Here is a 56,122-nt window from a genome sequence, read left to right on the forward strand (position 1 = left end):
GTCAGGCTCTTAATACCCTAAACCCCAGTATCCCAGATACTGGGGTTTTTTATTGGGGCCGCGGAAAACCTTGGCCGGTGGTATACTTTTGCAGATAATGAGCCAAATATCTCTTAGGGAGTAATCCGATGCCTGTAACCGATCATCTGGTCATTTTTGACACCACGCTCAGGGACGGAGAACAGAGTCCGGGCGCGACCATGACCAAGGCGGAAAAGCTTCGGATTGCCAAGGCACTGGAGAAGCTCCGTGTGGATGTTATTGAGGCTGGGTTCGCCGTTGCCAGCCAGGGTGATTTCGAGGCCGTTAAATCGATCGCCGAACACATCAAGGACTCCACGGTTTGCAGCCTGGCACGTGCACTGGATGGCGATATTGATCGGGCAGCCGAAGCCATCCGACCGGCCCAAAGCGGTCGCATTCATACGTTTATCGCGACTTCACCTATTCACATGAAGCACAAGCTTCAGATGCAGCCAGACGACGTGGTTGATCAAGCGGTGCGCGCAGTGAAACGGGCGCGGAGTCATACGGATGACGTGGAATTTTCCTGTGAAGATGCTGGCCGGTCGGAGCTGGACTTCCTCTGTCGCATTATTGAAGCGGCCATCGCTGCCGGTGCGCGAACAATCAATATTCCCGATACCGTTGGTTATGCCATCCCGGAACAGTTCGGCGAGACGATCCGACAGCTATTGAACCGCATCCCTAACGCGGACAAGGCGATTTTTTCTGTCCACTGCCATAACGACCTGGGGCTTGCAGTTGCCAACTCGCTGGCTGCTGTGAGTCAAGGGGCTCGGCAGGTAGAGTGCACCATTAACGGCCTTGGAGAACGGGCCGGCAATGCGTCACTGGAAGAAATTGTCATGGCGGTTCGTACTCGACAGGATCTGTTCTCTCTGGACACGCGCATTGATACCCGCCACATTGTGCCGTCATCCCGCCTGGTGTCGACCATTACCGGTTTTCCGGTACAGCCCAACAAGGCCATCGTAGGCGCAAACGCATTTGCCCATGAATCTGGTATCCACCAGGATGGTGTGCTCAAGCATCGCGAAACCTATGAGATCATGCGGGCAGAAGACGTAGGCTGGCACACCAACAGCCTGGTACTGGGAAAGCATTCCGGCCGCAACGCATTCCGTACCCGGTTGCTCGAGTTGGGTATTCAGTTTGAAACGGAAACAGAGCTGAACGAAGCCTTTACCCGTTTCAAGGCCCTGGCCGATCTCAAACATGAGATTTTCGATGAGGACCTGCAGGCGATCGCCAGTGACACGCGTCAGAAGGAAGAAGAAGGTCGGTTTGGCTTGGTGTGCATGCAGGTTTGCTCGGAAACCGGCGTGGTGCCCAAGGCCAGCCTTACTCTGCTGATGGATGGCAAGGAGCACCAGGTGGAAGCAGAAGGAAGTGGCCCCGTGGACGCTGCGTTCAAGGCCATTGAGTCCCTGGTGGACTCCGGGTGCAACCTGCAACTGTATTCAGTCAACAACATCACCAGTGGCACAGACGCTCAGGGCGAAGTGACGGTGAGGCTGGAAAGAGGTGGTCGCATTGTGAATGGAGTGGGTGCGGATACTGACATTATCATTGCCTCTGCCAAAGCTTACATAGAGGCACTCAATCTTATTAGTCGTGGGGGCATACGCCAGCACCCCCAGGTTGCTGATGTCTGAACTAATCCATCGGGACGACGCTATGACCTATCCTGAGGCTGACAGGCAGTACTATTTGTCGATGGCCGGTATCCGGCTGTGGTACGCCCGGGAGCCTCTCCCTGGCGCGGCACCCAGCCCGGAGTTTGATGTGTCGTGGGAAGAGGAAAGCCGTACCGCTGTTGCCGAGTCTTTTTCGGCACCTGGGGCTCAACCTGCGCTGCCCCGACGGATTCAGCCGAATGTGGACCCAAGTCACGCCAGCGAAAAGATTGCGCACCTGCAGGCGCTGATGGCAGGGGGCAATCCGGAGACCAGTTCTGGAGGTCCCGCTGCACCTGAGTCGGAAACGGCGGTTGATCGTGGACGGGCCGATGTGCCAGGTCCCGATGTCGAGCCGCAGCCAGAAGCGACGCCGGAGGAGCCGGCCCTGGTCTCCGGCCTGCGGCTCACTTTGGGGTTCTGGACAGCGGAAGATATGCTTCTGGTAAGCAGTATCTCCCCGGATGCAAGCGAGCGCCTACAGGATGCGCTGGCGAATAATATCCTCACCGCATTGGGCCGCTCTCCTGACGTCAAGCCTGATTATGTGCATTGGCCAGTGTTTGCCAACCCTCTGGTCCCCGGCAACCGTTTTTCTGATTTCTCCAATGTGCTGACCTCGAAGATGGAAAGTCTTAAGGGGTGCCAACTGATACTTATGGGGGTATCGCAGGCGCAGTGGCCCGAAGACCGCGACAGCTGGGTTGCCCGGACCCTTGGTACACCGGTTGTTGATTTCCCCAACACACTTGCCGAGCTGGCAGCACTGCCTGCGCTTAAGAAAGCGGTATGGAGGGAGCTCAAGCCACTGGCGCGGGGTTCGGAGTGACCTCCACGTATCAGGCTGTCGTCCGCACTGACAGCGTTATCCGTGCTCTGGTGCCTGAGGACTTGGCGGATGTTCTGGAAATGGAGGTGCGTAGTTACTCCCACCCATGGAGCGAAGCGGTTTTCAGGGACTGCTTCCGCCCAGACTATCGATTGTACGCCTGTGACTGCGGAGCAGCCTTGGGCGGATACGCCATCGTTGCCTACCTGTTTGATGAGGCGCACCTGCTGAATCTCTGTGTTCCTCCAGAACGACGCCGAGAAGGAGTGGGGCGGCAATTGCTGCGTTATCTGATTGCCCGGGCGGCCCATGAAGGCATGAAACAGGCACTGCTTGAAGTCCGGGTGTCGAACCTCTCAGCCATAGCCCTTTATGAATCGGAAGGTTTCCGGGGGATCGGCCGGCGTCCCGGATATTACCCGGCGGCGGACGGCCGTGAGGACGCGTCAGTGATGGCGATTGACCTCTGCGTGATTTAGAGGATGCCTACGAACTATCCACGATTTCTGTGCGGATGCATCGTTCGCGTCTTGTGTCTATTCCCCCTATAATGGCGGCCTTTTCAGTGTATTTGAATCAGGTTGCCGTCCATTATGTCCACCCTCGAAAAAGAAGTGTCCAACCGTCGTACTTTCGCGATCATTTCGCACCCGGATGCTGGTAAAACCACCATTACCGAAAAGGTGTTGCTGTTCGGTCAGGCCATTCAAAAAGCCGGGACCGTCAAGGGCAAGAAGTCAGGCCAGCATGCCAAGTCCGATTGGATGGAGATGGAAAAAGAGCGGGGCATCTCGGTCACCACCTCGGTGATGCAATTTCCCTATGCCAACCGGCTGGTGAATCTGCTGGATACGCCAGGCCACGAAGACTTCTCGGAAGATACCTATCGCACACTGACCGCTGTCGATTCCTGCCTGATGGTGATCGACAGCGCCAAGGGTGTTGAAGCGCGAACCATCAAGCTGATGGAAGTCACACGCCTGCGTGATACCCCGATCATCACCTTCATGAACAAGCTGGACCGTGATACCCGGGACCCGGTAGAGCTGATGGATGAGGTCGAAGACATCCTCAAAATAGCCTGCTCACCGGTGACCTGGCCCATTGGCATGGGTAAGAACTTCAAAGGTATTTACCATCTGCTTCGGGATGAAGTTGTTCTGTACCAGTCTGGTCAGGGCCACACTATTCAGGAGCGCCGGGTGATTTCCGGTCTGGACAACCCCGAGCTGGATGAGGTGCTTGGCACCTACGCTTCGGAGTTGCGGGATGAAATTGAACTGGTGAAGGGCGCTTCCCATGAGTTTGATCACGGGGCCTTTCTCAGAGGTGAATTAACGCCCGTGTTCTTTGGCACTGCGCTGGGTAACTTTGGCGTCGATCATATGCTGGATGGCCTGATTGAGTGGGCACCGGAGCCACAACCCCGGGAAACCGACCAGCGCCTCGTCGGGCCAGCAGAAGATGTCTTCTCCGGGTTTGTTTTTAAGATCCAGGCGAACATGGACCCCCAGCACCGTGATCGGGTCGCCTTCCTGCGTATTGTTTCCGGCCGCTACAACCAGGGTATGAAAGCTCGTCATGTCCGTATCGGCAAAGACGTGCGTTTCTCCGATGCACTGACCTTTATGGCCGGGGACCGGGAGCACGCCCAGGAGGCGTTTGCTGGCGACATCATCGGTCTTCACAATCACGGCACGATACAGCTCGGTGATACCTTTACCGGTGGTCAGGATATGAAGTTTACCGGGATTCCGAATTTTGCCCCTGAGCTCTTCCGTCGGATTCGCCTGAAAGACCCTTTGAAATCCAAACAGCTTCAGAAGGGCCTGATTCAGCTGTCCGAGGAAGGTGCGGTTCAGTTATTTCGGCCCCTGAAGAATAACGATCTGATTGTGGGCGCTGTCGGTGTGCTGCAGTTTGATGTTGTCGTTAGCCGCCTGAAGAGTGAATATAAGGTGGAAGCGTTATATGAGCCCATCAACGTCTCGACGGCACGTTGGGTTACTGCCGGTGACGAGCGCAAACTTGACGAATTTCGGCGCAAGAATAACGACTTTCTGGCGCTTGATGGCAGTGACCAGCTGGCCTACATCGCGCCAACGATGGTGAACCTGCAGCTCGCGCAAGAGCGTTACCCGGACATCAGCTTCCATAAAACCCGGGAGCACTGAGTACCTGACATTGCCATGAACCTCGTCGACGCGCACTGCCATTTTGACTTTTCCGACTTTGACGGGCAGCGGGAACAGGTCTTGTCGCGCGCCAAAAACCTCGGTGTTTCGCGGGTCGTCATACCTGGTGTAAGGCGGCATGACTGGGGAAGAGTGGCCGAAACCTCTGCGAATTTCCCTGGCACTTTTTACTGTCTCGGTATCCATCCCTGGTATGTCCGGGATCATGATGAGGTCGATTTGCTATCTCTGGAAGCTGCGCTGGCTGAAGCGAACAGCCATTGCGTGGGGCTGGGCGAATGTGGGCTGGACCGGTTGAAAGGGTCACTTTCCCAACAGGTGCCCTGGTTCGAGGCTCAGGTTGGTATTGCCAAACGCCAGGGGCTGCCACTGATTGTTCATTCCGTCCGGACGCATGATGAGGTCTGCGGCATATTGAAGGCGCAGGGTTTTGCCGGGCGAGTGCTGATCCATGGTTTTTCCGGGAGTTATCAGCAGGCCTGTAAACTGGTTGATCTCGGTTGCTACATTGGCGTCGGCGGTGTTGTGACTTATGCCAGAGCGCGGAAAACCCGTGACGCCATTGCCCGCCTGCCAATTGAGTCGCTGGTGCTGGAAACCGATGCTCCAGACATGCCCCCTGAAGGCGTGGAAAAAGGCCGTAACTCGCCGGAATTCCTGCCGGTTATCCTTGACTCGTTGGCCGAGTTGCGAGCGTTCAGCCGGGAGGCCCTGGCTGACCAAATTCTCAGGAATACCTGCCGGTTGTATGGCTGGTCTGCGAATACCGTAGGGGATTAACGAAACCGCTTGCATTGGGGTTGGCTTTCAGTAGCGGTTTGGATATACTTCGCGCCCTGGCTTTTCAAGGCGATGCCATCATCTCAGCCCCGAATGATGTCACTGCCGATCATTACAGGTATAGAGCCCCTCCGGATGCCAAGAGTTACCGGTGGTGGTTTTTAACGTTTCTTATATAGCGTTCAAGGCGGAATCAATGAAGACTCTGAGTGCGAAACCAGAAACAGTAACACGTGACTGGTACGTTGTAGACGCAGCCGGCAAGACGCTGGGTCGTCTGTCAACCGAGATCGCCCTTCGTCTGCGGGGCAAGCATAAGCCTGAGTACACCCCCCATGTAGACACCGGCGATTACATTGTCGTTATCAATGCCGGTCAGGTGCGGGTTACTGGCAAAAAATCATCTGACAAGATGTATTACAGTCATACCGGCTTTCCGGGTGGTATCAAGTCGATCAGTTTTGAAAAGCTGGTTGATAAGGCGCCTGAGCAGGTAATCGAGCATTCCGTCAAAGGTATGCTTCCGAGAGGCCCTTTGGGCCGTGCCATGTTCAAAAAACTGAAAATTTATGCCGGTGCTGAGCATCCCCATGCAGCCCAGCAGCCCAAAGAACTCGATATTTAACGGAAGGCGGATATGTCTGTAGCACAAAATTACGGTACGGGTCGCCGCAAGACATCCACGGCTCGGGTTTTTATCAAGCCGGGAAGCGGTAACATCTCTATCAATGGTCGCTCTATCGAAGACTTCTTCGGTCGTGAGACCTTGCGCATGATCGTTCGTCAGCCCCTGGTTGTTGCCGAATCGACTGATCGATTTGATATCAACATCACCGTTAAGGGTGGTGGCATCAGTGGTCAGGCCGGCGCAATTCGCCACGGTCTGACTCGTGCGCTGATGGATTATGACGAAACTCTGCGTCCATCGATGCGCAAAGCGGGTTACGTTACCCGTGACGCACGTGAAGTAGAGCGTAAGAAAGTGGGTCTGCGGAAGGCGCGTAAGCGTCCTCAGTTCTCCAAGCGTTAATTTCGCTGGAGTATTGCCCGATAAACCCGGCCACGGCCGGGTTTTTTATTGCCTCCCCAAAGAGCGTAAATTGGAGCTGTGACAGAGATCGTCCGTCTGCCACTGCTTTCCGACTTGTAAGGCGTGGGTAATTTCATTACCATTTGCTCGCTTATAATTTTGGGTTGTGAAGTCCTTTTTGAAGTGTGGTAGCGCCAGAATCCGGTGCTCTGCGCCTCGCCTGATGGGAGAAAACCATAATGAGTAATGGCGACGTGAGCCAAGGCCGGCGCCGGTTTCTGATCGGTGCTACGTCGGTGGTAGGTGGAGTCGGCGTCGTCGGTGCGGCAGTTCCTTTTGTGGCGTCCTGGAATCCCAGCGCCAAAGCAGAAGCAGCTGGTGCACCGGTTACCGCTAATGTCAGTAAACTGGAGCCGGGTCAGCAGATGACAGTAGAGTGGCGGGGTAAGCCGGTCTGGGTTGTCCGCCGTACCCCGGAGATGCTCGAAAATATCGAGAAGCTGAACGACGAAGTAAAAGACCCTGAGTCTCAGGAAGCGGCCCAACCTTCCTATATCGAGGGCATTTACCGTGCCGTCAAGGAAGAGTATGTGGTTTTGGTTGGTATTTGTACCCACCTGGGCTGCTCGCCGAAATTTCGTCCCGAGGTGGCACCTGCCGACCTGGGCGAGGACTGGCTGGGTGGGTTTTACTGCGCCTGTCACGGGTCCCGGTATGATATGTCCGGACGTGTCTATGACGCTCAGCCGGCACCGCAAAACCTGGAGATTCCTCCGTATCGCTTCGATGACGAGAATACTCTGACCATCGGTCTTGATCCGGAGGGGGCAGCGTAATGCAAAAATTAGTATCCTGGATTGATGAGCGCCTACCGGTTGTAGACGCCTGGAACAAACACGTTGGCAAGTATTACGCGCCAAAAAACTTCAACATGTGGTACTTTTTCGGCTCCTTGGCGATGCTGGTGCTGGTCAATCAGCTGATTACCGGTATCTGGCTAACCATGAGCTACAACCCCTCCGGTGAAGGTGCCTTTGCCTCGGTGGAGTACATCATGCGGGACGTCGAGTGGGGCTGGCTGCTCCGCTATTTGCACTCTACCGGTGCGTCGGCGTTCTTTGTGGTAGTTTACCTCCATATGTTCCGCGGCCTTATGTACGGCTCATATCAGAAGCCCCGCGAGCTGATCTGGATCTTCGGCATGCTGATCTATCTCGTGCTGATGGCTGAAGCCTTCATGGGCTATCTGCTGCCGTGGGGGCAGATGTCCTACTGGGGCGCGCAGGTTATCGTTAACCTGTTTGGTGCTATCCCGGTCATCGGTGACGACCTGTCGCTTTGGATCCGTGGTGATTACCTCATTTCCGGTATTACTCTGAACCGCTTCTTTGCGCTTCACGTGGTGGCACTGCCTATTGTGCTCCTGGGTCTGGTGGTTCTGCACATTCTTGCGCTGCACGAAGTCGGTTCCAACAACCCTGACGGTATTGATATCAAGAAAAACAAGGACGAGAACGGCATACCGAAAGATGGTATTCCCTTCCATCCCTACTACACCGTGCATGACCTGCTGGGTGTTGGGGTGTTCTTCTTTATCTTCTTTATCGTGGTGTTCTTCTTCCCGGAGATGGGCGGCCTGTTCCTCGAGAAGCCGAACTTTGAGCCGGCTAACGCGTTGAAGACGCCGGATCACATTGCCCCAGTCTGGTACTTTACACCCTTCTACGCGATGCTCCGTGCCGTCACGGTGGACCTGTTTGGGTTGGATGCGAAGTTCTGGGGTGTTGTCGTCATGGGCGCTGCCATCGCGATTCTGTTTGTCCTGCCCTGGCTGGACCGTAGCCCGGTTCGCTCTATGCGGTACAAGGGCTGGATCAGCAAGGTGGCATTGGCGATTTTTGTAGTGAGTTTTGTCGTTCTTGGGTATCTCGGCATCGTTCCGGCGACTGAGGGGCGTACCATCACAGCCCAGATCCTGACAGCGCTGTACTTCCTCTACTTTATTCTCATGCCATTTTACACGCGCATGGAGAAAACCAAGCCAGTTCCAGAGAGGGTGACAGGATAATGAGAAAGCTGATTTTTGGTCTTTTCATCGCAATCCTGCCAGCGCTCGGGCTGGCAGCCGGTGCCGGTGGCCCATTGGATACCATGGAGCCGGATCATGCCAACAAGGCGTCGCTGCAGCGTGGGGCCGCCTTGTTTACTAACTACTGTATGGGGTGTCACTCAGCGGAGTATGCCCGCTACAAACGCGTGTCAGATGACCTGAACATTCCAGCGGCGCTGTACGAAGAAAACCTGATTTTCACCGGTGCCAAAATCGGTGAGTTAATGCAGGTGTCCATGAGCAAGGACCAGTCTGCGGGTTGGTTCGGCGCGCCGCCACCCGATCTGACTCTGGAGTCCCGTCTGCGTGGTGAAAGCTGGATTTACTCCTATCTGCGCGGCTTCTACAAGGATGATTCTCGGCCTCTGGGCGTGAATAACGTCGTCTTTGAGAATGTGGGCATGCCCCATGTCATGGTTGGGTTGCAAGGGCTGTGCGCTGTCGAGCCGAGGATTGGCCAAGGTGCCAACGTCGACCCGCTCAGTGGTAACGTCAACAATGCAGATGCGTGCCCCGAGTACGCCATTGAGGGCAGCATGTCTTCCGGGGAGTTTGATCGGGCCATGTACGACCTGACCAACTTCCTGTCGTACATGGGCGATCCGGTAAAACTGGAGCGTGAGCGTCTGGGGATGTTTGCACTGATTTTTGTGGCGATCTTCTTCATCTTTGCTTACTTGCTCAATCGTGAGTACTGGAAGGACGTACACTGAGATTTCAGGTATAATCCGTGGTCCTGAGTTCCAGCGGGCAGTTGCCGGCCCGCTGGATTTTTGCGTTTTCAGGATCATTCTGATTTGTTTACTCGTGAGGTAGTTTTATGGGCGTTGTGACCAAGCGGTCATCAATGACGTTTTTCTCGGACCCGGCCAGTCAGTACAGCCATCGGGTGCGTATTGTTCTTGCTGAAAAGGGTGTCACGGTTGACGTCGTTGATGTCGATCCGGACAACCCGCCGGCCGAGCTGGCGGACCTGAATCCGTATAATGCCTTGCCTACCTTGGTGGATCGTGACCTTGTGCTTTATGAGCCCAATATCATGATGGAGTATCTGGACGAGCGGTTTCCGCATCCGCCTCTGTTGCCGGTTTACCCGGTGGCCAGAGCAAACAGCCGCCTGATGATCCACCGAATTCAGAAAGACTGGTGTGGCCTGGTTGACCAGATTCTCGCCCAGCCTGGTGCCAAGGCGTCTGACGCTGCGCGCAAGGAACTGCGGGAGAGCCTGCTGGCCACTGCGCCACTGTTCGCTGAAATGCCGTTTTTTCTGTCTGAAGAGTTTACGATTGTCGATTGCTGTATTGCTCCGATTCTCTGGCGTCTGCCGGCCTTGGGCATTGAGCTCGATGACAAGCAGGCCAAGCCGTTGCATAAGTACATGGACAGCATCTTCAGTCGGGAAGGCTTCAAGGCGAGCCTGTCTGATCTGGAAGAAGACATCCGTAGCTGATTTAGCCACGCAGGGCCTGGATAACGGGTCAGGAGAGAGGCAGTGCCTGATAGCAAAGTAACCATGACATCGAGCCGTCCCTATCTGGTCAGAGCGTTCAATGAATGGATACTCGAGAACGATTGCACCCCATACATTGTTGTGGATGCAGGCGTTCAGGGTGTACAGGTTCCGACTGAGCATGTAGCCAATGGTCAGATCGTGTTGAACGTCAGTCCGGGAGCGGTGCGTACGTTGGTGATTGGGAACGGTGCGCTCGAATTCAGTGCCAGGTTTGGCGGCGTGCCGATGCAAGTATTCATCCCCTTGCAGGCGGTTATGGCCATCTACGCCAAGGAAAACGGCGAAGGTATGGTGTTTGGCAGCGAGCCCGGCTCACCGGACCCAGATGGTGATGGTCCAAAAGACTCGGGAACCAGTCAGAGTGGTGGTGAGCGTCCATCCGGTCGCCCAACACTCAAAGTCGTCAAATGACATCCCTCTGATTCCGTAAAAAACCAGCCTCGTGCTGGTTTTTTATTACCCGCCAAAAAGTTTGTCGTCTATCAGGCCGCAAAGGGCGTTAATGATCACCAGCAACAGCGGCGCTGCTGCGCTGGCAGACAGGTTGTCGAGGGCAATCTCATGGTCCTCGGGTTGGAGCAGGGAGGTGATGTCGGACTTTTCCTTTGCGCTCAGCACCACCACGTCCATTTCTCTGTCGTGTGCTGCCTGGATGGCCTGAATCAGGTTGGCTTTGTGCCCATCATCGACGATCACAAACAGCAGGTCACCTGCCTTGCCGATAGCCCGCACGGGTCGGGAAAAGGTGTCGTTGAAGCGGTTGTCACGGCAGATCGCGGAGTAGGAGGTGGCGTCTGCGCCGAGGTTGATGGCCGGGAGTGCCGGCCTGTCGTGTTCGAACCGGTTCAGCAGTGCGGTGCAAAAATACTGGGCCAGAATATTGGCGTTGCCATTGGCGCAGGCAATGATTTTGCCGTCATTGAGCAGGGTGTTTACGAATGCTTCGGCCGCCTGTTCGATAGCGGGCACCGTCGTGCTGGCAGCCTGGGCGGTATGCTCCATGTGGGTCGCAAACCATTGGTTGATTGTCTGTTCAGTGTCGGTCATATTCACGCCTGAATCGCATTTTTAATCCATTGTATCCGGTATTTTTTTACATCGCCGGCCGCGATAGCGATGACATCAATACGGCTCGCTATGGTCCAAAGCCCGTTGCGGTGCAGATAAAAGGAGGCGGCCTTCACCAGCCGCCTCTGTTTTGTTGGGGTGATCGATTCCGCCCCACTGGCAAGGCTCCCCCGGCCGCGGTATCGAACCTCAAAAAAGACCAGGACATCCCCGTCTCGGCCGATAAGGTCGATTTCTCCCCCACGATTGAACACGTTGCGCTCAATTATAGTCACGCCGCGGCTGTGCAGGTAGCGTGCAGCCACGGCTTCGTGCTGGTTTCCAATGGCTTTGCTGCCGTGTTTGCCGTCCATGGCGTGTGATCCTTGTACTGAGTGTCGGGATTACTCCTCGCTGGTTATCTCTTCCTCGGGCAGCTCGGTGAGCAGTTCCGGCGTGCCGCTGCGAAAACGTGCCCAGAGTTGTTCGCGGTGAATGCTGCCTTGCGGGGTCATGGTCAGGACGCCTGTCTGGCCATTGATAGCGGCATCCTCAACCTGACGCAACAATGGCAGGCGCTTACTGAGGTTCCAGGCATCCGCGCCCATCGCAAACAAACGACCAAGTTGGCCTCTCATGTCAGGTAGCGCCTCGCTGGCAGTCGCGCGGAAGTCATTGTTATCGTCCAGAACCCAGGGGATGTCGGTGAAGATTACGTTGTTCAGGTCCCGGTCCCGAGAGGGGTCCTGGTTTCCTTCATACACCATGGAAGTGGAGTAAACGGGAAGGTCTCCGCCAAAGTAAAAGGCAAACAGTGGTTTGAATTGCCTTGCAATCGTTGGCTCTGCAACCATAACCACGGCATCGGCATCCTGCCGGCGACGTGGCTCAAATTCGACATTAATGCCGGCGGTGCGCTCTACGTCAATCGCCCGCTCCCGGGATGCGGTAATGCCAAGAAGGTCTGCGGTCACCGCTCTCAGGTTGTCTTCTTTGAAATACCGATCAATATCCAGCGCGACGCTGCCATTTTCGGCCATACGGTCGAGTAAGGCGTTTTCCAGGCGGTCGCCCCAGTCGCCCTGCGGGATCAGCGCCAGCACCTGGTCGTTGCTTTCAAGAGCCAGGCGGTTGGCAATCTGGCGCGCTTCATCCTCGGCGGACAGGCCGAACTGGTAGAGCCCGGAAGGAGCGTCATTATTGTCGGGAAGATAGTTAAGCCCAAGCACTGGCACTGGAAGCGATTTCAGCTTTGTCAGCGCAATCAGGCCTTCTTTTTCCAGTGGCCCAACGATCAGGTCTTGGCCGTCACGGGAAATGTCCTCATAAAGCTTGCGGAAATCCGAGCCGGCTGTGTTGATTACCCGTATGCTGGTTTTATTGCGGTCAGCGGATTCATCGCTGTAGTAAGCGGCAAAGAAGCCATCACGAATAGCTTTGCCGGCGCTGGCCAGCGGGCCTTCCAGAGGCAGCGCCAGCGTGATCTGTTCCGGGCGGGTTTCCGCAAGGCTGGCAATCAGCCCCAGTTCAGAAGGCAGGGCGCTTGCGGCTGGGTGCCCTGGCCAGTTGTTTTGCCATTGCCGTACCACCCGGCTTTGCTCGTCCAGGTTCACGCCTGGCTCCCGGAGGATGCCGGCCAGCTCGATCCAGCCTTGTGCCTCATAGCCGATGACGGAACCGCTTTCCTCGGCCAGTTGCGCGTCTGAGGTAGCTTTGAGCGCCTGCCAGATGCGATCGTGGATGGACTGGACATCCTGGCGGGAGTCGGATTGCGCGAGCGTGATCAGGGTGGCAGCGGCCGCGAGGTGGTCGCCAGCCAGTTGCTGGGTGTCGGCCTGAAGGTTGGCAGCTCGCGCCATTAGCCCACGTTCGTAGTTGAGAAACTGGTCGCGCTCCAGCTGGTCGGTCAACTGGCCTGCCCAGTCGCGATCCTCGAGAGCGGTGGCGCTGGCCATGGACAGTAACAGGTACTGGTCTTGAAGATCGGCCTCGGGAGACGAAAGCCGGTCACTGAGAAGAATTCTGCGTGCGGACGTGTGGTCATCGCTGTCCTGAAACCGGTCGGCCGACCGGAGAAGGTATTGTTGCGCTTCCCGGCGGTCACCCTCTTTACTGGCGGTTTCCAGAGCCTGCTCAGCGCTTTCAGCGACATGGCGGTCCAGGTTGACGCTGGCGCACCCTGCAGCCAGCACCGTTAGCAGTATGAGGGTGACAAATGATTTCAGATTCAGACGGCAATTGGTCATGGCAAGCTCACGAACTCCGGGTAAATACGCTTGTGACGCCGGATAAACGGCGGCATCATGCCGGGAGTCCCGGCTATGCCGGGTTTCCCTGTATCGTTCTCAGGATGGCAAGTTTAACAGCTCCCGGATCATTTCACATGACGTAGGTGTCATGGTCCCCTGGTAAAGAGAGGCAATTTGGTGAAATCGGACCCTGATGCGCGCACGGGCACGCTCTATATTGTGGCAACACCGATAGGCAACCTGGAGGATCTGTCACCGCGAGCCTCATCGGTGCTTGCGGCTGTTTCTGTCATTGCCGCAGAAGACACCCGGCACAGTGGGCGCTTGTTGAACCATCTGGGGATTCATCAGCCCATGGTGGCGCTTCACGATCATAATGAGCGGGATCGCGCGGCTCAGATTCTGGACCGGCTGGAGGCCGGCGAAGATGTGGCCCTGATCTCAGACGCGGGCACCCCATTGATTTCCGATCCGGGCTATGTGCTGGTTCGCCAGGCTCGTGAACGGGGCGTGCGGGTCAGCCCCATCCCCGGGGCTTGTGCGCTGGTCGCGGCCCTCAGCGCTGCAGGATTGCCGACTGATCGCTTTCTCTTTGCCGGGTTTTTGCCTTCAAAGCGGGGCGCGCGTCGCGCAGAGCTTGAGTCCCTGGTTTCGGAAAGGGCGACCCTGGTGTTTTATGAATCCCCGCACCGGATTCAGGAAACGGTTACTGAAATACAACAGGTCATGGGAGCGGAAAGAGAGGTGGTGCTCGGCCGTGAGTTGACCAAAACCTTTGAGACCTTTTATGCCGGGCGTGCGGATGAGGTTTGCGACGCGATCAATGCAGACCCGAACGGTACGAGGGGGGAGTTTGTTGTCATGGTTGGCGGGTCCCGGGAAACCAATCAGGACGATGCAGGCGAGGTCAGCACTGACAAGCTGTTGGGCCTGCTGCTGGCGGAACTGCCGGTGAAGAAGGTGGCCAAAATTGTCGCGGAGCTGACCGGGCGTCCGAAAAACGAACTGTATCAGCGAGCCCTGTCGTTGAAGGCCGAGTAATACTGTTGGCGGTGGTCGCCCGGTTTTCCTTGCACAGTGGGGGTTGCGAAGGTATTGTCGTGCCCGAGCTCGCCAGACAGTCGCCGCCAGTACGCTGGGGGAGGAAAGTCCGGGCTCCACAGGGCAAGGTGCCAGGTAACGCCTGGGCGGCGTGAGCCGACGGAAAGTGCAACAGAAAGCAGACCGCCTAAGCACCTTCGGGTGCCGGTAAGGGTGAAACGGTGCGGTAAGAGCGCACCGCGTGACTGGCAACAGTTCACGGCGATGGTAAACCCCACCTGGAGCAAGACCAAATAGGAATCCTATGGCGTGGCCCGCGCTGGATTCGGGTAGGTTGCTTGAGGCCTGTGGTGACGCAGGTCCTAGATGAATGACTGTCCACGACAAAACCCGGCTTACCGGCGAGCTCATTTCTTTTCCAGTCCTGCCTTTGTGATGCTTGTCATTCTCAGGCAGCGTCTTTTATAGCCAAACAATCTTAAACCTCACTTGCCATCTTCAGACCTCTTTGCAGGTTCATGATTTTGCTCTCTTTCTTTTTGGTAATTTCCCCTCTCGCGCGAACCCTGCCCTCTAACCTCTTGTCATAAAAGGAACTTTTACAAGTGCGACGCCATTGGCGGCGCTTGCATTGTGTATTGCGTGTTTCTATAGTGTGCACAAGTGGGAAAAAGTGGTTTTTAGTGGTTTTTAATGGTTTCTGAACCCCAGAGTCGGTGCGAATGAGCAATTTTCTAGGCAGTCATGCCATCAATATGGATGCGAAGGGTCGCTTGGCGATCCCCTCCAAGGTGCGCGAAGAGCTCGCGCAGGCCTGTGGTGGGCGCATTGTGATGACGGCCAATGCTGACGAAGAGCGCTGCCTGCTGGTGTATCCAGAGCCGGAATGGGAAATTCTGCGTCCACAAATCGAAGCCTTACCCAATATGAACAAGGCGGCCCGTCGCCTTCAACGTTTGATCCTGGGTAATGCGGCGATCATGGAGCTGGATGGCGCTGGCCGTATTCTGGTTCCACCAACGCTTCGCTCGTACGCCCATCTGGAAAAAAAGCTGATGTTAATCGGGCAGGGCAAGAAGCTGGAACTCTGGAGCGAAGAACGCTGGTTCGCCTGGTTGGATGAGTCCGCCGGCGACGAAGACATGCCGCCGGAAATGGAGGCACTGTCCCTATGACCTCCGAACGTAAGCCGGGGGCTGAAGGCCAGGCATTCTCGCACCGCTCGGTGTTGCTGGATTCGGCGGTTGATTATCTGGTGACCGACCCCGAAGGCGTGTACGTCGATGGCACCTTCGGTCGCGGTGGTCACAGCCGACTGGTGCTGGGAAAACTGGGTGGCTCTGGCTGCCTGCTGGGCATCGATAAAGACCCTGAGGCAATTCGTGCTGCCCAAGAGCTGGCTGCCGAAAACAAGCGGTTTTTCTGCTACCACGGTTCCTTCGCTAATCTTGATGAGGCGATTGTTGGTCAAGGTTGGGAAGCCGTCAACGGTGTGCTGCTGGACCTGGGCGTGTCATCACCGCAACTGGATGATGCCGCCAGGGGGTTCAGTTTCATGCGAAACGGGCCGTTGGACATGCGAATGAACCCACTGCAGGCCCCAAGTGCGGCCCAGTGGTTGGCAGAGGCAGAAGAGAAAGACATTGCGAACGTGATCTTTCGTTACGGAGAAGAGCGTTTCTCTCGCCGTATTGCGCGCTCGGTAGTTGCGCAACGGCAGGCGTCGCCGATCAGCACGACCCATGAACTGGCCGAATTGGTCAGCAAAGCCGTTCCCAAAAAGGAAAAGCACAAGCACCCCGCAACCCGGACGTTCCAGGCAATCCGGATTTTTATCAACCGGGAGCTTGAAGACCTTGAGGCTGGGCTTGCAGCGGCCGCACAACGGCTCGCACCAGGCGGGAGACTGGTGGTGATCAGTTTTCACTCCCTCGAAGACCGGCTGGTGAAGCGATTTATGCGGGATCTTGCCCGTGGGCCTCGGCTTCCTAAAGGGGTACCGGTAACGGCGGCTCAGGAAGCTTCGGCGTTTCGCCTGGTGGGCAAGGCCAGCAAGGCCAATGAGGAAGAAATCAACGACAACGTGAGAGCCCGCAGTGCAGTGATGAGAGTGCTCGAACGTGTTCACAACGAACAAAATCATCAGGGGAGCACGTGACATGGGCGCGGTAGCGATTGAACCGACGGTCAAAAATGTCGGTCTGAACAGACAAAAAGTGAAAGACGGCCTGGCAAGTGCTGTGCGGGTGTCTCAACAGGTATTTGAAGCGCTCCAGCAGAAGCGCGTGATGATTTCGATGGTGCTGGTGGTGGTGCTGATTGCGTCGGCGGTCGGCGTGGTCGCCGGATCTTATGAGAACCGGGAGCTGTTTAACAGGCTGTCTCAGTTGCACGCCGAACGGGATATGTATCAGCGGGAATGGAGTCAGTTACTGTTGGAGCAGAGTGCGCTCAGTGCTCACAGTCGGGTCGAGGGTCTGGCCGCCCAGCGGTTCGGAATGCTGGTGCCAGGCCAGGAAGATATCGTTCTGGTGCCGCTGTTGGCACCGATTGCGGGTACTTGAAACACCGGTAGCCCATTTTTGGAAGCGAGAAAAAGAAACTCGGAGTAACCGTTTTGTCCGATCAGGAAAAACACGCAACATGGGGGCAGCGACTGGCTGCCGGGCTGAAAGCCTGGCGCTACGGCACCGTGCTGGGTGTTTTTCTGGTTGTGGTGGGCGCTCTGGGGTGGCGGCTGGTTGACCTTCACGTCGTGGATAACGAGTTCCTGCGCAAGCAAGGCGACGTGCGGACCATCCGTGTTGAATCCATTGATGCACACCGGGGCGTGGTCACGGATCGCCATGGCGAATCCCTGGCCGTCAGCACCCCGGTCCACACGCTCTGGGCGAACCCTTCTGAAATGGATGCCGATGAGCCGCGGTTGTCGCACCTGGCCCGTCTGCTGGGTATCAGCGAGGCGAAACTTCGTAGCCGTCTGAGACAATACGCCGACCGGGAGTTTATCTATCTGCGCCGGAAAGTTCAGCCAACCTTGGCTGAAAGCGCGCTGGGCATGGGTATTCCAGGCGTTTATAGCCGGCAGGAATACCGCCGCTATTATCCGGCCGGTGAGGTGACCGCCCATATGGTCGGATTTACCGATATCGATGAAAGTGGTCAGGAAGGCATTGAGCTTGCCTACAATCAGTGGCTCAGTGGCGAAAGTGGTCGGAAGCGCGTACTCAAAGACAATCGGGGGCGGGTTGTTAAAGACCTGACTCTGATCCGGGAAGCCCGCCCTGGCCGGGATCTTGTGCTGAGCCTGGACCTTCGCCTGCAGTACCTGGCTTATCGGGAATTAAAAGCGGTGGTCGGTGCGCATAAAGCTCGGGGTGGAACGCTGGTCATGCTTGATGTGGATACCGGCGAAGTGCTCGCTATGGTTAATCAGCACTCCTACAACCCGAATGATCGTAGTCAGCTGAGTTCTGACCGGCTCAGAAACAAGGCTATAACCGACCTTTTTGAGCCCGGGTCAACCATCAAACCGGTCGCTATGGCGGCGGCACTGGAATCGGGCAAATTCAACCGCAACAGCACGATTGATACGGCACCGGGCTACCGGCGCTTTGGTCGTTTTACCATTCGTGACAGCGCGAACTACGGCGTTATCGGGTTGACCGATATTATCGCGAAATCCAGTAACGTCGGGATGAGCCGGATTGCGACCGAGCTGGGCGGCGACGCCATCCGTGATCTCTACGCCCGTGTGGGCATTGGGCAACCGACAGGTATCGGCTTTCCCGGCGAAGCGGTGGGTGTGCTGCCAGCGCCCCCGAAGTGGCGGCCGGTTGAAGAGGCGACGCTGTCTTACGGGTATGGCATGAGTCTCAACGCCCTGCAGTTGGCGCAAGCTTACATGGTGCTGGCCAATGGTGGCATCCGTTATCCCCTGAGCTTGCTGAAGGTTGACGAGCGGCCGCCGGGGGAACGAGTGCTGTCGGAAGAGGTCTCATTTCAGGTGCGGAATATGCTCCGCGAGGCGGTTGAACATGGTACCGGCAAACGCGCGCAGCCCGGCTTTTATTCCGCCGGTGGTAAGACGGGTACGGTCCACCTGGTCGGCAAGGGCGGCTACGAAGATAGTCAGTACAAAGCGATTTTTGCGGGTATGGCACCGATTGATCATCCCAGAATCGTCACTGTAGTAGCGGTGGATGCGCCGCAATCAGGTGAGTACTACGGCGGTGAAGTAGCCGCGCCGGTGTTTGCGCGGGTTATGAGCGATGCATTACGACTGTTGAACGTGAAGCCGGAGCTAGACGTTGGCGACGCTAAAACAGAGCCGAAAACACCCGGGGAGCGGGGGTAAGGGTATGTGTATCACTTCACTCAGTACACTAATGCAGGGCATTGCGCCAGTGCCCTCGGTCTTTGACGTGACCATCCATGGATTGCAAACAGACAGTCGTCAGGTGACGTCCGGAGATGCCTTTATTGCGCTGTCCGGACAGCATACTCCGGCGGATTACTATGTGGACCATGCCGTGAAGTCCGGTGCTTCAGTCATTATTCTGGAGGCGGAAGAGCCAGGAGAGTGCCGCGAGCATCATGGCGCATTAGTGGTCCCGGTCCAGGGCTTGCGTGCCAGGCTTGGCAAGATCGCAGATCGTTTCTTTGAACACCCGTCCCAACGGTTGCGGCTGATAGGCGTCACCGGCACCAACGGCAAAACATCCGTTAGCCAGTACATCGCACACCTGTTGCAGAATACCGGTACACCCTGCGGAGTGCTGGGTACATTGGGGTACGGTATGCCCGGGGCGCTGCAGGTCGCCTCACACACCACGCCGGATGTGGTTCAGGTGAACCGCGTGCTGTCCCGCATTATTGCTCAGGGTGGCCGCGCTGCGGCGATGGAAGTGTCCTCCCACGCTTTGGATCAGGGCCGGGTAGACCGGCTTGCGATGACCGGGGCCGTGTTTACCAACCTGACCCGGGATCACCTGGATTACCACGGCTCGATGGGTGCCTACGGAGCGGCCAAGGCGAAGCTGTTTGAGCGTGAGGAGCTGCATTTCGCCGTGGTGAATTTTGACGATCCCTTTGGGCGACAACTTTATGGTCAGCTTGCCGGAAAATGCGACCGGGTCCGTTACAGCCTGCATGAAGCGCAGACCGAGCTTTGGCTGACCCGGTTCGAGCCGTCGTCGCATGGGTTTTCTGCGTCCATCGACGGCGAGTGGGGAGCTTTCGATATAGACGTGCCACTGATGGGGAGCTTCAACGCCAGTAATGTGCTTGCAGCCATGGCGGCGGTGCTGTCACTTGGGGTGCCGGTGGATCGGGTTCAGCAGGCCGTAACAACCCTGCAACCACCTCCGGGGCGTCTTGAATCCTTTACCGGCGCAGGCGGCGTGCGGGTCATCGTGGACTACGCCCACACACCGGATGCGCTTGCCAACGCGTTAGCTGCGTTACGCCCACATGTCAGTGGCAAACTTTGGTGTGTGTTTGGCTGTGGCGGTGACCGAGACAGCGGTAAGCGCCCGGAGATGGCGGCCGAGGCAGAAAAGCGTGCCGATGCAGTGGTGGTGACGGATGACAACCCCCGCACCGAAAAGCCGGAGGCAATTGCAAGAGATATCCTTTCGGGCTTTGCCCATCCGGACGTGGTAACGGTGATCCATGACCGTGCTGAAGCCATTGCCTATGCGCTTCGCCAGGCAGTTGAAGGTGATGTGGTGCTGATCGCGGGAAAAGGCCACGAGACCTATCAGGAAATTGCCGGCCAGAGGGTACATTTCAGCGACGCCGAGCAGGTGCGCCATGCGCTTCAGCTCAATGGCGGTGTGGCATGATGCGCGATTTCTCGCTGGCCGAGGCTGCGGCGCTCACGCTGGGCCATTGCGATGAGGTGGCCGCAGCGGAGCAGGTGTATTCGGGCGTATCAACCGATACCCGGAATATCCATCAGGGCGACCTGTTCGTTGCACTGCGGGGTGAGAATTTTGACGGCCATCGTTTCCTGGAAACCGCCCGGAGTGCTGGCGCAGTTGGCGCGGTGGTGGACTCCCAGGATCAGAACGTGGCATTTCCGCAAATCGCTGTGAAAGACACGGTGGCCGCGCTGGCCAGGTTGGCGGCGGGCAATCGGAATGAAAGCCACGCGCAGTTTGTGGCGGTCACCGGCAGCAGCGGTAAGACCACGGTGCGGGAGATGGTCGCGTCCATTCTGTCCCAGGTGGGGGCGACACTGGCCACCGAGGGCAACCTCAATAACCACATTGGTGTTCCGCTCACCTTGTTCCGGTTAACGCCAGCGCATCGTTTTGGTGCCATAGAGCTGGGTGCCAGTGGTCTCGGGGAAATCGCCCATACGGTGGCGATCACCCGGCCCCAGGTTGGCATTCTCACCAATGCCGGCTCGGCCCACCTGGAGGGGTTTGGGAGTTACGACAACATAGTGTCGGCCAAGGGCGAAATCATCGACGGCGTCGACGCTGCCGGGCTGGTTGTCCTCAATGGTGACGATCCGGCTTTTGATATCTGGAAAAAACGCGCCGGTGAACGTCGGGTCGCGGCTGTCTGCCGGCATTCGAGTGCGCTGGCGGATTATTTCCCGTCGGCGGTAAGTGCTGACACCGATGGACAAAGTTTCATCGCACAGGATCGCCATGGCTGGCAGTGTAGCGTCACTCTGAGGCTGCATGGTGATCACAATATCACCAATGCGTTGCTGGCGATTGCTGCCACCCGCGAACTGGGTGTGTCGGATGACGCCATACAGCGCGGTTTGCAAGCGCTGCAGGCCGTCAGGGGGCGCTTGCATGTGGTGGAGTTAATGCCCGGCCTGACATTGATTGATGACAGCTACAACGCCAACCCGGCCTCCATGAAAGCGGCCATTGGTGTTCTGGCGTCTCGCCCCGGAACTCGTGTTGCCGTACTCGGCGCGATGGCGGAGCTCGGTCCCGGCAGCCACGCGTTGCATCAGGAGATTGGAGCATTTGCCCGGGACAGTGGGATTGAGCGCCTGTTGGCCGTGGGGCCTGGGTGTGAAGGGTACATTGAAGGTTTTGGTGATAGCACTGAAATCTGTAGCGCCCATAACGATGCTGTAGACCGCCTCCTGGCGGACTCTCAGCGCCCGCTGACTGTTCTGGTCAAGGGTTCTCGAGGTTCCGCCATGGATCGCGTGGCGGAGGGAATGAACGACAAGGTGAAACAATAATGCTGCTCTGGCTAACAGAGGTTCTATCACAATATTTTACGTGGCTGACGGTGTTCCAGTACCTCACGCTGCGGGGCATTCTGGGCACGCTGACGGCGCTGGCTATTTCGCTGGTGATCGGTCCGGTGATGATTCGAAAACTGAGCCAGTACCAGATTGGCCAGGCGGTGCGCGATGACGGCCCGCAAACACACCTGAGCAAGGCCGGTACACCCACTATGGGCGGTGCGCTGATTCTCGTCGCCATCGGGGTCAGCACCCTGTTATGGGCGGATCTCAGCAATCGCTATGTCTGGGTGACCATTCTGGTGACCTTGCTGTTTGGTGCCATTGGCTGGGTGGATGATTACCGCAAAGTGGTTGAGCGCAATCCGCGCGGTTTGCCGGGTCGCTGGAAGTATTTCTGGCAATCTCTGATCGGTGCTACGGCTGCCGTGGTGTTGTTTCTCAGTTCTTCACTGCCCCAGGAAACGTCGCTGTATGTGCCTTTTTTCAAGAACGTATCGCTGACGCTGGGCCCCGTCATTTTCATCCTGCTGACCTATTTCGTCATCGTTGGTAGCAGCAATGCTGTCAACCTGACCGACGGTCTGGACGGCCTGGCGATCATGCCGACGGTGATGGTTGCGGGCGCCCTTGGCCTGTTTGCCTACCTGTCGGGCCACGCCCAGTTCGCCAATTATCTACTGATTCCCCACTTGCCAGGCACCGGGGAGTTGATCGTGTTTTGTGGCGCATTGGTGGGCGCGGGCCTTGGCTTTCTCTGGTTCAACACATACCCCGCCCAGGTGTTTATGGGGGATGTGGGCGCGCTGGCGCTGGGAGCCGCGCTGGGCGTGGTGGCGGTGATCGTCAGGCAGGAGATCGTGCTGTTCATCATGGGCGGTGTGTTCGTGATGGAGACGGTGTCGGTGATTCTGCAGGTCGCGTCGTACCGCCTGACAGGCCGGCGAATCTTCCGCATGGCCCCCTTGCACCACCATTTCGAATTGAAAGGCTGGCCCGAGCCACGCGTCATCGTGCGTTTCTGGGTCGTTACAGTGGTTCTGGTTCTGATTGGCATCGCCAGTCTGAAACTTCGATAGGGGAATGACGTCTCTATGAGTGTCATCGTTTCAGATCGCCGCACATTGGTCGTAGGGCTCGGTAAAACCGGGCTTTCCTGCGTGCGCTATCTGTGCGAACAGGGGCGGGACGTCGCCGTTGCGGACAGTCGTCAGAATCCCCCGGGGCTGAACGCACTGAAAGCTGGATGGCCAGACGTTCCGGTGCACACTGGTCCCTTCGACGCGGAGCTGTTTGGGTCTTTCAATGAACTGGTGGTCAGTCCGGGTATCAGCATTGAGGCACCGGCGATCCGGGCTGCTCAGGCTCAGGGCGCGCAGATCCGGGGTGACATCGATCTGTTCGCCGAAGCGGCGGATGCTCCGATCCTGGCAATCACCGGCTCTAACGGCAAAACCACCGTCACCACGTTAGTGGGTGAGATGGCGCGGGCCTGTGGCCGACGAGTTGAGGTGGGCGGGAACATTGGTACCCCGGCGCTGGATCTGCTGGGGCGCGGGGCCGATCTGTACGTTCTGGAGCTGTCCAGTTTCCAGCTGGAAACGACCGAAGAGCTGAACGCACTCGCTGCGACGGTGCTGAACGTCAGCGACGATCATATGGACCGCTACCCGTCCAAGATGGCGTATTTTCAAGCCAAGCAACGTATTTTTCGTGGTTGCCGCAATGCCATCGTGAATCTGGATGATGCGTTGAGCACGCCCATGGCCAGAGACACTCTGCGTTTCCTGTGTTTTGGGTTTCACCGTGTCAACCCGGAAACCTTCAGCACCCGCGATGACGACCAGGGAACCTGGATCACCTTCGGTTTCGACAACCTGTTGCTGGCCAGTGAGCTGAAACTGCTGGGCCAACACAATATCAGTAATGTGATGGCCGCTTTGGCGCTGGGGCATGCAGCGGGTTTTCCGATGGACACCATGGTGGCGGTCGCAAAAGAATTTCGTGGTCTCCCTCATCGATGTGAGTTGGTGCGTCGGGTTCACGAGGTGGATTACATCAACGACTCGAAAGGCACCAATGTCGGGGCTACGGTCGCAGCCATTGAAAGCCTGGTGCCAGCAGACGGAAAGATCGTGCTGATTGCGGGTGGCGATGGCAAGGGTGCTGATTTTTCACCACTGGAAGCGCCGGTCACTTTGCACTGTCGCGCGGCTGTGCTGATCGGCCGGGACGCCAGCCTGATTGCTGACAACCTCGGCACGTCTGCGGTGATTGTGTCGGCGAAAAACCTGGCTGAGGCGGTTACCCGGGCTTCGGACCTGGCGCAGCCCGGTGACCGGGTGCTGATGTCACCGGCGTGTGCCAGTTTCGACATGTTCCGTGATTACAGTGATCGCGGCGACCAGTTCCGTCGACACGTGGAGGGTTTGTGATGCAAGTCGGCCTTTCGCTTCCCAGCCGTCAGACCTTATTGAGTGATCTGCGGCCGTTGCCCTTGCTGATCATCAGCTCCGTGGCCCTGCTGGTGATGGGCGTTGTGATGATTTCCTCGGCGTCGATGGATATCGCTGCGGAAATGGCTGGCAACAGCTACCACTATGTTATCCGGCAGGTGATCTTCGCGTGTATCGGCTGCTTCCTGGCGTTGGTGGCGGTCAATGTTCCTGTTGCCTGGTGGGAGCGAAGTGGGTGGTTGATGCTCGGGGTGGGCTTGCTGGTACTGGTGTTGGTGCTAACGCCCATGGGTCGCACCGTCAACGGCTCAACCCGCTGGATTCCATTTGGGTTGTTCAATGTTCAGGTGTCGGAAGTTGCCAAACTGTGTCTGATTGCTTATCTGGCGGGGTATGTGGTGCGCCGCCGGGAAGAGCTGCTCAATACATGGCCCGGTTTTCTCAAGCCGTTGGTCGTGCTTGGCATCGCATCGATACTGCTGGTGATCCAGCCAGACTTCGGCGCAACCGTCGTGCTGGTTACGGCCGCCGCAGGGATGATTTTTCTGAGTGGCGTCCGGCTTAGCCGCTTTATGCCTCTGATCGGCATCCTGGTGACCCTGGGCGCAGTGCTGGTTTTGACCCAGCCATACCGGCTCAAACGGGTGGTCAGCTATCTCGATCCATGGAAGGACCAGTTCGACAGCGGTTACCAGCTCACCCAGTCACTGATTGCGTTTGGTCGGGGCGAATGGGCGGGTGTCGGTCTGGGTAACTCGATTCAGAAGCTTTTCTATCTGCCGGAAGCTCATACGGATTTCATCTTCGCGATTATTGCCGAGGAATTCGGCTTGCTGGGGTCCTTGATTGTTCTGGGACTGTTTACGGTGCTGGTCGTCACGGGCTTTGTGATTGCACGGCGCGCGGAAGGGGCAAACATGCCATTCGCGGCGTGCTTTTCCTATGGCATTACTCTGCTGATCGGCCTGCAGGCCGGTATCAACATGGCGGTGAGTACCGGATTACTGCCGACCAAGGGTTTGACGTTGCCGCTGGTGAGCTATGGCGGCTCAAGCCTGATGATCACCTGTATTTCGCTGGGGGTGCTGGCGCGCGTGGAAATGGAGCGGCTGGACAAGCAACGCCTGGAAAACGACAAGAAAGGTGGCAAGCGCGTCAAGGGAGGGGCGGTCTATGACTGAGTCGCGTCGGTTCCTGATGATGGCTGGTGGTACCGGCGGGCATGTGTTCCCGGCACTGGCAACAGCGCGGGCGTTGCAAGACATGGGGCACGAAGTGTTCTGGCTGGGTTCCGCCGGCGGTATGGAAAAACGTTTGGTCGAAGACACCGGGATACCGCTGTCGCTGATCCACGTCTCAGGCCTTCGGGGCAAGGGCAAACTGGCGTTGCTGGCGGCACCGTTCCGGCTGCTCAGAGCGATGGGCGAAGCCTTTACGGTGGTGAGAAAAATCCGGCCGGATTGTGTGGTAGGCATGGGTGGCTTCGTCACCGGGCCTGGGGGCGTCGCGGCCTGGCTCAGCCGGATTCCACTGGTGATCCACGAACAAAATGCCATTGCCGGTATGACCAACCGCATTCTGGTCCGGTTTGCGGAAACCGTGCTTGAGGCCTTTCCCGGCAGCTTTGGGGCGAAGGTGGTTACCCGCTGTACGGGTAACCCGGTTCGCAAGGACCTGGCTGCATTGCGGCTGCCGGAAGAGCGCCTGGCTGGTCGAGAAGGGCCACTTCGCCTGCTGATCGTTGGCGGAAGCCTGGGTGCTCAGGTGTTTAATGAGCAGGTTCCCGAGGCGCTTGCCGCGTTGGCCGAAACCGAGCGGCCGCAAGTGCGGCATCAATGCGGTGAGCGACACCTGGATGCGGCCCGGCAGGCCTACGAGACCCATGGGGTCGATGCCACGGTTTCGCCGTTTATCAAGGATATGGCGGAAGCCTATGACTGGGCGGACCTGGTGTTGTGTCGAGCCGGGGCACTGACGGTATCGGAGCTGTGCGTGGCGGGTGTGGGGGCCATTCTGGTGCCGTTTCCCCACGCGGTGGACGATCACCAGACCAAGAATGGCCAGCAAATGGTGAGTCAGCAGGCGGCGGTGTTGATTCCGCAGTCAAAGCTGACGCCAGCGTTGCTGGCGGAAACACTGCGGGATCTGGTAAACGACCGGGCCCGGGTACTGACTATGGCGGCCGCGGCTAAATCGCTGGCTCGCCCTGATGCAACGGAGAGAGTCGTGAATTACTGTCTGGAGGCCGCCAATGGTTGATGCAACCAATCCGCCGCTGGTTTATCAGGTGCCTGAGATGCGCCGGATTCGTCATATCCATTTTGTGGGTATCGGCGGCGCAGGCATGAGCGGTATTGCCGAAGTGCTGAAGAACCAGGGGTACGACGTCTCCGGTTCGGATATTCGTGAAGGCGCGGTGACAGAGCGCCTGAAGGCGATGGGCATTGAGGTGCACATTGGCCACCGGGAATCGAACAGTGCCAAGGCCGATGTGGTGGTGGTCTCCACGGCTGTGTCCGGTGATAACCCGGAAGTTGCGGCCGCCCGCGGTCGCCGGGTGCCGATCGTGCCGCGTGCCGAAATGCTGGCGGAGATCATGCGTTATCGCCACGGGATTGCCATCGCCGGCACTCATGGCAAGACCACCACCACCAGCCTGATCGCCTCGGTTTTGGGCGAGGCCGGGCTCGACCCGACGTTTGTGATCGGCGGCAAGCTGAATAGCGCCGGTACCAATGCCCAACTGGGTGGCTCGCGGTATCTGGTGGCAGAAGCGGACGAAAGCGACGCATCGTTTCTGCATCTGACGCCTGTTATTGCGGTGGTCACCAACATCGAAGCCGACCACATGGACACCTACGGTGGTGATGTGGGGAGGCTGAAACAGACGTTTGTCGACTTCCTTCACAACCTGCCTTTTTACGGCATTGCGGTGATGTGCGTGGACGATGCCTACGTCAGGGAAATTATTCCCCGCATCTCCCGGGCGATGATCACTTATGGCATCGACAATCCCGAGGCGGATTATCGTGCCGAACAGATTCATTCCGACGGACTGCGCACGCATTTTCTGGTTCGCCGGCCCGGTGGTCGAGCGGATCTGCAAGTCGAATTGAAAATGCCCGGTCGGCACAACGTGCTCAATGCCTTGGCGGCGATTGCAGTGGCGACCGATGAAGGTGTCGATGATACGGCCATCTGCAGTGGCCTGGCCGGATTCGCTGGCGTTGGCCGCCGCTTCCAGGTGTATGGGGATTACCAGACCCCGAACGGCAATATCACGCTGGTGGACGACTACGGGCATCACCCGACGGAAGTGGATGCGGTGATCCGGGCCGCCCGTGATGCCTGGCCGGGGCGCCGCCTGGTAATGCTCTACCAGCCGCACCGTTTCAGCCGTACCCGCGATCTGTACGAGGATTTCGTGCGGGTGTTGTCGGAAGTGGATGGGCTGCTGCTAATGGATGTGTATTCAGCCGGTGAGCCGGCCATCCCCGGCGCTGATAGCCGGGCCCTGTGTCGCAGCATCCGGCAACGCGGAAATGTGGAGCCGGTGTTCGTGGAAGACAATAACGAAATTGAACATTTGCTGACCAATACGCTGCGGGACGGGGATCTGTTGATTACCCAGGGCGCGGGCGATATCGGTGGCGTAGCTGCGCGCCTGGCGGCGGCGGGAGTGATTGCCCGTGAGTGATGCAAAGCGCATGGATACACAAGGTTATCAGGCGGCACCGGACATGGTGCGGGCGCTCGGTCGCGTGGCGGTGTTCATGGGCGGGGATTCCGCGGAACGGGACGTGTCTCTGAAAAGCGGTAACGCGGTACTCGCCGCGCTGCAATCCGCTGGTGTGGATGCCTACGGCGTGGATGTCCGGGGTTGCCTGTTGCGCACGGTGGATCATCCAGAGTTTGACCGGGTATTCATCGCGCTTCATGGCCGTGGCGGCGAAGACGGCACCTTGCAGGCGATTCTGTCTCAGGCCGGAATTCCCTATACCGGCAGTGAAATGCTGGCGTCGGCCCTGGCCATGGACAAGCTGCGCACCAAGTACGTGTTCGAAGGGTGCGGTTTGCCGACACCAAAGTTCCGGGCCATGGGTGCCGTGAGTGAAGTCGACGATATTCTGGGTGGTTTGAGCTTGCCTCTGAGCGTCAAACCCTCCCGCGAAGGGTCCAGCATTGGCATTCGCAAGGTCACCAGCCGTGACGAATTGGCGGAAGCATACCTGGAGGCCAGTGCCCTTGACCCCCTGGTGCTGGTGGAAGAATGGGTGGAAGGCCCGGAATTTACCGTCAGTCTGTTGCAGGACCAGGCGCTGCCGGCCATCGGGCTGAGCACCGATCATGTGTTCTATGACTACGAGGCCAAATACGAGGCCGACGATACCCGGTATCGCATTCCCTGTGGGCTTGATCCGGACACCGAGCTGCAACTGCAGCACCTGGCGCTTGAGGCGTTCCGGGTGGTCGGCTGCCGCACCTGGGGGCGAGTGGATATCATGCAGGATAGCGCCGGGGGTTTCTGGCTGCTGGAGGTCAACACCGTGCCAGGGATGACAGACCACAGCCTGGTGCCCATGTCGGCCAAAGCGGCAGGCATCAGCTTTGAAGAACTGGTGGTGCGGATTCTCAAAGACACCCTGGAGGGCAGCCATGCTTGACGGCCTTCTGATCCGGAGCCGGGCGGCACCGTCCGACCCCCCTCGCAGACGAGGGGCAACGACTCTCGGTCCCGAGCGGAACCGGTTTGGATTGCTGAGGGCGGTGCTTGCTGCAGTGCCCTGGCTGCAGGTCGGGATGGGTTCAGCGATTGTGTTGGCGGCGGCAATGGTGCCCTGGGGTGTCGGCCAGGTGCTCAGCGCGATGGATCGTCAGGTCATGGCCATTGATGTGACGGGCACTCTGGTTGGCGAGAACCGCACCGAGCTGGAGCGGAAGGCCGGTGACTGGATCGGCAAAAGCTTTTTTGCCACGGACTTGTCCGACATAAAAGACGAACTTGAACAGCGTCCCTGGGTTGAGTCGGCGGCGGTACGCCGGGTCTGGCCGGATCGGCTGGAAATCGAAATTCGCGAAAAGAAACCGTTGGCTTATTGGAACGATGGCCGGCTGGTGAGCCGTTCCGGTGAGCTGTTTTCGCCTGGTAACCCGGAGGTAGCGGGGCGGCTGCCAAAACTGGCGGGGCCAGACGAGCGGGTAAAAGAGGTGATCCGCATGGCCCGAACCATGAGCGACACGCTGGGTGGCCATGGCCTTGGATTTGCCGGGCTGACTCTGGAGCAACGGGGCGCGTGGACGCTGTCGTTGGCGAACGGCATAGAGGTTGTACTGGGGCGGGATCAGGTTGAGGAGCGCTTTGCGCGATTTCTCACCGTGTACGAGAGCCGGCTGATTTCCCGTGAAGACGAGGTCAGCCAGGTGGATGCCCGCTACTCCAATGGGGTGGCGGTTAAGTGGAAGTCGGACGAGTCCGGCTCCGGAAAGAAATCATAGCAACGTCAAATTCAGACCTACGGTTTGGTGGAACACATGTCATCGGTTGAAACGGAAAACATGATTGTCGGACTCGATATCGGAACCTCCAAGGTGGTTGCGATTGTCGGCAAGCGCAAGATGGACGGCACCATTGAGGTGGTGGGGATTGGCTCGCATCCGTCACGAGGGCTGAAGCGCGGTGTGGTGGTGAACATCGAAACCACGGTGCAGGCCATCCAGCGCGCAGTTGAAGAAGCCGAACTCATGGCAGGGTGCCGGATTCATTCGGTGAACGCTGGCATTGCCGGTAGCCACATCAAGAGTCTCAACTCACACGGCATTGTCGCCATCCGTGACCGGGAAGTGACCCAGGCGGATATCGACCGGGTGATCGACGCCGCTCAGGCGGTGGCAATACCGGCGGATCAGAAGATCCTGCACATTTTGCCCCAGGAGTTCGTTATTGATAGCCAGGAGGGCATCAAGGAGCCGATGGGCATGTCCGGTGTGCGTCTGGAGGCCAAGGTCCACTTGGTGACCTGCGCGGTCAACGCGGCGCAGAACATTGAGAAGTGCGTGAAGCGCTGCGGCCTGGAAGTGGATGACATCATTCTTGAACAACTGGCCTCCAGCCACGCCATCCTCACCGAAGATGAAAAAGAGCTGGGTGTGTGCGTGGTGGATACCGGTGGCGGCACCACCGACATTGCGGTGTTCACCGGCGGTGCGATCCGTCACACCGCGGTGATTCCCATCGCCGGTGACCAGGTCACCAATGACATTGCTATGGCGTTGCGCACGCCGACGCAGAATGCCGAAGAAATCAAGATCAAGTATGCCTGCGCGCTGACCCAGTTGGCCGGTGCGGACGAAACCATCAAAGTGCCCAGTGTCGGGGATCGCGCGCCGCGTGACCTATCCCGCCAGGCCCTGGCCGAGGTGGTAGAACCTCGCTACGAGGAGCTGTTTACCCTCGTGCAGTCAGAATTGCGCCGGTCGGGTTTCGAGGACCTGATTCCCGCCGGCATCGTGATTACCGGTGGCTCCTCCACCATGGAAGGTGTGGTGGAGCTGGCCGAAGAGATCTTCCACATGCCGGTCCGGCTGGCCTGTCCGCAGGCGGTTTCCGGCATGACGGAGGTAGTCAACAACCCGATTTACGCCACGGGCGTGGGGCTGTTGATTCATGGTTTCCGCCAGATGGATCTGGGGCGGGCACCGGTGCTCAAGGGTGAAGACGCACCCTCGCTGTTGGAGCGCATGAAAGCCTGGTTCACCGGACATTTCTGACGGGGCTGGGCAGCTAGTAAAGAACGAAACGAAGGTATCTCGAAAACACCATCTCGAACAAACAGCCTGGAACAAGGCTGAAAACAGCACGAAGGAGTAGGGGAATGTTTGAACTCGTCGATAATGTCCAGCAGAACGCTGTCATTAAAGTAGTGGGTGTAGGTGGCGGAGGCGGTAACGCCGTACGTCACATGCTTAACAGTGACATTGAAGGTGTAGAGTTTATCTGCGCCAACACAGACGCACAGGCGCTGACCGACATGGATGCCCGCCAGATCATCCAGCTGGGTGGTAACATCACCAAAGGTCTGGGTGCCGGTGCAAACCCGGAAGTCGGGCGTCAGTCCGCGCTGGAAGATCGCGACCGTATCTCCGAAGCCATCAAAGGCGCGGATATGGTCTTTATCACGGCCGGCATGGGCGGTGGTACTGGCACCGGTGCGGCACCAGTGGTTGCCGAGGTTGCGCGCGAACTGGGTATCCTGACGGTTGCCGTGGTCACCAAACCGTTCCAGTTTGAAGGTGGCAAGCGCATGAGCGTTGCCGAGTGCGGCCTGAAAGAGCTGGAAGAGAGCGTGGACTCGCTGATCACCATCCCCAACGAGAAGCTGTTGGCGGTGATGGGTAAGAAGACCAGCCTGCTGGACGCGTTCGCTGCCGCTAACGACGTACTGCTGGGCGCGGTTCAGGGTATTGCCGACCTGATCACCCGTAATGGCATGATCAACGTCGACTTCGCCGACGTGAAAACCGTGATGTCCGAAATGGGCATGGCGATGATGGGCACCGCCCGTGCGACCGGCGAAAACCGTGCTCGCGAAGCGGCCGAAGCTGCCATTCGCAGCCCACTGCTGGAAGACATCAACCTGCAGGGTGCCAAGGGCATTCTGGTCAACATCACTGCCGGCATGGATCTCAACCTGGGCGAATTCTCCGAGGTTGGCGACATTGTGCGTGAATTCGCATCGGATTCCGCGACTGTCGTGGTTGGTACCGTGATCGACCCGGAAATGACCGACGAGCTGAAGGTAACCGTGGTGGCGACCGGCCTGGGTGGTGATCGCGAAAAGCCGACCAAAGTGGTGGACAATACCCGCACGCTGGACGGCAAGACCGATTACAATCAGTTGGATCGGCCCGCCGTGCTGCGTCGCCGCGCAGTGGCCCATGGTAATGTGGCGATTGATCAGAGCAAAGAAAGCGAGGAGCAGGGTGTCGACTATCTCGATATTCCCGCATTCCTTCGCCGTCAGGCTGACTGATAAACTGGTACATGTGTGATCCGGTACCTTATTCCCAGAGAATAAGGGTACCAGCACGCCGGATGAAGCGTGCACTGATTGCCATGTGTTGGCTTATTGTAAATTTCAGGCAAAGCCAGATTGGTTAAATGGTACTCAGTCTGACTTTCTGGTATTCTCTTGGCATATTTTTGCCTAGAATATCGCCAATTTGTGACGGAATGATGAACCGATGATCAGACAACGGACACTCAAAAACACTATCCGTGCGACCGGTGTAGGCCTGCACTCGGGGGAGAAGGTGTATCTGACCCTGAAGCCCGCACCCGTTGAATCAGGGATCATTTTCCGCAGGACCGACCTTGACCCGATGGTTGAGATTCGCGCCTGCGCGGAAAATGTGGGTGAGACCATGCTGTCGACGACGCTGGTAAAAGACGGTGTCCGTGTGGCAACAGTAGAGCATCTGCTGTCGGCCATGGCTGGTCTCGGGATTGATAACTGCTTTGTAGAGCTCAGTGCTGCCGAGGTACCTATTATGGACGGGTCCGCCGGTCCATTTGTGTTCCTTCTGCAGTCCGCTGGTATTGCCGAACAGGAAGCTGCCAAGCGGTTTATCCGCATCAAGCGCGAAGTGACCATTGAAGAAGACGACAAGAAGGCCACCTTCCTGCCGTTTGAAGGCTTCAAGGTCAGTTTCGGGATCGATTTCGATCACCCCGTATTCAAGGGGCGCGCCCAGTCCGCGACAGTCGACTTTTCGAGCACGTCGTTCGTGAAGGAAGTCAGTCGCGCCCGCACCTTCGGTTTCATGCGTGATATCGAAAAGCTGCGTGCGATGAACCTGGCGCTGGGTGGCAGTGTGGACAACGCCATTGTGGTAGACGACTACAAGATTCTTAACGAAGACGGTCTTCGTTATGAGGATGAGTTCGTCAAGCACAAGGTGCTGGACGCCATTGGCGACCTGTACCTGTTGGGCAACAGCCTGATTGGTGAGTTCCGCGGCATCAAGTCCGGTCATGACCTGAATAACAAGCTGCTGCGCAAGCTTAGGGCGGAAGAGGATGCGTGGGAAGTGGTCACCTTCGACGACGAAGCGACTGCCCCGATTTCCTATATGAAACCTGTGCTGGCGGCCCAGGCTTAAAGCTGGATGCTTTAATCCCGGACGTGGCTTGCGAGTTTTTCGAGAACCTCGCGTAATTGTTTGTCCTTCGTGTGCCCGGCTTCCTCTTTGAGGAGCCGGGCATTTTCGTTACTGAGGGGCATTTTTTCCACTTTCGGCTTTTCGCGGAATCGGGCCGGTGCCACCTTCACCTTCAGTTTCCAGACGAACCGAAACAGCTCATTGTTCCTGAGTTGCTCCATGATTTCATGCTGGCGGAAGCGGATCTGACTGGCCGCGCCGCCGGTTTCAGCGGACACCACCAGTTCTCCATCGTGACAGGTCACGAATCGCGCCCCGCGGGCGAGATGGTCGGGAAGGGCAGCCAGCACAATAGCTTCGGCCTGCTGATGCAGCTCCGCTTTGCTCATCAGTTCACGCAGAACGGGTGCTCGACGGAACGTATCCGGGGTCAACTTGAGGTCTGATTGCTTTTTCATGGTCGCGGTTTTTCGACGACTTTTCTCGACGACTCCGGTTACGATTGGTTACACTTCGGCACGGTATGGAAGCAGCCTCTGTATTACACTCTTTTTACATGGTCTCGTGTGTGAATGTCCACGGGCGGCTGCGATAATTTCAGTACGTAGTTGTTGCTAAGGATAGCAGGCCCACTCAGAACGTCTGAGGCGCAACACTACAGGATCAGGTTGCGGCTCTTCTATGAAACCAGAAGACGATATGAACATTATCTTCGTTGGCAAACGCCACGGAAAATCCAGAGTGGTCGCGATGAATGCGCCGGTTGCCGCCGGCGTGCTGGTGGTGATTATCGGATTGCTGGCGTTGGCAAGCTGGTCGGGTTACCGGGTGGCTGTCAGTCAGATTGAGGTTACGGAGCCGACACCGTCAGAACTGGTAGTGCAATGGCAGAGCAAGCTTACAAACCAGAAGTCTGAATTGGCATCGATTGAGCAGAACGTGCTGCGGCAGGTAGATGCCCTGACGTTGCGTCTGGGTGAAATGCAGGGCCGCCTGCTTCGGCTGGATGCGTTGGGCCAACGATTTGTGGAGACCGGCCTGGTTGCCAGCGACGAATTCGATTTCGATCAGCCTGCCGCCGTTGGCGGCCCTGAAGATGAAGGTCTGACGGGCGGCTCATTCACCGCTCCCGAGCTGACCTACATGATTGATCAGCTCGCACGTCGTATCGATGACCGGGAGCAACAGCTGCGCCTGCTCGACCAGGTGGCGTCCCGAAAAAAACTGGAGGACGAGCTGTTTCTCGAGGGTCGCCCGATTACCTGGGGCTGGTTGTCGTCCCGCTATGGCTATCGCTCCGACCCCTTTACGGGGAAGCGCACCTGGCACGCGGGAGTAGATCTGGCTGGTAAGGATGGCAGCGATATTATCGCGGTGGCCGGTGGTGTGGTTACCTACGCAGACGAGCGTCACGGCTACGGAAATCTGGTTGAGGTGGATCATGGCGATGGCCTGGTTTCCCGGTATGCTCATGCCAAGTCCATCAAAGTCAGCGTAGGGGATGTGGTGCAAAAAGGTCAGGTGGTTGCCCTGATGGGCAGTACCGGCCGTTCTACGGGGCCTCACGTTCATTTTGAAGTGCTCCGCAACGGTAAGTCTGAAAACCCGGAAACCTATATCCAGCGCGCCAGTCGCTGATTGTCTCTTGCGAGAGCGGCGGATGCCGCTCATCATCTTTTCCTTTCACAACCACTCCCGTAATATCAGAATCTTACCCAAGGCCGGGGCATGTCGCGGGCGCAAATGACGTCGGTGTGAGCCCTGCCTTTTGTACTGCTGGCAAATAAGGTTAGAATGCCGGCTTCCTCCGATGAATCAAAGAAGCAGTGGTCTATGTTCACAAAGCTTGCAACAAAGATGTTCGGCAGTAAAAACGTCAGAGAAATCAAGAGAATGCGCAAAACAGTTATGCGTGTTAACGAGCTTGAGGAGCAGTTTGGCAATCTGTCCGACACCGAGTTGCAAGGCAAAACCGCTGAGTTTCACCGCCGTCTTGAAGATGGCGAGAAGCTCGAGGCCTTATTGCCGGAAGCCTTTGCCACGGTTCGTGAGGCCAGCCGTCGCGTCATGGGTATGCGCCACTACGACGTTCAGTTGGTCGGCAGTATTACTCTGCACGAAGGCCATATCGCCGAGATGAAAACCGGTGAAGGTAAAACGCTGGTTGCAACGGCTTCTGTGTACCTGAACTCGTTGTCCGGTAAGGGTGTGCACCTGGTTACCGTCAACGATTATCTCGCTCGCCGGGATGCCGAGTGGATGGGCAAGCTCTATCGGTTTCTCGGTCTGCAAGTGGGCGTGGTGGTTGCCGGCCAGGCTCCGGAAGAAAAGCGTGCGGCCTACCAGGCTGACATCACTTACGGAACCAACAACGAGTTTGGCTTTGATTATCTGCGCGACAACATGGCGTTCAGCACCGAAGACAAGGTTCAGCGTGGACTGCACTATGCCATTGTGGATGAGGTTGACTCCATCCTGATCGATGAAGCCCGTACACCGCTGATTATTTCTGGTGCGGCGGAAGACAGTTCCAAGCTGTATCGCGCGATCAACACCCTGATTCCAGGCCTGGAAATGGGAGAGATGAGCGAGGAAGGCGAGCCCAATGGCGACTTCACCATTGATGAAAAATCCCGTCAGGTTGAGCTCACCGAGGTGGGCCATGAAAAAGTCGAAGAGCTGCTGCTTGAAGAGGGCCTGCTGAAAGAGGGTGAAAGCCTCTATTCCGCCGCTAACCTGAGCCTGCTGCACCATGTGCATTCGGCTCTGCGGGCCCATCACCTGTTCCAGAAGGACGTTGACTACATTGTCCAGGGTGATCAGGTGGTTATTGTTGACGAGCATACCGGCCGTACCATGCCGGGGCGCCGTTGGAGTGAAGGGCTGCACCAGGCTATTGAAGCCAAAGAAGGGGTGAGAATTCAGGCCGAGAGCCAGACCCTGGCCTCCACCACCTTCCAGAATTATTTCCGGCTGTACGACAAGTTGGCTGGCATGACCGGTACCGCCGATACCGAGGCGTTCGAGTTCCGTCAGATTTACGGCCTCGACGTGGTTGTCATTCCACCCAACAAGCCGATCCAGCGGACCGATTACAACGACCTGATCTACCTCACGCAGGAAGAGAAGTTCCACGCTATCATCGATGAAATCAAGGATGTTACCGGGGAAGGTCGCCCCATTCTGGTGGGTACCGCATCGATTGAAGCCTCTGAGCTGCTGTCCATGCTGCTCAAGAAGGCGCGTATTGATCACAAGATCCTCAACGCCAAACAGCATGAAAGTGAAGCCCAGATCATTGCCCAGGCCGGTAGCCCGGGTGCCGTGACGATCGCCACCAATATGGCCGGTCGTGGTACCGATATCGTGTTGGGTGGCAACTGGGAGTTCGAGGTCGCGGGCATGGAAAACCCCACCGAGGAGGGCGTTGCCCGCCTCAAGGCTGAATGGACCGAGCGCCATAATCAGGTGCTCGATGCTGGCGGCCTTCACATTATCGGTACCGAACGCCACGAATCCCGCCGGATTGATAACCAGCTGCGTGGCCGTGCCGGCCGTCAGGGTGACCCAGGTTCGTCTCGTTTCTTCCTGTCCCTGGAAGACAACCTGATGCGAATATTTGCCCCGGATCGGGTCAAGAGCCTGATGCAGGCCATGGGGATGAAAAAGGGCGAGGCGATTGAGCACCGGATGGTGACCAACGCCATCGAAAAATCCCAGCGCAAGGTGGAAGGCCGCAACTTCGATATGCGCAAAACCCTGCTGGAATACGATGACGTGGCCAACGATCAGCGCACCGTCATTTACGATCAACGCAATGAGGTCATGTCGTCGGGCGATATATCCGAGATGATCACCACCATCCGCGAAGACGTGGTCGATGCGCTGGTCAGTGACTATATTCCGCCCCAGAGCATGCCGGAACAGTGGGATGTTTCCGGTCTGGAGGCTCAGCTCCAGTCCGAAATGGCCATCGACCTGCCGGTTCAGACGTGGCTGGACGAAGACAGCAAACTGTATGAAGAGAACCTGCGCCAGAAGATTCTTGACGCCATTGTGAGTGAGTACCAGGCCAAGGAAGCCATCGCCGGTGCTGAGTCCATGCGCAAGTTCGAGAAGCAGGTGTTCCTGCAGGTGCTGGACACGCTGTGGAAAGAGCATTTGTCGAATATGGATCACCTGCGTCGTGGTATTCATCTGCGGGGCTATGCCCAGAAGAACCCGAAGCAGGAATACAAGCGGGAAGCGTTCAACCTGTTCGAGGCCATGCTTGAGACCATGAAGCGGGACATCACCCGCGTACTCAGCCACGTGCGAGTGCAAAGCCGTGAGGAAATGGAAGAAGTTGAGCGTCGCCGCAAAGAGGAGCTTGAGCGAGAGCTGGCCCAGGCGAAACTGCGCCATGACCAAACCAGCGCCACTGATCAGAAACAGCGCGAAGACGGTGAGAATGACAATCGGCAGGGCACACCGGACACCTTCGTCCGACAGGAGCGCAAGGTGGGCCGCAACGAACCCTGCCCCTGCGGGTCTGGTAAGAAGTACAAGCAGTGTTGCGGTAAGATCAGCTAAGCTCCGCCGCTGTGCGATAATCCCGATGACCCGCAGCCTGGCAGTACCAGGCTGCGGGTTTTTCGTTATACAGTCACGGAATTTGAATCATTGAAGGAGAGGCAGCATGGCGGTAGGTCCCGGTACCTTGCCCGAATTTTTTCCGATCCCCGGCGTCAGGATTGGCATTGGCAGCGCTGGCATCAAGAAACCAGGCCGCAAGGACCTGGTGGTTTTTGAGCTGGCTCCGGGTAGCCGCGTGGCGGGTATATTTACCCAAAACCAGTTCTGTGCCGCTCCGGTAATCGTGTGCCGCCGGCATCTGGCCCAACGTTCACCACGGTACCTGCTGATTAACACTGGCAACGCCAACGCCGGCACTGGTGAGCGCGGCATGAGCGATGCACTGACCTGCTGTCAGGCCCTGGCGGACGCCGCAGGTGTTGAGGCTTCGGTCGTGCTGCCATTCTCCACCGGGGTGATTGGTGAGCCGCTGCCGGTAGAGAAAATCGTAACGGCTTTGCCCTCCACGGTGGGTGATATTTCCGAGGATCGCTGGGCTGAGGCGGCGTCTGGCATTATGACCACCGACACGCGCCCCAAGGGGGCTTCCTGCCAGGTGGACCTGGGTGGCCACACCGTATCGATCTCTGGCATCAGTAAAGGGGCCGGCATGATTCGCCCCAACATGGCGACGATGCTGGGCTTTATCGCCACCGATGCGAACATCGCTCCGGATGTGTTGTCGACACTGGCCCATGAGCTGGGAGAAGCCTCTTTCAATCGCATTACCATTGATGGCGACACCTCCACCAACGATGCCTGCATGCTGATGGCCAGTGGCCAGTACGACGGCCCCGAAATTACATGGGACAGCCCGCTGCTGCCGGCGCTGAGGGAAGTGCTGCGGCAGGTCTACCTGGATCTTGCTCACGCCATTGTGCGTGACGGGGAGGGTGCCACCAAGTTTGTCACCATTGAGGTGAGCGGAGCGGCCAGCCAGCAGGAGGCTCTGGATGTGGCCTACACCGTCGCGCATTCGCCATTGGTGAAGACTGCGCTGTTCGCGTCTGACCCCAACTGGGGGCGAATTCTGGCGGCGGTTGGCCGAGCCGGTGTTGAAGGGCTGGATCTCAACGCCCTGGAAATTCATCTTGGCGATGTGTGTCTGGTCCGTAACGGCGGTCGTGCGGATGACTATTCTGAAGAGCGCGGGCAGGCGGTGATGGACCGGGAAGACATTACCATCGCCATCGACCTGAAACGGGGTCAGGTGAGCGAGCGGGTGTGGACCTGTGATTTTTCTCATGATTACGTCACCATCAACGCCGAGTACCGCACCTGATCATGGCTGGTAAAGACATTCATGTCGCGGTCGCTGTGATCGTTCGCGAAGGTCGGGTGTTGATTGCCCGCCGGCCGGATAACGCGCATCAGGGAGGGCTGCTGGAATTTCCGGGTGGCAAGGTGGAACCTGGAGAAACCGTGCAACAGGCGCTGGTGCGGGAGATTCATGAAGAAACCGGTCTTCAGGTGCCTATAACGTCGCTGCGCCCGGTGATTGGCATCCGTCACGATTATGGCGATAAGCGGGTTTTTCTCGATGTCTGGCGTACTGAGTCCGCCGTCGGTGAAGCTGAAGGTCGGGAGGGGCAGCCGGTTCAGTGGCTGCCGGTTGAGGCGTTACAGGATGACGCTTTCCCCGCAGCCAACCGGCCTGTCATCCGGGCTCTCAGGCTGCCTTGCTGGCTGGCGATCACTGGACGCTACCGCACTCCGGTAGATCTGGTGAATCAGTTTCAGGAACGAGTGAGCATCGCCCGGCCGTCTCTGGTTGTGGTGCGCGCACCAGAGTTGCCGGCATGGGAATATCAGGCGGTTGCCCGCGATCTGGTGATGATAGGCCGGGACTACGGCGTGGAGGTGCTGTTGCATGGCGGCCCCGAGCATCTGGATCTGGTGCCCGAGGCTGCCGGGTTGCACTTGCCCTGGCGTGAAGCGGGAGCATGCGGCTCCCGCCCGATCCCGGCAGACAAATGGCTGGGTGTGTCCTGCCACAATGACGCTGAAATCCGTCACGCCGACAGCTTGCAAGCGGATTACCTGACCCTCGGACCGGTGTCCCCCACACCCTCACACCCGGGCGCGCCGGCGATGGGATGGGAGGCATTTCGTGCGCAGACTGACGCGGCCAGAATGCCGGTTTATGCGCTGGGTGGGCTGACACCGGACGACCGCGAAGTCGCCATCCGGAAAGGTGGCCAGGGCATTGCCGGGATCAGCCTGTGGTGGCCGGGAGTGTAATTCGACAGCCCTCGCCACGTTGCCTGCCTTCGCAGTCTGGTATCATTGTGCCTTCAGACCCCTTTGAATCCCCCCAGCAACCCGGTCATACCGGGTACAGGAGAGCCGGTGAGCAAACTGACGCACCTCGACGATAAAGGCGAAGCCCGCATGGTGGATGTGACCGCCAAAGATGTGACTGAGCGCGAGGCCCGCGCTGAGGCCCGAATTCGTATGGCCCCTGAAACTCTGGCAATGATTGTGGATGGGCAGCATCCGAAGGGCGATGTGCTCGCCATTGCACGTATTGCCGGGATTATGGCGGCCAAGAAAACACACGAGCTTATTCCGCTGTGCCATTCGCTGAATTTGACGTCGGTAAAAGTCGAGCTGGAAGCTGGCCACGACGACGCATCGGTTCATATTGCGACCTTCTGTAAGCTGTCTGGGCAGACTGGCGTTGAAATGGAAGCGTTAACGGCGGCAAGTGTCGCCGCCCTGACTCTGTACGACATGTGCAAGGCGGTTGATCGGGGCATGGTGATTGAAGAAGTACGCCTGTTGGAGAAAAAAGGCGGCCGCAGCGGGCATTGGTCTGCTTCCGCGCCGGCCCCGTGATAGAATGCGCGGCCCGATTGACTGAACCACGAGGAACCACTGTGGCTGTTCGTTACATACAGACCTGCCGGTTGCCCACCCCGTTTGGGGTATTTGACATGCACGGCTTCGAAGAGCCGGACACCGGTAAGGAGCACGTGGCGCTTACCCTCGGTGACCTGAACAGCAGTGAACCCATGCTCGCCCGCACCCACTCCGAGTGCCTGACGGGTGATGCGCTTTACAGCATGCGCTGCGACTGCGGGTACCAGTTGGAAGAAGCCTTGCGGAGCATTGCCCGGGAAGGCCGGGGCATATTGATGTATCTGCGGCAGGAAGGTCGTGGCATCGGTCTGCTGAACAAAATTCGGGCTTACAATCTGCAGGATCAGGGTGCGGATACCGTGGAAGCCAACGAGAGACTCGGCTTTGCGGCAGACCTCCGGGACTACAGCATGTGTAAAGATATGCTGGCGCACCTGGGCATCAATAGCCTGCGGTTGATGACCAATAATCCGCGCAAGGTCGATGCGCTGACGTCCTACGGCATTGAGATCACTGAACGGGTGCCGCTCCACGTTGGTCGTAATCCTCATAACGAGCATTACCTCAACACCAAGCAGAGCAAGCTGGGCCACTGGCTTGAGACGCACCAGGACGACGATCCGCAAGAATGAGGAGGTAGCCCAACCAGTGCTCTCAGTGCGCGGGTTGGGCTGGTCTTTACTTGACCGCTTTCAGAGTCTGATGGCGCAGTCGTTCAAGACGGGCCTTGACGGCTTCGTGGATGCCGTCAGCGTCGAGTCCGCAGTCGCTCAACAATTCCCCGGGTTTGCCATGGTCAATAAACGTGTCAGGAAGCCCCAGTTGAAGTACCGGCAGACAGAGCTCCCGGGCATTCAGGCATTCGGTCACCGCGCTCCCGGCACCTCCCGCCACGGCATTTTCTTCCAGTGTAACCAGCAAGCTATGGCGAGCCGCCAGATCCAGTACAAGCTCTTCGTCCAGCGGCTTTACAAACCGCATGTCGGCAACCGTCGCCCCCAGCGCTTCGGCCGCTTCCATGGCCGGTGCCAGCAGGGTTCCAAAATTGAGTATCGCCACATCACGACCCTCTCTCACCACTCGCCCCTTGCCTAACGGCAGGGGCGTGAGAGCATCGGCCATGGCGGCCCCGGGGCCGGTTCCGCGGGGGTAGCGAACGGCGGCCGGGCCTTCAAACATCAGGCCGGTTTGCAGTAACTGGCGAGTTTCATTTTCGTCCGAGGGCGTCATCACCACCATATTGGGGATGCAGCGCAGGTAGCTGATATCGAAGGCACCGGCGTGGGTGGGGCCGTCCTCACCCACCAGACCGGCCCGGTCAATGGCGAACAGCACATCCAGATTCTGGATTGCCACGTCATGAATGAGCTGGTCGTAGGCTCGCTGTAGGAAAGTGGAGTAAATCGCGACCACGGGCTTGGCACCGTCGCAGGCCAGTCCGGCCGCGAGTGTCACCGAGTGCTGCTCGGCTATGGCCACGTCATGGTAGCGCTCCGGAAAACGCTCGGAAAACGCCAGCAAGTCAGACCCTTCGCACATCGCCGGGGTAATGCCCACCACTCGTTCGTCCTGTTCAGCCGCGTCGCACAGCCACTGGCCAAACACATTGGCGTATTTCGGGCCGGCAGCCTTTGGCTTCACCGGTTCCGGTTTGCTGGCGGGTACCGGTTCGATCTTGTTGATGGCGTGATAGCCGATCGGGTCGGCTTCGGCCGGTGCAAAACCCTTGCCCTTGGTGGTTACCACGTGGAGGAACTGGGGGCCGTCCAGCTCGCGAATGTTTTCCAGAGTGTCGATGAGCAGGGGCAGATCGTGCCCATCGATCGGTCCAATGTAATTGAAGCCCAGCTCCTCGAACAGGGTGCCCGGTGCGATCATGCCCTTGAAGTGCTCTTCGGTTTTCTTGGCCAGTGCCATCAGGTTGGGCGCGCCCTGCAAAACCTTTTTGCTGCTGTCGCGCACCTGATTGTAGGTGCGGCTGGCGAGCAGCTTGGCAAAATAATTGGATAGCCCGCCGACATTACGTGAAATCGACATGTCGTTATCGTTCAGCACCACGAGCATGTCCGCGTGCAGATGGCCGGCGTGATTGAGGGCTTCGAACGCCATGCCGGCGGTCATCGCACCGTCACCGATAACGGCTATGCTCTTGCGTCCGGTGTTTTGCAAACGTGCGGCCAGAGCCATGCCCAGCGCCGCGCTGATGGACGTGCTGGAGTGGCCGACACCGAAAGTGTCGTATTCGCTTTCGGCGCGCTTGGGAAAACCCGCCAGACCGCCCTTGCGGCGAATGGTGCCCATCTGCTCGCGGCGGCCGGTCAGAATCTTATGAGGGTAGGCCTGATGACCAACGTCCCAGACCAGGCGGTCCCTTGGCGTATTGAATACATAATGCAGCGCAACGGTCAGCTCCAGCACGCCGAGGCCGGCACCGAAGTGGCCCCCGGTCTGGCCGACTGACCACAGCAGAAATGCCCGCAGTTCACGGGCCAGTTGCGTCAGCTCTTCGGCCGCTAACAAACGTAACTGGTCCGGCGTCGCAATCCTGTCCAGAAGCGGCGTATTAGGCCGCTGGGGCGGAATTTCCTTGAAAATATAAGTGTCCTGCATCTGCTCGGGTCTTTCCGGTCTGTGTGTAACGAGTCGCTGAACGATAGTGTGCGCTTCCAGCCTTGGGTCAATCAATGGGTGCGGGCCACCACATAATCCGCTATGGCGCGCAGCGGCTGTGCGTCGTCGCCAAAGTTGCCGAGGCTGTCATGAGCCAGTCTGGTCAGTTGTGCAAGGTATTCCCTGGCACCCGCTGCGCCCAGCAGGGAAGGAAACGTCGGCTTTCCTCGTGCCAGGTCCGATCCCTGGGGTTTGCCGATGACGGCGGTATCGCCCTCGACATCAAGAAGGTCGTCCTGAACCTGGAAGGCCAGGCCAAGGGCGCGGGCGTACCGGCTTAAGTCAGCCAACTGTGATTCCGTCAGTCTGTCTGCCGTCATGGCCCCCATGCGCACGCTGGCTTCGATCAGGGCACCGGTCTTTTGGCGGTGCATGGTTTCCAGCTCGTCAATGGCCAGAGCCTTGCCGACAGAGAACAGATCAATGGCCTGCCCCCCTACCATGCCAAGATGCCCGCTGGCCGATGCCAGTTCGCGAACCAGCGCTAGCCGGGCCGAGTCCGCCAGGCCGGGTGCTTCCGCCAGCCAGCCGAACGCCATGGCCTGAAGGGCATCGCCCGCGAGGATAGCCGTGGCCTCGTTGAAGGCAATGTGGGTGGTCGGGCGGCCCCGTCGCAAATCGTCATCATCCATGGCGGGAAGGTCGTCATGGATCAGCGAGTAAGCGTGAATCAGCTCTAGCGTGCAGGCCGGAACCAGCGCTTTGTCGGCGGGCTGGCCAACGGCCCTGGCTGCTGCCAGGCAGAGTGCCGGGCGAATTCGCTTGCCGCCGCCCAATACGCCATATCGCATGGCCTGCTGCAGTTTGTCAGGGGCCTGGCTGCCGGCGTCCAGGCGCTTGGCCAGCTCGGCATCGACCTGGGCTCGTGAAATTTCCAGAAAGCGTTCCGCAAGGAGTGGCAGTGCGGTCATCAGGCGGATTCGTCCGGGGTGAAAGGACGGGTGCCCAGTGTGCCGTCATTGCTCTGGATCAGTTGGTCAACGCGTTGCTCCGCGGTTTTGAGCGCTTGCTGACACTCGCGGGTCAGTTTTACGCCACGCTCAAAGGCGGTCAGGGATTGTTCCAGCGAAAGCTCTCCCTGTTCCAGGTCGCGGACCAGTTTTTCAAGCTCATCAAGGGACTTTTCAAAGTCGGCGATGGATGCTGTGCCTTGTTCACCGGCCATCGGGGCCTCCGGTTGCTTAGCGGGTTTTCGCGGATTATATCAAAGGTTAGGGACTATCGCTGCCAACAGAACCGTTGTTGTTCGCCAGCTTTGCCCATTGGGCCCCAGGTCTGCTCGGTTACGCGGACTTCCCCTGCACGGCTGACCGATACGATGGTGGTGGCACGGGTGCCATAATCCGCACCGACAATAAACGGTGATGACAGAAAGCGCTCGGTTTCCAGCCCGACACCGGTGTCGGGAAGATCCCGGTCTGGCGCGGGTGAAGTGTCCTGTAGCAGAGGGATCAGTGCCTGGTGCAAACGGTCAGCGGCACCGACAGGCGTTGCTGCCAGTGTGGCTGCCATTGCCGTTCGCAGTCTCAGTAATTTGGGCCAGGGGCTTTGCAGCAGGTGGTTGCTCAGACCATAGGTTCCACGGTGCAGGGTGCGGCCAGGGTGGGCGTCGCGATTACTGAAATACCAACCGCTTTGGCTCGTTAGATGAATAAGATTAAACCCTGAATACTCATTCTGTTGTTTCACCAGGTCATGCTGAAGGTCAGGGCCGGTCTGAGCCAGAGCGCGAAGCGGAAGTTCGCCCCGGCTGATCCGGCCCGCCTCGGCGGTGCCTTCGCGAATGTTGGTGACGGCAGCAACCTCTCCCTCGACATTGATCGCCAGCCAGGTGCCGCCGGAGAGCAGGTCCCTGCCGGCCAGCACGGGCGGCTGATCCGCATCCGGCCACCACGCCATGGGGGCCGTGGGCCGGCGGAAAAACTCATCACGGTTGGCGGCGACGACCAGTGGGTAGTCAGGATGTTGTCCGATGGAAAAGGCGATCAGGCACATGGCGGCAGGAATGCTCTCCTAATGAACTCAATGACGTGGATGTGTATCATACCAGCCTCATTCTTTATCCGGGTGTAACGGTAGCATGACCCTGTTGAGTGTATTTGTCCTCTATCTGGTGCTGGGTGCCTTTGCCGGAACGCTTGCAGGGCTGTTTGGTATCGGTGGCGGGTTGGTCATTGTACCGGTGCTGATCTTCAGTTTCGGCTTGCAGGGCATTAGCGCAGAAGTCGCTGCCCACATGGCGGTTGGCACGTCACTGGCGACCATCGTGTTTACCTCTCTCAGTTCCATTCGTTCCCACCATCTGCACGCGGCGGTGCGCTGGGATATTTTCAGACCCATGACCGTCGGTATTGTTGTTGGCGCTTTGATCGGTGCCTGGACCGCCTCTTTGTTGAGCGGGCCGGCATTGGAACTGGTGATTGGTATTTTTGTCATCGTCGTCGCCGTGAAGATGATCCTTGATGCCAATCCCAAACCGGGGCGAGTGGTGCCAGGAACGACCGGCCTCGGGGTGGCCGGAGGCGGGATTGGCTGGGCCTCCGCTATTTTCGGGATTGGCGGCGGCACGCTGACGGTGCCGTATCTGAGCTGGTGCAATGTGAAAATGCAGCAGGCCGTTGGCACCTCTGCTGCCTGCGGGCTCCCCATTGCCCTGTCCGGAGCCCTGGGCAATATCTGGACAGGGTGGGCTAACCCGGATTTACCCGAGCTGAGTTTCGGTTTCATCTACTTGCCCGCTTTATTGGGTATTATCCTCACCAGCGTCCTGTTCGCGCGGGTGGGGGCGAACCTCGCACATCGTCTTAACGCCAGGTTATTAAAACGAATTTTCGCCATCATGCTGATTCTGGTCGGCATCCGCTTTCTTCTGAGTTGAGAGGTTACTGATGCTGCAGCATCCGCAGATAGACCCCGTCGCCATTTCTTTGGGGCCACTGAAAATTCACTGGTACGGCCTCACTTACCTGTTGGGATTTGTTGCCGGCTGGTGGCTGGGCCGATTGCGGGCACGCAAGCCCTGGTCACCGCTGAATGAAGATCAGGTCGGGGACATGGTGTTCTATATTGCCCTGGGTGTCATCCTGGGCGGTCGCTTCGGTTACGTGGTGTTTTACAATTTTGACGCCTTTATAGCCGATCCTCTCTGGCTGTTGCGGGTATGGGAAGGCGGCATGTCGTTCCACGGCGGCTTGCTCGGCGTGATGTTTGCCATGTGGTGGTACGGCCGCAAGATCGGCAGCGGTTTCTGGCGTATGGCGGACTTTGTAGCGCCGCTGGTGCCCATCGGCCTGGGTGCCGGCCGTATCGGCAACTTTATCAACGGCGAGTTGTGGGGGAAACCAACGGATGTCGCCTGGGGCATGGTGTTCCGCCAGGCCCCGGACACGCTCGCGCGCCATCCCTCGCAGCTTTATCAGTTTGCGCTTGAGGGCGTGTTGTTTTTCATCATTCTCTGGTGGTTCTCCTCCAAGCCCCGCCCTCGAATGGCGGTCTCCGGCCTGTTCCTGATCTGTTACGGCGTGTTCCGTTTCCTGGTCGAGTTCGTCCGCGAACCAGACCCACAGCTTGGCTACCTGGCATTCGACTGGCTGACCATGGGCCAGGTGCTTTCGTTCCCGATGATCCTGGCCGGTGCCGGTCTTATGTTGATTGCTTATCGCAGAGGTACTGAATGAAAGCCTATCTCGACCTGATGAAAGACGTGGTGGACAACGGTCTGGACCGGGGTGACCGCACGGGTGTTGGCACCCGCTCTGTGTTCGGCCGCCAGATCCGTTTTGATCTGCAGGCCGGTTTCCCGCTGGTGACCACCAAGAAAGTCCACCTGCGCAGCATTATCCAGGAACTGCTGTGGTTCCTGCAGGGCTCTACCGACAACAACTGGCTGAAAGACCGCAAGGTGTCCATCTGGAACGAATGGGCTCTGGAAAACGGCGATCTGGGTCCGATCTACGGCAAGCAGTGGCGCAGCTGGCAGTGCCCGGATGGCAGCACCGTCGATCAGATCAGCGACGTCATCGACCAGATCCGTAACAAACCGAACTCACGCCGGTTAATCGTCTCCGCCTGGAATCCGGCCGAACTCCCGGACGAGTCCATCGGTCCCCAGGACAATGTCCGCCAGGGCCGTATGGCGCTGGCCCCGTGCCACTGCCTGTTCCAGTTTTACGTGGCTGACGGCAAGCTGTCCTGCCAGCTGTACCAACGCAGTGCGGATCTGTTCCTGGGCGTGCCGTTCAATATCGCCTCCTATGCCTTGCTGACCCACATGATCGCCCAGCAATGTGACCTGGACGTTGGCGAGTTTGTGCATACCTTTGGTGATTGCCATCTGTACCAGAATCACCTGACCGAGGACATTGTCTTCGAGCAGTTGAAGCGCGAGCCGCGTGCGTTGCCTGGGTTAGTGATCAAGCGTAAGCCGGAATCTATCTTCGAGTATGAACTGGAAGACTTCGAGTTTGAGGGGTATGACCCATATCCCGGTATAAAAGCACCTATTGCCATCTGACTCTGGCTTGGGTGTGCTTGGTCCGATAGTTCTGGGGGCTGCAGGACAGCGGGTGGGGCTTTCCGAAAAACGCCTCAAGGCATCCATGCCCGCCCTCTTGCAGCCCCCAAAGTCTATGGTCAGAAGCTCCGAACCAAGAGGTCAAGAAATGAGAAAAGCCTTGATAGTCGCCATGTCCCGAAACCGGGTCATCGGCCGCAACAACAAGCTGCCCTGGCACCTGCCGGGCGATCTGCGGTACTTCAAGCAGGCCACCATGGGCAAACCCATCATTATGGGGCGCAAGACCTGGGACTCCATCGGACGGCCCCTGCCGGGAAGAATGAACGTGGTTATATCCCGCAATCCCGAATGGCAAGCTCCCATCGGTACCGTCGCGGTGACGTCACTGGAAAACGCGCTGGTTAAAGCTGAGGCTCAGGCGGAAATCGAAGGGGGTGACGAGGTGATGATCATCGGGGGCGGGCAGATCTACGCAGAAGCCCTGCCGACGGTGGACAGAATTTACATCACTCAGGTACACGCAGACATAGAAGGGGATGCCTTCTTTCCGCAAGTGAACTGGGATGAGTGGGAAGAAATCGGACGGGAGGATTTCTCCGCGTCCGACAACAACCCTTACGACTACAGCTTTGTCGTCTATCAGCGCCTGAATCAGGCCTGACGGGGCGGGCGCTTACCGGCGGGCTTGCCACCCTTGCCAGGAGGCTTGCCCTTTGGGCCGGGGCCACCTGGACCACCGCGACCTTTCGGTCCTTTTTTGAAACCAGGCTTGTAGCCGGGTTTGCCACCCGGACGGCCACCACCGCCTTTGCGGTCACGGTGTGGTGCTGAAGCGGATACTGCCGGGATGGCATCCGGTTGCTCCAACGGCATGGAACCGGGCTGCATAGCCTCCATCCAGCACGCCAGGGCACCGGCGACCATGGCCATGTCCATGTCATTGCGCTCGGCAATGTCATCCAGCAAAGCCATCGACTTGGCCAGTTTGCGGTCCTCGGCAAAGCCCAAAAGCTGTGCCTCAAACTGCTGCTCACGCATCTTCTTCAGATCCGTGGGGGACGGCAGCTCATAGGCCTGCATGGGCGAGTTGGTTGCCCGTTCCAGCGTACGCAGCCAGCTGCGTTCGCGCGGAGTGACCAGCAGGATTGCCTTACCAACGCGACCGGCGCGGCCGGTGCGGCCAACCCGGTGAATATAGGCTTCGGTATCGTAAGGCACGTCGTAGTTGATGACGTGGGTAATCCGCGGCACATCCAATCCACGGGCGGCGACATCGGTGGCCACGATCATGTCTTTCTTGCCGCGCTTGAGATCTTCTACTGTCTGCTCGCGCTGGCGTTGGTTCAGGTCACCGTTCAGCGGTGCAACGGCGTGTCCGCGGGCTGAGAGCTTCTCGGCCAACAGGGTGGTTTCCGCCTTGGTGCGCACGAAGATGATGGCCGCATCAACCGGTTCTACTTCCAGGATGCGGGTCAGGGCGTCCAGCTTGCGCTCGGCGTAAACCGGCAGTACGAACTGGGAAATGCGCTCTACCGTACGGGTTTCACTTTCGATTTTTACTTCGGTCGCGTCACGCAGATACGTTTGGGCCACTTTCTTGATTTGCGCCGGCATGGTGGCGGAGAACAGCGCGCGCTGGCAGTTGGGTGGTGTTTTCGCCAGGATGGCTTCCACATCGTCAATGAAGCCCATGCGGAGCATTTCGTCGGCTTCATCCAGTACCAGTGCCTTCAGGTTGCCCAGCTTCAGGGTGCCCTTGCGCAGATGGTCAAGCATGCGGCCCGGTGTGCCCACAATGACTTGTGCGCCACGCTTCAGGCCCTTGATCTGCGGATGGAAATCCTGGCCGCCATAAATCGGCAGTACATGGAAATGAGGGAATTTGCTGGCATAGGTGGTAAAGGCCTCTGCCACCTGGATGGCAAGCTCCCGCGTGGGTGCCAGCACCAGAATCTGCGGCTCTGTGGATGAGGCATCAACCCGGCTCAGCAATGGCAGTGCGAAAGCGGCGGTTTTTCCCGTACCGGTTTGGGCAACACCCAGCAGGTGTTTGCCGGCCAGCAAAGCTGGGATCGTCTGGGCTTGGATAGGGGTGGGGGTTTCATAGCCGACGGCGGTCACAGCTTCAAGTACAGCGGGATCCAGGCCAAGCTCGGCAAAAGACAATTCTGACATTAAATTACTCGGAATTCGAAGGGTAAAGCATTGCACGCAATGCATGAAGTGCAAACATTATAGCCGTTTTTGGATGCTTTAACACGCAAAATAGCAAGGTGATCGTAGGTAGTTGCCGGTGAGGATCGTTGCGTTGCGGAGTGATATTGGGCAGTCTTTCATTCTTTCAGATAGTAAGCTAACAGGAAATCGCGATGAAATTTGATGATGTGCTGGCAGCGAGCCAGGCTGAAGGGGAACTGGTATTTACGCCAGACTGGGCGCAGGGGCGTGCCACGTTTGGCGGCATTAGTGCTGCCCTGGTGTTTGATCGGATGGAAAAAGTGGTGGCTCCGGGTCGCGCCATGCGATCTATGCAGGTGTCGTTTGTCGGGCCAGTGACCCCGGGAGTACCTGTTGAAATCGAGGCGGAGATTCTCCGGGAAGGTAAGGCGGTCAGCCAGGTGCAGGGCAGGATTCTGCAGGAAGGTGAGGTCAAGCTGGTGTGTCTGGCCAGCTTCGGTGGTGACCGGGAATCAGCGGCGAATGTCAGCCCGCTGCCCGCACCAGAGGCGACACCAGTGGGCCAGTGCCAGGGACTACCCTACGTCAAAGGGATGACGCCGGAATTCACCCAGCATATTGAAATGCGTTGGGCGTTCGGTTCGCTTCCTTTCAGTGGTAAAGGCGGTCGCGAGATGGGCGGTTGGATGCAGTTCCGTGAGCAGCCAGAGCAACTCTCCGATGCGCACATTGTTGCCCTGGTGGATGCCTGGCCTCCGGCGGTCCTGCCTCACCTGAAGGAGCGGGTTCCCGCCAGTTCCTTGAGCTGGGCGCTGGATATTGTGCATCCTCGTCCTGCGATGGAACCGGGAGACTGGTTGTTGTACCGCGCGACGATTGATCAGGCCGGTGCGGGCTACGGCCATACCCAAGCCGGAATCTGGACCCGCAAAGGCGAGCTGGTGGCACTGAGTCGTCAAACGGTGACGGTGTTTGGCTGATTGCGTCTGCGTCGCTGGAACTGACAGCCGCTCAGGCTGCCAGTTCAGACTTTAAGGCGTCATTGATGATGCGGGCAAAATCGTCGGGGGAGTCTTCCTGCAGGAAATGCCCGCCCCTGAGCGTGATGTGGGGCTGGCCGAGTGCGCCGGGTATGCGCCGTTGCATGTAGCGGTCGCCGCCCCGGGTGATCGGGTCGCCGCTGCTGAAACAGGTAATAAAGGGTTTACGCCATTTCTCCAGCACTTTCCAGGCGGCCTTGTTGGCCTCGCTGGCGGGGTCGTCCGGTGTGACCGGCACCAGCTTCGGGAAGGCCCGGGCACCGGCTTTGTATTCGGAGCTCGGAAACGGAGCTTCGTACGCCGCCAATTCGGCTCTGCTCAGGGTGCGCTCGGTCCCGAGCTGGACAATCCTGCCCACCGGGAACCACGGGCTATGGGTGGCAAAGGCCTTCCATATCGTGAAGACGGGCGGAACAGCGCTTTCACCGGTCGGCAACATGCCGTTGCCAACGATGATCCGCTGAAACCGGTGCGGGTGTTCCGCGGCCAGTCTCAGCCCCAGCAAGGACCCCCAGTTCTGGCAGACTAGCGTGATATTTCGCAGGTCCAGCGACTCAAGCCAGCGGGTTAGCCAGGCAATGTGACCTTCGTAGCTGTAGTCGCTTACGGACGCGGGTTTGTCGGACTTGCCAAAACCGATCAGGTCCGGTGCCAGGACGCGATGGCCGGCTGCCGAAACGGCCGGAATCATGTGCCGGTACAGGTAGGACCAGGATGGCTCGCCATGAAGCATGACCACCGGAGAAGCAGAGGCGGGGCCTTCATCCACGAAATGCATTCTCAGGCCTGGCTCTACGTCCAGATAATGAGGTTTGAAGGGGTAATCCGGAAGGCCCTCGAAGCGGGTCTCGTCGGTTCTGAGAATGCGCATGCCCATCGATTGTCCTGACTGAGTGGTTGCGTGGCTGCAAAAAAAAACAGCAGCAGCCTTAACTCAGAACAGGATAAATCAGATGGAAATTTTGTGTGTTTGGTTTAGGTAACAGAGCGTTGCCGTATTGAATCAGGATGCGACCCGGAACAGCAGTTCGGGGTCATCCAGTTGTGCCAGCGCCTCGTCACAGCAGTTGACGGCACCACAGTCATCGGCGGAGCACAGGCCGATGGTCTGGCAGCCGATACCCTGAAAATGCTCGCCTTCATTGCGAAAAATACGCGCTCTGGGCAGCGTCGAGTGGCAATGCCCGCAGAGCAGCATGGGCACTGCGCTCCCTTCTGCAGCCAGTGCGTTGTAATGTTCCTGTTTATTCATGGTAGACCTCCTCAATCTTCCTAACATAAGGGTCCAATGTGACAAGTGGAAGACCCTGGCCCTCCGTATTAACCGATAGCCGGCAGGTCTCAATGTCGCCTACCGTTTACGACGCACCTGGCATCAGGCATCGGCATCCGGCACTGGCTTGCGGTTCGAGCGTTTGTCTTCCCAGTCCAGCTCCTTGGGGTTATACCAACCAATGCGCTCCAGCACGTTGTTCCGGGTTGCCGGCGACAGCGTTAGCCAGAGTTCCTGGAACTCGTCCAGCCCCTGGTCGCGCTGTTTCTGTTGCTTGCTCTGCAACCGGCGAATGATGCGCGGCAAGTGCAGTGCCTCGCCGAGCTGCCCGGGCACCCAAACGTCCTGACCCATGACCTTGCGGCGGTGCATGCGGGCAGCCAGCACCTTGTGCAGGGCACCAGCGGCATCCAGTGCGGTTTCAGTACTGAACTCTTCGTATACCAAAAGTCTGACCTGTTTTATTGCTGATCAATAACCGACCACTATACCCTGAAAAAGGCAGAAGTGGCCACGGGCCATGTTAGGCTATGGTTTGCCAGCAGGAACTTTCAATCGGGAACCTTCAAGGTATGTACGCAAAACTGGAAACACGGACTTTTCTTGCAATGTTGGTGGGTGTGTCCCTGGCCTTCCTTCTACTGATGAAGCCGTTTTTTGGCCCGATATTCTGGGCGGTGGCCATTGCATTGATTTTTCACCCGGTGCGGGAGGCACTGGCTCGAAAGCTTGGGAATCGCCCCAATTCCGTGGCACTGCTGACGCTCACCATCTGCATGGTGATCGTGGTGATTCCGGTGGTGATTCTGGTGACGTCTCTGGTGGCCGAGGGCCTGGGTCTCTATCAGAAAATCCAGAGCGGAGAGATTCGGCCCGGTGAGTATATTGACCAGGTCAATCAGTCGTTTCCCGCCATTGAAGCATTTCTGGCGCAGTTCAATATTGATTTCAGTGAACTGCGGGATCGCGCCGTCAACGCCTTTCTGGGCGGCAGTCAGTTTCTCGCCAAACAGGCGCTGGGTGTGGGCCAGAACACCTTTCAGTTTTTTCTCGGTCTCGCGCTGATGGTCTATCTGGCGTTCTTCCTGCTGCGCGATGGCAACAAACTGGTGGATTTACTGATTCAGGCCCTACCGCTGGGCGATGCCCGTGAGCGCTTGCTGTTTGCCAAATTTGCCGAGGTGACCCGGGCAACGGTCAAGGGCAACCTGCTGATTGCCATTATCCAGGGTGCGCTGGGTGGCCTGATTTTCTGGATTCTGGGCATTACCGGTGCGTTGCTCTGGGGGGTGGTGATGGCAATCGTGTCACTGATCCCGGCAATTGGCGCGACGCTGGTCTGGGTGCCCGTAGCCATATACCTGGCGGCGGTGGGTGACGTGGTCCCGGCGATTGTGCTGGCGGCCTACGGCGCGATTGTTATCGGGCTGGCCGACAACGTGTTGCGCCCCATTTTCGTGGGCCGGGACACCAAGCTGCCAGATTACATCGTCTTGCTGTCTACCCTGGGTGGCATCGTGATGTTTGGCATCAACGGATTTGTTATGGGTCCGCTGGTGGCAGCGCTATTCATGTCGTTCTGGGGTATCTTCATTCGCGAATTCAGTGAGCAAACGCCAGCAATGACGTCGGAAACATCGGAGCAGGAGTTTTCTGGTCGTGATGCCGGTTCAAGTCGGTCGTGACCGGATGTGGTACGCTCCCGGGCGCATGCTGAACCGCAGCTGAGCCGGAAGAAGGCGCAGTGGAAGAGGGTGACGACGGCGGCTGGTGGCCTTGGTGATTTCGGTCCCATCAAAAAAGCCCGCCAGGTGGATCGCCTGAGCGGGCTTTTTGTGGTCATCCCGAGTCTCAGTCCAGTTTGCTGAGGTCCCGTACCGCGCCCTTGTCGGCACTGGTGGCCAGCAAGGCATACGCCTTGAGTGCGGCGGACACCTTGCGATCTCGTGCCAACGCTGGCTTCCAGCCTTTGGCATCACGCTCAGCGCGGCGCCGGTCGAGTTCGCGCTGATCCAGCTCAACGTTGATGGTTCGGTTGGGTATATCAATGCGGATGGGATCGCCGTTCTCGATCAGCCCAATGGCACCGCCTGCCGCCGCTTCGGGAGAAGCGTGGCCAATGGACAGCCCAGAGGTGCCACCGGAGAAACGACCGTCCGTCAGCAGTGCGCAGTCTTTGCCGAGACCTTTGGATTTCAGATAGCTGGTCGGGTAGAGCATCTCCTGCATGCCGGGACCGCCCTTGGGACCCTCGTAGCGGATGATGACTACCTCGCCGGCACTGACCTCGTCGCTCAGGATACCGGCGACCGCGGAATCCTGACTTTCAAAGACCCGCGCCCTGCCTTCGAACACGTAGATGCTCTCATCCACGCCCGCCGTCTTGACGACACAGCCGTCCATCGCAATATTGCCGTACAGCACCGCCAGGCCGCCCTCGGAAGAATAGGCGTGTTCCACGGAACGGATGCAACCGGTCTCGCGGTCACCATCCAGCGAGGGCCAGCGGGTGCTTTGGCTGAACGCGGTTTGAGTCGGAATGCCAGCAGGGCCGGCCTTATAGAGTTCGACAACCTCCGCTGGTGGTTTGCGCATGATGTCCCAGGTTTCCAGGGCCTCGCGCATGGTCCTGCTATGAACCGTCGGCAGATCGGTGTTAATCAGTCCGCCACGCTCCAGTTCACCCAGAATGCCCATGATGCCGCCGGCCCTATGCACGTCTTCCATGTGATATTTGGGCGAATTGGGGGCCACCTTGCACAGTTGTGGCACTGTGCGGGAAAGCTGGTCGATCTCGTTCAGGGTAAATGGCACGCCACCTTCCTGGGCTGCCGCCAGCAGATGCAGAATGGTGTTGGTTGAGCCCCCCATGGCGACGTCCATCACCATGGCATTCTCGAAGGCGGCCATGGACGCGATGCTCAGTGGCAATACGCTGGCGTCGTCTTCCTCGTAGTAGCGGCGCGCGTTCTCCACAATCTGACGGCCGGCTTTCAGGAACAGCTGTTCCCGATCGGCGTGGGTGGCCAGCAGCGAGCCGTTGCCCGGCAATGCCAGTCCGATGGCTTCGGTCAGGCAGTTCATGGAGTTGGCGGTGAACATGCCGGAACAGGAGCCGCAGGTGGGACAGGCGCTGCGTTCGTATTCGGCCACGGTCTCGTCGTCGGCGTTGGGGTCGGCGGCGATGACCATGGCGTCCACCAGGTCGAGCTTGTGCTCGGACAGTTTGGTTTTGCCGGCCTCCATCGGGCCGCCGGAAACAAAAATGGTGGGAATGTTCAGGCGCATGGCAGCCATCAGCATGCCCGGGGTGATCTTGTCGCAGTTGGAAATGCACACCAGGGCATCGGCGCAATGGGCGTTGACCATGTACTCCACCGAGTCGGCAATGATTTCCCGGGATGGCAATGAATACAGCATGCCGTCGTGGCCCATGGCGATGCCATCGTCCACGGCAATGGTATTGAATTCCTTGGCGACGCCGCCGGAAGCTTCGATTTCACGGCAGACTAGCTGGCCCAGGTCCTTCAGGTGCACGTGGCCGGGTACAAACTGGGTAAAGGAATTGGCAACGGCAATGATCGGCTTGCCGAAATCGCCGTCTTTCATGCCGGTGGCGCGCCAGAGCGCACGGG

54 protein-coding genes and 1 other RNA gene (1 of these 55 cut by a window edge) are annotated in these 56,122 nt (G+C 58.2%); 42 read left to right on the plus strand and 13 right to left on the minus strand.

What is annotated here, in order from left to right; genetic code table 11:
* The first annotated feature begins 128 nt into the window (after window positions 1-128).
* From WD429_RS13190 to WD429_RS13245, 12 genes are all read left to right on the plus strand, one after another.
* Window positions 129-1,679: a 2-isopropylmalate synthase gene (locus tag WD429_RS13190; protein WP_368422644.1), complete on the plus strand. Its 1,551-nt coding sequence runs from the start codon at window positions 129-131 to the stop codon at window positions 1,677-1,679.
* The gene (locus WD429_RS13195; RefSeq protein WP_368422645.1) at window positions 1,672-2,529 is read left to right on the plus strand and encodes a hypothetical protein; all 858 of its coding nucleotides are present in this window, start codon (window positions 1,672-1,674) and stop codon (window positions 2,527-2,529) included. The genes WD429_RS13190 and WD429_RS13195 overlap by 8 nt, the downstream gene beginning before the upstream one ends.
* On the plus strand, window positions 2,526-3,008 hold the full coding sequence (rimI, locus tag WD429_RS13200; RefSeq protein WP_368422646.1) for a ribosomal protein S18-alanine N-acetyltransferase: 483 nt from the start codon (window positions 2,526-2,528) through the stop codon (window positions 3,006-3,008). The genes WD429_RS13195 and rimI overlap by 4 nt, the downstream gene beginning before the upstream one ends.
* A gap of 114 nt (window positions 3,009-3,122) precedes the next feature.
* Window positions 3,123-4,703, plus strand: coding sequence for a peptide chain release factor 3 (prfC, locus tag WD429_RS13205; RefSeq protein WP_368422647.1), 1,581 nt, complete (start codon window positions 3,123-3,125; stop codon window positions 4,701-4,703).
* 15 nt (window positions 4,704-4,718) lie between these two features.
* Window positions 4,719-5,504, plus strand: a complete 786-nt coding sequence (locus tag WD429_RS13210) for a TatD family hydrolase (RefSeq protein ID WP_368422648.1) — start codon at window positions 4,719-4,721, stop codon at window positions 5,502-5,504.
* Between the two features lie 196 nt (window positions 5,505-5,700).
* Window positions 5,701-6,129 carry a 50S ribosomal protein L13 gene (gene rplM, locus WD429_RS13215; protein ID WP_368422649.1) on the plus strand — a complete coding sequence of 143 codons (429 nt, stop codon included), beginning with the start codon at window positions 5,701-5,703 and terminating at the stop codon, window positions 6,127-6,129.
* 12 nt (window positions 6,130-6,141) lie between these two features.
* Window positions 6,142-6,534, plus strand: a complete 393-nt coding sequence (gene rpsI, locus WD429_RS13220; RefSeq protein ID WP_368422650.1) for a 30S ribosomal protein S9 — start codon at window positions 6,142-6,144, stop codon at window positions 6,532-6,534.
* 239 nt (window positions 6,535-6,773) lie between these two features.
* Complete coding sequence (gene petA / locus WD429_RS13225; RefSeq protein ID WP_368422651.1) at window positions 6,774-7,370, plus strand: ubiquinol-cytochrome c reductase iron-sulfur subunit; 597 nt, start codon at window positions 6,774-6,776, stop codon at window positions 7,368-7,370.
* A complete protein-coding gene (locus WD429_RS13230) occupies window positions 7,370-8,602 on the plus strand; it encodes a cytochrome bc complex cytochrome b subunit (RefSeq protein ID WP_368422652.1) in 1,233 nt (410 codons plus the stop codon). The genes petA and WD429_RS13230 overlap by 1 nt, the downstream gene beginning before the upstream one ends.
* Entirely contained in the window at window positions 8,602-9,357 is a 756-nt protein-coding gene (locus WD429_RS13235; protein ID WP_368422653.1) for a cytochrome c1, read from the plus strand. The genes WD429_RS13230 and WD429_RS13235 overlap by 1 nt, the downstream gene beginning before the upstream one ends.
* 107 nt (window positions 9,358-9,464) lie before the next feature.
* Window positions 9,465-10,094 carry a glutathione S-transferase N-terminal domain-containing protein gene (locus WD429_RS13240; protein WP_368422654.1) on the plus strand — a complete coding sequence of 210 codons (630 nt, stop codon included), beginning with the start codon at window positions 9,465-9,467 and terminating at the stop codon, window positions 10,092-10,094.
* Between the two features lie 63 nt (window positions 10,095-10,157).
* Window positions 10,158-10,568 (plus strand): ClpXP protease specificity-enhancing factor, encoded by a 411-nt coding sequence (locus WD429_RS13245; protein ID WP_368422716.1) that lies wholly within the window; start codon window positions 10,158-10,160, stop codon window positions 10,566-10,568.
* 45 nt (window positions 10,569-10,613) lie between these two features.
* Here WD429_RS13245 and WD429_RS13250 read toward each other — a convergent pair whose 3' ends face one another.
* Genes WD429_RS13250 through WD429_RS13260 form a run of 3 tightly spaced genes read right to left on the minus strand, consistent with a single transcriptional unit; the run spans window position 10,614 to window position 13,450 of the window.
* Window positions 10,614-11,204 carry an SIS domain-containing protein gene (locus tag WD429_RS13250; RefSeq protein WP_368422655.1) on the minus strand — a complete coding sequence of 197 codons (591 nt, stop codon included), beginning with the start codon at window positions 11,202-11,204 and terminating at the stop codon, window positions 10,614-10,616.
* Window positions 11,205-11,206: 2 nt separating this feature from the next.
* Window positions 11,207-11,578 (minus strand): YraN family protein, encoded by a 372-nt coding sequence (locus WD429_RS13255; RefSeq protein ID WP_368422656.1) that lies wholly within the window; start codon window positions 11,576-11,578, stop codon window positions 11,207-11,209.
* Window positions 11,579-11,608: 30 nt separating this feature from the next.
* Window positions 11,609-13,450: a penicillin-binding protein activator gene (locus WD429_RS13260; protein ID WP_368422657.1), complete on the minus strand. Its 1,842-nt coding sequence runs from the start codon at window positions 13,448-13,450 to the stop codon at window positions 11,609-11,611.
* Between the two features lie 180 nt (window positions 13,451-13,630).
* On the opposite strand from WD429_RS13260, the gene rsmI reads away from it, so the two are divergent.
* The 18 genes from rsmI (at window position 13,631) to lpxC (ending at window position 33,334) form a co-directional block, all read left to right on the plus strand.
* Window positions 13,631-14,494 carry a 16S rRNA (cytidine(1402)-2'-O)-methyltransferase gene (gene rsmI, locus WD429_RS13265; RefSeq protein ID WP_368422658.1) on the plus strand — a complete coding sequence of 288 codons (864 nt, stop codon included), beginning with the start codon at window positions 13,631-13,633 and terminating at the stop codon, window positions 14,492-14,494.
* A gap of 64 nt (window positions 14,495-14,558) precedes the next feature.
* Window positions 14,559-14,908: RNase P RNA component class A (gene rnpB / locus WD429_RS13270), an RNA gene on the plus strand.
* 308 nt (window positions 14,909-15,216) lie between these two features.
* Window positions 15,217-15,669 carry a division/cell wall cluster transcriptional repressor MraZ gene (gene mraZ / locus WD429_RS13275; protein ID WP_368422659.1) on the plus strand — a complete coding sequence of 151 codons (453 nt, stop codon included), beginning with the start codon at window positions 15,217-15,219 and terminating at the stop codon, window positions 15,667-15,669.
* Window positions 15,666-16,652, plus strand: a complete 987-nt coding sequence (gene rsmH, locus WD429_RS13280) for a 16S rRNA (cytosine(1402)-N(4))-methyltransferase RsmH (protein WP_368422660.1) — start codon at window positions 15,666-15,668, stop codon at window positions 16,650-16,652. Before mraZ ends, rsmH begins: the two co-directional genes overlap by 4 nt.
* A 1-nt stretch (window position 16,653) precedes the next feature.
* Window positions 16,654-17,058, plus strand: coding sequence for a cell division protein FtsL (gene ftsL / locus WD429_RS13285; protein ID WP_368422661.1), 405 nt, complete (start codon window positions 16,654-16,656; stop codon window positions 17,056-17,058).
* A 53-nt stretch (window positions 17,059-17,111) separates the two neighbouring features.
* Window positions 17,112-18,851, plus strand: a complete 1,740-nt coding sequence (locus tag WD429_RS13290; protein WP_368422662.1) for a peptidoglycan D,D-transpeptidase FtsI family protein — start codon at window positions 17,112-17,114, stop codon at window positions 18,849-18,851.
* 4 nt (window positions 18,852-18,855) lie between these two features.
* Window positions 18,856-20,340 (plus strand): UDP-N-acetylmuramoyl-L-alanyl-D-glutamate--2,6-diaminopimelate ligase, encoded by a 1,485-nt coding sequence (locus tag WD429_RS13295; RefSeq protein WP_368422663.1) that lies wholly within the window; start codon window positions 18,856-18,858, stop codon window positions 20,338-20,340.
* The gene (gene murF, locus WD429_RS13300) at window positions 20,337-21,713 is read left to right on the plus strand and encodes a UDP-N-acetylmuramoyl-tripeptide--D-alanyl-D-alanine ligase (protein WP_368422664.1); all 1,377 of its coding nucleotides are present in this window, start codon (window positions 20,337-20,339) and stop codon (window positions 21,711-21,713) included. The genes WD429_RS13295 and murF overlap by 4 nt, the downstream gene beginning before the upstream one ends.
* A complete protein-coding gene (gene mraY, locus WD429_RS13305) occupies window positions 21,713-22,798 on the plus strand; it encodes a phospho-N-acetylmuramoyl-pentapeptide-transferase (RefSeq protein ID WP_368422665.1) in 1,086 nt (361 codons plus the stop codon). Before murF ends, mraY begins: the two co-directional genes overlap by 1 nt.
* A gap of 15 nt (window positions 22,799-22,813) precedes the next feature.
* Window positions 22,814-24,154, plus strand: coding sequence for a UDP-N-acetylmuramoyl-L-alanine--D-glutamate ligase (murD, locus tag WD429_RS13310; RefSeq protein WP_368422666.1), 1,341 nt, complete (start codon window positions 22,814-22,816; stop codon window positions 24,152-24,154).
* Entirely contained in the window at window positions 24,154-25,356 is a 1,203-nt protein-coding gene (gene ftsW / locus WD429_RS13315; protein WP_368422667.1) for a putative lipid II flippase FtsW, read from the plus strand. Before murD ends, ftsW begins: the two co-directional genes overlap by 1 nt.
* The gene (murG, locus tag WD429_RS13320) at window positions 25,349-26,434 is read left to right on the plus strand and encodes an undecaprenyldiphospho-muramoylpentapeptide beta-N-acetylglucosaminyltransferase (RefSeq protein ID WP_368422668.1); all 1,086 of its coding nucleotides are present in this window, start codon (window positions 25,349-25,351) and stop codon (window positions 26,432-26,434) included. The genes ftsW and murG overlap by 8 nt, the downstream gene beginning before the upstream one ends.
* A complete protein-coding gene (murC, locus tag WD429_RS13325; RefSeq protein WP_368422669.1) occupies window positions 26,427-27,872 on the plus strand; it encodes a UDP-N-acetylmuramate--L-alanine ligase in 1,446 nt (481 codons plus the stop codon). The genes murG and murC overlap by 8 nt, the downstream gene beginning before the upstream one ends.
* 10 nt (window positions 27,873-27,882) lie before the next feature.
* The gene (locus tag WD429_RS13330; RefSeq protein WP_368422717.1) at window positions 27,883-28,839 is read left to right on the plus strand and encodes a D-alanine--D-alanine ligase; all 957 of its coding nucleotides are present in this window, start codon (window positions 27,883-27,885) and stop codon (window positions 28,837-28,839) included.
* Complete coding sequence (locus WD429_RS13335) at window positions 28,832-29,671, plus strand: cell division protein FtsQ/DivIB (RefSeq protein ID WP_368422670.1); 840 nt, start codon at window positions 28,832-28,834, stop codon at window positions 29,669-29,671. Before WD429_RS13330 ends, WD429_RS13335 begins: the two co-directional genes overlap by 8 nt.
* A 36-nt stretch (window positions 29,672-29,707) precedes the next feature.
* Window positions 29,708-30,943 carry a cell division protein FtsA gene (gene ftsA, locus WD429_RS13340; RefSeq protein WP_368422671.1) on the plus strand — a complete coding sequence of 412 codons (1,236 nt, stop codon included), beginning with the start codon at window positions 29,708-29,710 and terminating at the stop codon, window positions 30,941-30,943.
* A 104-nt stretch (window positions 30,944-31,047) separates the two neighbouring features.
* Window positions 31,048-32,205 carry a cell division protein FtsZ gene (gene ftsZ / locus WD429_RS13345; RefSeq protein ID WP_368422672.1) on the plus strand — a complete coding sequence of 386 codons (1,158 nt, stop codon included), beginning with the start codon at window positions 31,048-31,050 and terminating at the stop codon, window positions 32,203-32,205.
* A 211-nt stretch (window positions 32,206-32,416) separates the two neighbouring features.
* On the plus strand, window positions 32,417-33,334 hold the full coding sequence (lpxC, locus tag WD429_RS13350) for a UDP-3-O-acyl-N-acetylglucosamine deacetylase (protein WP_368422673.1): 918 nt from the start codon (window positions 32,417-32,419) through the stop codon (window positions 33,332-33,334).
* An 11-nt stretch (window positions 33,335-33,345) separates the two neighbouring features.
* Here the strand turns inward: lpxC and WD429_RS13355 are convergent, their stop codons facing one another.
* On the minus strand, window positions 33,346-33,792 hold the full coding sequence (locus tag WD429_RS13355) for a DciA family protein (protein ID WP_368422674.1): 447 nt from the start codon (window positions 33,790-33,792) through the stop codon (window positions 33,346-33,348).
* A gap of 223 nt (window positions 33,793-34,015) precedes the next feature.
* Here WD429_RS13355 and WD429_RS13360 point away from each other — a divergent pair, with 223 nt between their 5' ends.
* The 6 genes from WD429_RS13360 to ribA all read left to right on the plus strand — a co-directional run bounded on the left by WD429_RS13360 (window position 34,016) and on the right by ribA (window position 41,442).
* On the plus strand, window positions 34,016-34,972 hold the full coding sequence (locus WD429_RS13360) for a M23 family metallopeptidase (protein WP_368422675.1): 957 nt from the start codon (window positions 34,016-34,018) through the stop codon (window positions 34,970-34,972).
* A gap of 195 nt (window positions 34,973-35,167) precedes the next feature.
* Complete coding sequence (gene secA, locus WD429_RS13365; RefSeq protein ID WP_368422676.1) at window positions 35,168-37,906, plus strand: preprotein translocase subunit SecA; 2,739 nt, start codon at window positions 35,168-35,170, stop codon at window positions 37,904-37,906.
* Between the two features lie 106 nt (window positions 37,907-38,012).
* Window positions 38,013-39,230 (plus strand): bifunctional glutamate N-acetyltransferase/amino-acid acetyltransferase ArgJ, encoded by a 1,218-nt coding sequence (argJ, locus tag WD429_RS13370; RefSeq protein WP_368422677.1) that lies wholly within the window; start codon window positions 38,013-38,015, stop codon window positions 39,228-39,230.
* 2 nt (window positions 39,231-39,232) lie between these two features.
* Window positions 39,233-40,189 (plus strand): Nudix family hydrolase, encoded by a 957-nt coding sequence (locus WD429_RS13375; protein WP_368422678.1) that lies wholly within the window; start codon window positions 39,233-39,235, stop codon window positions 40,187-40,189.
* Between the two features lie 108 nt (window positions 40,190-40,297).
* Window positions 40,298-40,786: a cyclic pyranopterin monophosphate synthase MoaC gene (gene moaC, locus WD429_RS13380; protein WP_368422679.1), complete on the plus strand. Its 489-nt coding sequence runs from the start codon at window positions 40,298-40,300 to the stop codon at window positions 40,784-40,786.
* A 41-nt stretch (window positions 40,787-40,827) separates the two neighbouring features.
* Window positions 40,828-41,442 (plus strand): GTP cyclohydrolase II, encoded by a 615-nt coding sequence (gene ribA / locus WD429_RS13385; protein WP_368422680.1) that lies wholly within the window; start codon window positions 40,828-40,830, stop codon window positions 41,440-41,442.
* A gap of 46 nt (window positions 41,443-41,488) precedes the next feature.
* On the opposite strand, the gene dxs is transcribed toward ribA, so the two are convergent.
* The 4 genes from dxs to WD429_RS13405 all read right to left on the minus strand — a co-directional run bounded on the left by dxs (window position 41,489) and on the right by WD429_RS13405 (window position 45,475).
* Window positions 41,489-43,420: a 1-deoxy-D-xylulose-5-phosphate synthase gene (dxs, locus tag WD429_RS13390; protein ID WP_368422681.1), complete on the minus strand. Its 1,932-nt coding sequence runs from the start codon at window positions 43,418-43,420 to the stop codon at window positions 41,489-41,491.
* Between the two features lie 71 nt (window positions 43,421-43,491).
* Window positions 43,492-44,391, minus strand: coding sequence for a polyprenyl synthetase family protein (locus WD429_RS13395; RefSeq protein WP_368422682.1), 900 nt, complete (start codon window positions 44,389-44,391; stop codon window positions 43,492-43,494).
* Window positions 44,391-44,645 (minus strand): exodeoxyribonuclease VII small subunit, encoded by a 255-nt coding sequence (locus tag WD429_RS13400; protein ID WP_368422683.1) that lies wholly within the window; start codon window positions 44,643-44,645, stop codon window positions 44,391-44,393. The genes WD429_RS13395 and WD429_RS13400 overlap by 1 nt, the downstream gene beginning before the upstream one ends.
* A gap of 53 nt (window positions 44,646-44,698) precedes the next feature.
* Window positions 44,699-45,475: an NRDE family protein gene (locus WD429_RS13405; protein WP_368422684.1), complete on the minus strand. Its 777-nt coding sequence runs from the start codon at window positions 45,473-45,475 to the stop codon at window positions 44,699-44,701.
* Window positions 45,476-45,560: 85 nt separating this feature from the next.
* Between WD429_RS13405 and WD429_RS13410 the strand changes: the two genes are divergently transcribed.
* The 4 genes from WD429_RS13410 to WD429_RS13425 all read left to right on the plus strand — a co-directional run bounded on the left by WD429_RS13410 (window position 45,561) and on the right by WD429_RS13425 (window position 48,657).
* Window positions 45,561-46,358, plus strand: coding sequence for a sulfite exporter TauE/SafE family protein (locus WD429_RS13410; protein WP_368422685.1), 798 nt, complete (start codon window positions 45,561-45,563; stop codon window positions 46,356-46,358).
* A 10-nt stretch (window positions 46,359-46,368) separates the two neighbouring features.
* On the plus strand, window positions 46,369-47,157 hold the full coding sequence (gene lgt, locus WD429_RS13415) for a prolipoprotein diacylglyceryl transferase (RefSeq protein ID WP_368422686.1): 789 nt from the start codon (window positions 46,369-46,371) through the stop codon (window positions 47,155-47,157).
* On the plus strand, window positions 47,154-47,993 hold the full coding sequence (locus WD429_RS13420) for a thymidylate synthase (RefSeq protein WP_368422687.1): 840 nt from the start codon (window positions 47,154-47,156) through the stop codon (window positions 47,991-47,993). Before lgt ends, WD429_RS13420 begins: the two co-directional genes overlap by 4 nt.
* A gap of 148 nt (window positions 47,994-48,141) precedes the next feature.
* The gene (locus tag WD429_RS13425; RefSeq protein ID WP_368422688.1) at window positions 48,142-48,657 is read left to right on the plus strand and encodes a dihydrofolate reductase; all 516 of its coding nucleotides are present in this window, start codon (window positions 48,142-48,144) and stop codon (window positions 48,655-48,657) included.
* Here WD429_RS13425 and WD429_RS13430 read toward each other — a convergent pair.
* A complete protein-coding gene (locus WD429_RS13430; protein WP_368422689.1) occupies window positions 48,648-50,171 on the minus strand; it encodes a DEAD/DEAH box helicase in 1,524 nt (507 codons plus the stop codon). The two genes, WD429_RS13425 and WD429_RS13430, sit on opposite strands and share 10 nt — an antisense overlap.
* A 194-nt stretch (window positions 50,172-50,365) precedes the next feature.
* Between WD429_RS13430 and WD429_RS13435 the strand changes: the two genes are divergently transcribed.
* On the plus strand, window positions 50,366-51,154 hold the full coding sequence (locus WD429_RS13435) for an acyl-CoA thioesterase (protein ID WP_368422690.1): 789 nt from the start codon (window positions 50,366-50,368) through the stop codon (window positions 51,152-51,154).
* 31 nt (window positions 51,155-51,185) lie between these two features.
* On the opposite strand, the gene WD429_RS13440 is transcribed toward WD429_RS13435, so the two are convergent.
* The 3 genes from WD429_RS13440 to WD429_RS13450 all read right to left on the minus strand — a co-directional run bounded on the left by WD429_RS13440 (window position 51,186) and on the right by WD429_RS13450 (window position 52,934).
* The gene (locus WD429_RS13440) at window positions 51,186-52,085 is read right to left on the minus strand and encodes a haloalkane dehalogenase (protein ID WP_368422691.1); all 900 of its coding nucleotides are present in this window, start codon (window positions 52,083-52,085) and stop codon (window positions 51,186-51,188) included.
* Between the two features lie 132 nt (window positions 52,086-52,217).
* Window positions 52,218-52,466, minus strand: coding sequence for a hypothetical protein (locus WD429_RS13445; protein ID WP_368422692.1), 249 nt, complete (start codon window positions 52,464-52,466; stop codon window positions 52,218-52,220).
* 123 nt (window positions 52,467-52,589) lie between these two features.
* Window positions 52,590-52,934 (minus strand): hypothetical protein, encoded by a 345-nt coding sequence (locus WD429_RS13450; RefSeq protein WP_368422693.1) that lies wholly within the window; start codon window positions 52,932-52,934, stop codon window positions 52,590-52,592.
* Window positions 52,935-53,059: 125 nt separating this feature from the next.
* On the opposite strand from WD429_RS13450, the gene WD429_RS13455 reads away from it, so the two are divergent.
* Entirely contained in the window at window positions 53,060-54,172 is a 1,113-nt protein-coding gene (locus WD429_RS13455) for an AI-2E family transporter (protein ID WP_368422694.1), read from the plus strand.
* Window positions 54,173-54,338: 166 nt separating this feature from the next.
* Here WD429_RS13455 and ilvD read toward each other — a convergent pair whose 3' ends face one another.
* Window positions 54,339-56,122, minus strand: the 3' portion of a protein-coding gene (gene ilvD, locus WD429_RS13460) for a dihydroxy-acid dehydratase (protein WP_368422695.1). 52 nt of this gene lie beyond the right edge of the window; 1,784 of the gene's 1,836 nt are visible here — the last part of the coding sequence; the start codon falls outside the window, past its right edge — the gene reads right to left on this strand; the stop codon is at window positions 54,339-54,341.

Origin of the sequence: Marinobacter sp. (assembly GCF_040904845.1) — a bacterium.
GTDB lineage: Bacteria > Pseudomonadota > Gammaproteobacteria > Pseudomonadales > Oleiphilaceae > Marinobacter.

Excerpts from the sequence above, each read along its gene's own strand:
- WD429_RS13295 (WP_368422663.1), top strand. The coding sequence starts at position 18,856 with ATGTGTATCACTTCACTCAGTACACTAATGCAGGGCATTGCGCCAGTG.
- mraY (WP_368422665.1), top strand. The coding sequence starts at position 21,713 with ATGCTGCTCTGGCTAACAGAGGTTCTATCACAATATTTTACGTGGCTG.
- WD429_RS13420 (WP_368422687.1), top strand. The coding sequence starts at position 47,154 with ATGAAAGCCTATCTCGACCTGATGAAAGACGTGGTGGACAACGGTCTG.
- WD429_RS13245 (WP_368422716.1), top strand. The coding sequence starts at position 10,158 with ATGACATCGAGCCGTCCCTATCTGGTCAGAGCGTTCAATGAATGGATA.
- WD429_RS13240 (WP_368422654.1), top strand. The coding sequence starts at position 9,465 with ATGGGCGTTGTGACCAAGCGGTCATCAATGACGTTTTTCTCGGACCCG.
- WD429_RS13375 (WP_368422678.1), top strand. The coding sequence starts at position 39,233 with ATGGCTGGTAAAGACATTCATGTCGCGGTCGCTGTGATCGTTCGCGAA.
- WD429_RS13335 (WP_368422670.1), top strand. The coding sequence starts at position 28,832 with ATGCTTGACGGCCTTCTGATCCGGAGCCGGGCGGCACCGTCCGACCCC.
- WD429_RS13355 (WP_368422674.1), bottom strand. The coding sequence starts at position 33,792 with ATGAAAAAGCAATCAGACCTCAAGTTGACCCCGGATACGTTCCGTCGA.
- WD429_RS13430 (WP_368422689.1), bottom strand. The coding sequence starts at position 50,171 with ATGTCAGAATTGTCTTTTGCCGAGCTTGGCCTGGATCCCGCTGTACTT.
- rpsI (WP_368422650.1), top strand. The coding sequence starts at position 6,142 with ATGTCTGTAGCACAAAATTACGGTACGGGTCGCCGCAAGACATCCACG.
- WD429_RS13425 (WP_368422688.1), top strand. The coding sequence starts at position 48,142 with ATGAGAAAAGCCTTGATAGTCGCCATGTCCCGAAACCGGGTCATCGGC.
- murD (WP_368422666.1), top strand. The coding sequence starts at position 22,814 with ATGAGTGTCATCGTTTCAGATCGCCGCACATTGGTCGTAGGGCTCGGT.
- murG (WP_368422668.1), top strand. The coding sequence starts at position 25,349 with ATGACTGAGTCGCGTCGGTTCCTGATGATGGCTGGTGGTACCGGCGGG.
- WD429_RS13260 (WP_368422657.1), bottom strand. The coding sequence starts at position 13,450 with ATGACCAATTGCCGTCTGAATCTGAAATCATTTGTCACCCTCATACTG.
- WD429_RS13455 (WP_368422694.1), top strand. The coding sequence starts at position 53,060 with ATGTACGCAAAACTGGAAACACGGACTTTTCTTGCAATGTTGGTGGGT.
- WD429_RS13250 (WP_368422655.1), bottom strand. The coding sequence starts at position 11,204 with ATGACCGACACTGAACAGACAATCAACCAATGGTTTGCGACCCACATG.
- lpxC (WP_368422673.1), top strand. The coding sequence starts at position 32,417 with ATGATCAGACAACGGACACTCAAAAACACTATCCGTGCGACCGGTGTA.
- ftsL (WP_368422661.1), top strand. The coding sequence starts at position 16,654 with ATGGGCGCGGTAGCGATTGAACCGACGGTCAAAAATGTCGGTCTGAAC.
- secA (WP_368422676.1), top strand. The coding sequence starts at position 35,168 with ATGTTCACAAAGCTTGCAACAAAGATGTTCGGCAGTAAAAACGTCAGA.
- rplM (WP_368422649.1), top strand. The coding sequence starts at position 5,701 with ATGAAGACTCTGAGTGCGAAACCAGAAACAGTAACACGTGACTGGTAC.
- WD429_RS13405 (WP_368422684.1), bottom strand. The coding sequence starts at position 45,475 with ATGTGCCTGATCGCCTTTTCCATCGGACAACATCCTGACTACCCACTG.
- mraZ (WP_368422659.1), top strand. The coding sequence starts at position 15,217 with ATGAGCAATTTTCTAGGCAGTCATGCCATCAATATGGATGCGAAGGGT.
- WD429_RS13330 (WP_368422717.1), top strand. The coding sequence starts at position 27,883 with ATGGATACACAAGGTTATCAGGCGGCACCGGACATGGTGCGGGCGCTC.
- murC (WP_368422669.1), top strand. The coding sequence starts at position 26,427 with ATGGTTGATGCAACCAATCCGCCGCTGGTTTATCAGGTGCCTGAGATG.
- dxs (WP_368422681.1), bottom strand. The coding sequence starts at position 43,420 with ATGCAGGACACTTATATTTTCAAGGAAATTCCGCCCCAGCGGCCTAAT.
- WD429_RS13445 (WP_368422692.1), bottom strand. The coding sequence starts at position 52,466 with ATGAATAAACAGGAACATTACAACGCACTGGCTGCAGAAGGGAGCGCA.
- WD429_RS13435 (WP_368422690.1), top strand. The coding sequence starts at position 50,366 with ATGAAATTTGATGATGTGCTGGCAGCGAGCCAGGCTGAAGGGGAACTG.
- lgt (WP_368422686.1), top strand. The coding sequence starts at position 46,369 with ATGCTGCAGCATCCGCAGATAGACCCCGTCGCCATTTCTTTGGGGCCA.
- prfC (WP_368422647.1), top strand. The coding sequence starts at position 3,123 with ATGTCCACCCTCGAAAAAGAAGTGTCCAACCGTCGTACTTTCGCGATC.
- ftsA (WP_368422671.1), top strand. The coding sequence starts at position 29,708 with ATGTCATCGGTTGAAACGGAAAACATGATTGTCGGACTCGATATCGGA.
- murF (WP_368422664.1), top strand. The coding sequence starts at position 20,337 with ATGATGCGCGATTTCTCGCTGGCCGAGGCTGCGGCGCTCACGCTGGGC.
- WD429_RS13255 (WP_368422656.1), bottom strand. The coding sequence starts at position 11,578 with ATGGACGGCAAACACGGCAGCAAAGCCATTGGAAACCAGCACGAAGCC.
- WD429_RS13360 (WP_368422675.1), top strand. The coding sequence starts at position 34,016 with ATGAAACCAGAAGACGATATGAACATTATCTTCGTTGGCAAACGCCAC.
- rsmH (WP_368422660.1), top strand. The coding sequence starts at position 15,666 with ATGACCTCCGAACGTAAGCCGGGGGCTGAAGGCCAGGCATTCTCGCAC.
- petA (WP_368422651.1), top strand. The coding sequence starts at position 6,774 with ATGAGTAATGGCGACGTGAGCCAAGGCCGGCGCCGGTTTCTGATCGGT.
- ftsZ (WP_368422672.1), top strand. The coding sequence starts at position 31,048 with ATGTTTGAACTCGTCGATAATGTCCAGCAGAACGCTGTCATTAAAGTA.
- WD429_RS13400 (WP_368422683.1), bottom strand. The coding sequence starts at position 44,645 with ATGGCCGGTGAACAAGGCACAGCATCCATCGCCGACTTTGAAAAGTCC.
- WD429_RS13395 (WP_368422682.1), bottom strand. The coding sequence starts at position 44,391 with ATGACCGCACTGCCACTCCTTGCGGAACGCTTTCTGGAAATTTCACGA.
- WD429_RS13190 (WP_368422644.1), top strand. The coding sequence starts at position 129 with ATGCCTGTAACCGATCATCTGGTCATTTTTGACACCACGCTCAGGGAC.
- WD429_RS13230 (WP_368422652.1), top strand. The coding sequence starts at position 7,370 with ATGCAAAAATTAGTATCCTGGATTGATGAGCGCCTACCGGTTGTAGAC.
- WD429_RS13195 (WP_368422645.1), top strand. The coding sequence starts at position 1,672 with ATGTCTGAACTAATCCATCGGGACGACGCTATGACCTATCCTGAGGCT.
- ftsW (WP_368422667.1), top strand. The coding sequence starts at position 24,154 with ATGCAAGTCGGCCTTTCGCTTCCCAGCCGTCAGACCTTATTGAGTGAT.
- WD429_RS13235 (WP_368422653.1), top strand. The coding sequence starts at position 8,602 with ATGAGAAAGCTGATTTTTGGTCTTTTCATCGCAATCCTGCCAGCGCTC.
- argJ (WP_368422677.1), top strand. The coding sequence starts at position 38,013 with ATGGCGGTAGGTCCCGGTACCTTGCCCGAATTTTTTCCGATCCCCGGC.
- WD429_RS13410 (WP_368422685.1), top strand. The coding sequence starts at position 45,561 with ATGACCCTGTTGAGTGTATTTGTCCTCTATCTGGTGCTGGGTGCCTTT.
- WD429_RS13440 (WP_368422691.1), bottom strand. The coding sequence starts at position 52,085 with ATGCGCATTCTCAGAACCGACGAGACCCGCTTCGAGGGCCTTCCGGAT.
- WD429_RS13210 (WP_368422648.1), top strand. The coding sequence starts at position 4,719 with ATGAACCTCGTCGACGCGCACTGCCATTTTGACTTTTCCGACTTTGAC.